General features: G+C 72.8%; 38 protein-coding genes and 1 pseudogene. 15 read left to right on the forward strand and 24 right to left on the reverse strand.

Annotation, left to right across the window (positions count from 1 at the left end; genetic code table 11):
- Positions 1-57: 57 nt before the first annotated feature.
- The 3 genes from LCE31_RS03695 to LCE31_RS03705 all read right to left on the reverse strand — a co-directional run bounded on the left by LCE31_RS03695 (position 58) and on the right by LCE31_RS03705 (position 3,386).
- The gene (locus tag LCE31_RS03695; RefSeq protein WP_225012492.1) at positions 58-1,272 is read right to left on the reverse strand and encodes an acetyl-CoA C-acetyltransferase; all 1,215 of its coding nucleotides are present in this window, start codon (positions 1,270-1,272) and stop codon (positions 58-60) included.
- 257 nt (positions 1,273-1,529) lie between these two features.
- Positions 1,530-2,558, reverse strand: coding sequence for an LLM class F420-dependent oxidoreductase (locus LCE31_RS03700; RefSeq protein ID WP_225012493.1), 1,029 nt, complete (start codon positions 2,556-2,558; stop codon positions 1,530-1,532).
- A gap of 114 nt (positions 2,559-2,672) precedes the next feature.
- Complete coding sequence (locus LCE31_RS03705) at positions 2,673-3,386, reverse strand: endonuclease V (RefSeq protein ID WP_225012494.1); 714 nt, start codon at positions 3,384-3,386, stop codon at positions 2,673-2,675.
- Positions 3,387-3,590: 204 nt separating this feature from the next.
- On the opposite strand from LCE31_RS03705, the gene LCE31_RS03710 reads away from it, so the two are divergent.
- From LCE31_RS03710 to LCE31_RS03720, 3 genes are all read left to right on the forward strand, one after another.
- Positions 3,591-4,007, forward strand: coding sequence for an SsgA family sporulation/cell division regulator (locus tag LCE31_RS03710; RefSeq protein WP_225012495.1), 417 nt, complete (start codon positions 3,591-3,593; stop codon positions 4,005-4,007).
- A 445-nt stretch (positions 4,008-4,452) separates the two neighbouring features.
- Positions 4,453-5,229, forward strand: coding sequence for a dimethylargininase (ddaH, locus tag LCE31_RS03715; RefSeq protein WP_225012496.1), 777 nt, complete (start codon positions 4,453-4,455; stop codon positions 5,227-5,229).
- A gap of 326 nt (positions 5,230-5,555) precedes the next feature.
- Positions 5,556-6,530, forward strand: a complete 975-nt coding sequence (locus LCE31_RS03720; RefSeq protein WP_225012497.1) for an acyl-ACP desaturase — start codon at positions 5,556-5,558, stop codon at positions 6,528-6,530.
- Positions 6,531-6,567: 37 nt separating this feature from the next.
- Here the strand turns inward: LCE31_RS03720 and LCE31_RS03725 are convergent, their stop codons facing one another.
- Positions 6,568-6,846 (reverse strand): WhiB family transcriptional regulator, encoded by a 279-nt coding sequence (locus tag LCE31_RS03725; RefSeq protein ID WP_225012498.1) that lies wholly within the window; start codon positions 6,844-6,846, stop codon positions 6,568-6,570.
- Between the two features lie 186 nt (positions 6,847-7,032).
- On the reverse strand, positions 7,033-8,247 hold the full coding sequence (locus tag LCE31_RS03730) for a multicopper oxidase domain-containing protein (protein WP_225012527.1): 1,215 nt from the start codon (positions 8,245-8,247) through the stop codon (positions 7,033-7,035).
- Positions 8,248-8,449: 202 nt separating this feature from the next.
- Here LCE31_RS03730 and LCE31_RS03735 point away from each other — a divergent pair, with 202 nt between their 5' ends.
- Both LCE31_RS03735 and LCE31_RS03740 read left to right on the forward strand, forming a co-directional pair.
- Positions 8,450-10,930 (forward strand): ThuA domain-containing protein, encoded by a 2,481-nt coding sequence (locus LCE31_RS03735; protein ID WP_225012499.1) that lies wholly within the window; start codon positions 8,450-8,452, stop codon positions 10,928-10,930.
- 1 nt (position 10,931) lies between these two features.
- Positions 10,932-13,160 carry an OmpL47-type beta-barrel domain-containing protein gene (locus LCE31_RS03740; protein ID WP_225012500.1) on the forward strand — a complete coding sequence of 743 codons (2,229 nt, stop codon included), beginning with the start codon at positions 10,932-10,934 and terminating at the stop codon, positions 13,158-13,160.
- A 72-nt stretch (positions 13,161-13,232) separates the two neighbouring features.
- On the opposite strand, the gene ligD is transcribed toward LCE31_RS03740, so the two are convergent.
- Positions 13,233-14,243 carry a non-homologous end-joining DNA ligase gene (gene ligD / locus LCE31_RS03745; RefSeq protein ID WP_225012501.1) on the reverse strand — a complete coding sequence of 337 codons (1,011 nt, stop codon included), beginning with the start codon at positions 14,241-14,243 and terminating at the stop codon, positions 13,233-13,235.
- A gap of 75 nt (positions 14,244-14,318) precedes the next feature.
- Here ligD and LCE31_RS03750 point away from each other — a divergent pair, with 75 nt between their 5' ends.
- Together LCE31_RS03750 and LCE31_RS03755 are read left to right on the forward strand one after the other, a co-directional pair.
- Positions 14,319-15,380 carry an ATP-dependent DNA ligase gene (locus tag LCE31_RS03750; RefSeq protein ID WP_225012502.1) on the forward strand — a complete coding sequence of 354 codons (1,062 nt, stop codon included), beginning with the start codon at positions 14,319-14,321 and terminating at the stop codon, positions 15,378-15,380.
- Positions 15,381-15,555: 175 nt separating this feature from the next.
- On the forward strand, positions 15,556-17,679 hold the full coding sequence (locus tag LCE31_RS03755; protein WP_225012503.1) for an MDR family MFS transporter: 2,124 nt from the start codon (positions 15,556-15,558) through the stop codon (positions 17,677-17,679).
- A gap of 27 nt (positions 17,680-17,706) precedes the next feature.
- Here the strand turns inward: LCE31_RS03755 and LCE31_RS03760 are convergent, their stop codons facing one another.
- Positions 17,707-19,776, reverse strand: coding sequence for a phosphocholine-specific phospholipase C (locus LCE31_RS03760; protein ID WP_225012504.1), 2,070 nt, complete (start codon positions 19,774-19,776; stop codon positions 17,707-17,709).
- A gap of 150 nt (positions 19,777-19,926) precedes the next feature.
- Entirely contained in the window at positions 19,927-20,373 is a 447-nt protein-coding gene (locus LCE31_RS03765) for a YchJ family protein (protein ID WP_225012505.1), read from the reverse strand.
- 151 nt (positions 20,374-20,524) lie between these two features.
- Between LCE31_RS03765 and LCE31_RS03770 the strand changes: the two genes are divergently transcribed.
- Positions 20,525-21,877 (forward strand): 6-phospho-beta-glucosidase, encoded by a 1,353-nt coding sequence (locus tag LCE31_RS03770; RefSeq protein ID WP_225012506.1) that lies wholly within the window; start codon positions 20,525-20,527, stop codon positions 21,875-21,877.
- Positions 21,878-22,046: 169 nt separating this feature from the next.
- Here the strand turns inward: LCE31_RS03770 and LCE31_RS03775 are convergent, their stop codons facing one another.
- Together LCE31_RS03775 and LCE31_RS03780 are read right to left on the reverse strand one after the other, a co-directional pair.
- Positions 22,047-22,283 (reverse strand): DUF397 domain-containing protein, encoded by a 237-nt coding sequence (locus LCE31_RS03775; protein WP_225012507.1) that lies wholly within the window; start codon positions 22,281-22,283, stop codon positions 22,047-22,049.
- Entirely contained in the window at positions 22,284-23,147 is an 864-nt protein-coding gene (locus tag LCE31_RS03780) for a helix-turn-helix domain-containing protein (RefSeq protein WP_225012508.1), read from the reverse strand.
- A 210-nt stretch (positions 23,148-23,357) separates the two neighbouring features.
- On the opposite strand from LCE31_RS03780, the gene LCE31_RS03785 reads away from it, so the two are divergent.
- Together LCE31_RS03785 and LCE31_RS03790 are read left to right on the forward strand one after the other, a co-directional pair.
- Positions 23,358-23,816 carry an ATP-binding protein gene (locus LCE31_RS03785; RefSeq protein WP_225012509.1) on the forward strand — a complete coding sequence of 153 codons (459 nt, stop codon included), beginning with the start codon at positions 23,358-23,360 and terminating at the stop codon, positions 23,814-23,816.
- The gene (locus tag LCE31_RS03790; protein WP_225012510.1) at positions 23,810-24,265 is read left to right on the forward strand and encodes a hypothetical protein; all 456 of its coding nucleotides are present in this window, start codon (positions 23,810-23,812) and stop codon (positions 24,263-24,265) included. Before LCE31_RS03785 ends, LCE31_RS03790 begins: the two co-directional genes overlap by 7 nt.
- Positions 24,266-24,326: 61 nt before the next feature.
- Here the strand turns inward: LCE31_RS03790 and LCE31_RS03795 are convergent, their stop codons facing one another.
- From LCE31_RS03795 to LCE31_RS03825, 7 genes are read right to left on the reverse strand one after another with little or no spacing between them, the layout of a single operon-like run.
- Positions 24,327-26,507, reverse strand: a complete 2,181-nt coding sequence (locus LCE31_RS03795) for an alpha-galactosidase (protein ID WP_225012511.1) — start codon at positions 26,505-26,507, stop codon at positions 24,327-24,329.
- 53 nt (positions 26,508-26,560) lie between these two features.
- On the reverse strand, positions 26,561-27,931 hold the full coding sequence (locus tag LCE31_RS03800) for an ABC transporter substrate-binding protein (protein WP_225012512.1): 1,371 nt from the start codon (positions 27,929-27,931) through the stop codon (positions 26,561-26,563).
- Entirely contained in the window at positions 27,928-28,911 is a 984-nt protein-coding gene (locus LCE31_RS03805) for an acetylxylan esterase (RefSeq protein ID WP_225012513.1), read from the reverse strand. Before LCE31_RS03805 ends, LCE31_RS03800 begins: the two co-directional genes overlap by 4 nt.
- Entirely contained in the window at positions 28,905-31,331 is a 2,427-nt protein-coding gene (locus LCE31_RS03810; RefSeq protein ID WP_225012514.1) for a glycosyl hydrolase family 95 catalytic domain-containing protein, read from the reverse strand. Before LCE31_RS03810 ends, LCE31_RS03805 begins: the two co-directional genes overlap by 7 nt.
- Before the next feature lie 20 nt (positions 31,332-31,351).
- Positions 31,352-32,287, reverse strand: a complete 936-nt coding sequence (locus tag LCE31_RS03815; protein WP_225012515.1) for a carbohydrate ABC transporter permease — start codon at positions 32,285-32,287, stop codon at positions 31,352-31,354.
- Positions 32,288-32,298: 11 nt separating this feature from the next.
- Complete coding sequence (locus LCE31_RS03820; RefSeq protein ID WP_374118393.1) at positions 32,299-33,258, reverse strand: carbohydrate ABC transporter permease; 960 nt, start codon at positions 33,256-33,258, stop codon at positions 32,299-32,301.
- 59 nt (positions 33,259-33,317) lie between these two features.
- Positions 33,318-35,474: a fibronectin type III domain-containing protein gene (locus LCE31_RS03825; RefSeq protein ID WP_225012516.1), complete on the reverse strand. Its 2,157-nt coding sequence runs from the start codon at positions 35,472-35,474 to the stop codon at positions 33,318-33,320.
- Between the two features lie 292 nt (positions 35,475-35,766).
- Between LCE31_RS03825 and LCE31_RS03830 the strand changes: the two genes are divergently transcribed.
- Together LCE31_RS03830 and LCE31_RS03835 are read left to right on the forward strand one after the other, a co-directional pair.
- Complete coding sequence (locus LCE31_RS03830) at positions 35,767-36,945, forward strand: ROK family transcriptional regulator (protein WP_225012517.1); 1,179 nt, start codon at positions 35,767-35,769, stop codon at positions 36,943-36,945.
- Between the two features lie 82 nt (positions 36,946-37,027).
- Positions 37,028-38,272, forward strand: a complete 1,245-nt coding sequence (locus LCE31_RS03835; protein WP_225012518.1) for an ROK family transcriptional regulator — start codon at positions 37,028-37,030, stop codon at positions 38,270-38,272.
- A gap of 296 nt (positions 38,273-38,568) precedes the next feature.
- Here LCE31_RS03835 and xylA read toward each other — a convergent pair.
- Positions 38,569-39,738, reverse strand: a pseudogene (gene xylA / locus LCE31_RS03840) (xylose isomerase).
- Positions 39,739-39,995: 257 nt separating this feature from the next.
- Between xylA and xylB the strand changes: the two are divergent.
- The gene (gene xylB / locus LCE31_RS03845; protein WP_225012519.1) at positions 39,996-41,471 is read left to right on the forward strand and encodes a xylulokinase; all 1,476 of its coding nucleotides are present in this window, start codon (positions 39,996-39,998) and stop codon (positions 41,469-41,471) included.
- A gap of 198 nt (positions 41,472-41,669) precedes the next feature.
- Here the strand turns inward: xylB and LCE31_RS03850 are convergent, their stop codons facing one another.
- Complete coding sequence (locus LCE31_RS03850) at positions 41,670-42,551, reverse strand: SDR family NAD(P)-dependent oxidoreductase (protein ID WP_225012520.1); 882 nt, start codon at positions 42,549-42,551, stop codon at positions 41,670-41,672.
- 58 nt (positions 42,552-42,609) lie between these two features.
- Between LCE31_RS03850 and LCE31_RS03855 the strand changes: the two genes are divergently transcribed.
- The gene (locus tag LCE31_RS03855; protein WP_225012521.1) at positions 42,610-43,344 is read left to right on the forward strand and encodes a TetR/AcrR family transcriptional regulator; all 735 of its coding nucleotides are present in this window, start codon (positions 42,610-42,612) and stop codon (positions 43,342-43,344) included.
- A 15-nt stretch (positions 43,345-43,359) separates the two neighbouring features.
- Here LCE31_RS03855 and LCE31_RS03860 read toward each other — a convergent pair whose 3' ends face one another.
- From LCE31_RS03860 to LCE31_RS03880, 5 genes are all read right to left on the reverse strand, one after another.
- Complete coding sequence (locus LCE31_RS03860; RefSeq protein ID WP_225012522.1) at positions 43,360-44,274, reverse strand: LysR family transcriptional regulator; 915 nt, start codon at positions 44,272-44,274, stop codon at positions 43,360-43,362.
- 51 nt (positions 44,275-44,325) lie between these two features.
- Positions 44,326-45,519 (reverse strand): glycine C-acetyltransferase, encoded by a 1,194-nt coding sequence (locus LCE31_RS03865; RefSeq protein ID WP_225012523.1) that lies wholly within the window; start codon positions 45,517-45,519, stop codon positions 44,326-44,328.
- A 35-nt stretch (positions 45,520-45,554) separates the two neighbouring features.
- Positions 45,555-46,583: an L-threonine 3-dehydrogenase gene (tdh, locus tag LCE31_RS03870; RefSeq protein ID WP_225012524.1), complete on the reverse strand. Its 1,029-nt coding sequence runs from the start codon at positions 46,581-46,583 to the stop codon at positions 45,555-45,557.
- Between the two features lie 112 nt (positions 46,584-46,695).
- Positions 46,696-47,664, reverse strand: coding sequence for a DMT family transporter (locus LCE31_RS03875; protein WP_225012525.1), 969 nt, complete (start codon positions 47,662-47,664; stop codon positions 46,696-46,698).
- Positions 47,661-48,554, reverse strand: a complete 894-nt coding sequence (locus tag LCE31_RS03880) for a phosphatase PAP2 family protein (RefSeq protein WP_225012529.1) — start codon at positions 48,552-48,554, stop codon at positions 47,661-47,663. Before LCE31_RS03880 ends, LCE31_RS03875 begins: the two co-directional genes overlap by 4 nt.
- Positions 48,555-48,960: 406 nt before the next feature.
- Here LCE31_RS03880 and LCE31_RS03885 point away from each other — a divergent pair, with 406 nt between their 5' ends.
- Positions 48,961-49,602 (forward strand): TetR/AcrR family transcriptional regulator, encoded by a 642-nt coding sequence (locus tag LCE31_RS03885; protein WP_225012526.1) that lies wholly within the window; start codon positions 48,961-48,963, stop codon positions 49,600-49,602.
- The last annotated feature ends 157 nt before the right edge of the window (positions 49,603-49,759 follow it).

The raw sequence follows: 49,759 nt of genomic DNA on the forward strand, positions 1-49,759 counted from the left end.
GGACGGGGCCGGCGCGGGGACGGGGCGCACGGAGCCGGTCGTGGCGGGGCCCCGCGGTCAGACGCGTTCGACGACGGTGGCGACGCCCATTCCGCCGCCGACGCACAGGGTGGCGAGGCCGAACCGCTTGTCCTGACGCTCCAGTTCGTCCACGAGCGTGCCGAGGATCATCGCCCCCGTCGCGCCGAGGGGGTGGCCGAGGGCGATGGCGCCTCCGTTGACGTTGACCCGGTCGAGGCTCAGGCCCATCTCGTCCACGAAGCGCAGCACGACCGCCGCGAACGCCTCGTTGATCTCGACCAGGTCGATGTCCGCGATCGTCAGCCCCGCTCTGGCGAGCGCCTTGCGGGTCGCGGGCGCGGGTCCTGTGAGCATGATGGTCGGCTCGGAGCCGGTGACCGCCGCTGAGACGATGCGGGCGCGCGGCGTCAGGCCGTACCGCTCGCCGATCTCGCGCGATCCGACGGCGACGAGCGCGGCGCCGTCCACGATGCCTGACGAGTTGCCCGCGTGGTGGACATGGTCGATGCGCTCCACCCAGTGGTACTTCTGGAGCGCCACGGCGTCGAACCCGCCGGCCTCGCCGATCTGCGCGAACGAGGGCGTCAGGCCCGCCAGGGTGTCCGCGGTGGTGCCGGGCCGCAGGTGCTCGTCGTGGTCGAGGACGGTCAGCCCGGCGCGGTCGCGTACGGGTACCACGGACCGGCCGAACCTGCCGTCCTTCCACGCCGCGGCGGCGCGCTCCTGGGAGAGGGCGGCGAACTCGTCCACGTCGCGCCGCGTGTAGCCGCCCAGCGTCGCGATCAGGTCGGCGCCGATGCCCTGGGGCGCGAAGCCGACCTCGTAGTTGGTCAGCGGGTCCATGGCCCAGGCCCCGCCGTCCGAGCCCATCGGCACCCGGGACATGGACTCGACGCCGCCCGCGAGCACGAGGTCCTCCCAGCCTGAACGGACCTTCGCCGCCGCGAGGTTGACCGCTTCGAGCCCGGAGGCGCAGAAGCGGTTCTCCTGGACTCCCGCGACACTGTCGGGCAGGCCGGCGGCGAGCGCGGCGATACGGGCGATGTCGGAGCCCTGGTCGCCGATGGGGCTGACCACGCCGAGGACGATGTCGTCGATCGCGGCCGGGTCGAGGCCGGGGAAGCGGCGGCGCGTCTCGTGGATCAGGCCGACCACGAGGTCGATGGGTTTGGTCCCGTGCAGGGCGCCGTTCGCCTTGCCGCGGCCGCGCGGGGTGCGGACGGCGTCGTAGACGTACGCTTCGGTGCTCACGGCGGATGCTCAGGGCCGCTCGGCCGGTTCGTCCACGGCCGTCGGCGGCCGCTTTCCTGACGGGGCTTTCCCGGATGCGGCCGTCACGAACGCGGCTGTGGGGGCCGGGCCCTTCGGACGCGGCCCTCCAGGAGACGGCTGCCCGGACAGGGTCGCCCGGACGGGGTCGCCCGGACACCGCTGCCCGGACACGGCGCGAGGTGACCGGCGACCGGTCGGCCGGGGCCCGCGTGCGGTCCGGGTGGTGGCGTCACCGGCTACGTCAGCCAGTTCTTGACGGTCTCGACGAGGCGTACCGGATCGGACCCGGTGGGCGCCACGTTGAGCATCGTCACGCCGGCCTCGCGGAAGGCCTCGACGCGGTCCCGCACATAGCCCTCGGGGCCGCACAGGGTCATCAGCTCGCAGAACTCGTCGGGTACGGCCGCCGCGGCGTCCCTGACGCGGCCCGCGAGATACAGGTCCTGGATCTCGGCCGCCTCCTTCTCGTAGCCGTAGGCGACCGCGAGGTCGTTGTAGAAGTTCTTGCCGCGCGCGCCCATCCCGCCGACGTACAGGGCGATCTGCGGCCTGGCCTTGTCGCGGAAGCGGGCCGCGTCGTCCCCGATGGCGAGGATGCCGCCCGCGACCGTACGCAGCGGGCCCAGTGCGGGGTCGCGCTTGGCCGTGCCCTTCGCCAGCGCCTCGCCCCACACCCGGTGCGCCTTCTCCGGCAGGAACAGGTGCGGAAGCCAGCCGTCCGCGATCTCGGCCGTCATCGCCACATTGGCCGGACCGAGGGAGGCGAGGAAGACCGGGATGTCCGAACGGACCGGCCGCGTCAGGATCTTGAGCGGTTTGCCGTGCTTGCCGCCCTTCTCGGGCGGCAGGGGCATGTCGAAGAGGCCGTGGTGCTCGACGGTCTCGCGCCGCCAGACGCGGCGGCAGATGTCGACGGTCTCGCGGGTGCGGGCCAGCGGCTTGTCGTACGCCATGCCGTGCCAGCCCTCCACCACCTGCGGTCCCGACGCGCCGAGCCCCAGGATGGCCCGTCCGCCGGAGACCGCGTCGAGGCCCGCGGCGGTCTGGGCGATGAGCGCGGGCGTGCGCGAGAAGACGTTGAGGATGGCGGAGCCGATGGCCAGCCGCTCCGTCCGGGCGGCGAGATACCCCATGATCGTCGGAGAGTCGAAGCCCCACGCCTCCGCGACCCAGAGGGCGTCGAGGCCCGCGGCCTCCAGTGCCACCGCGGCGTCGCACGCGGCACGCGGATCGCCGGCGTAGTCCAGCTGTAGCGAGATCTCCATGCTGCGGGCACCTTCCTGACCCCGGGTCCCCCACACCGCGGCACGGCGCACCGCACCGCGCGGGACCGGGCGGCCCTGGCCGACTCTGACACAACCGGTGTAACACCTGCGATGTTAGGAACGCGGCGGGCCGGCGCACAAGCCTCGGCCCGCCCGCGCCTCGCGCAGCGCGCGGCGGCAGAGCGCGTCGGCCCTGCGTGTCGTCTCCGGGAGCCGGTGGACGGGGGTGAGGGCCAGCGTGTGGGCGCAGGCGTTGCCGAGGCCGACCCGATGGCCGACCGAGACGAAGACCGGTTTGACGCCCTTTCTGGTGCGCAGCGCCCTGCCGACCGCCTCGCCCTCCGGCCCGATCAGCGGTGCCCAGTCACCGCGTTCGGGGCCCGGCGGTTCGTGGCGGAAGAGGAACGGCGTCTTGGCGAAGCCGATCGACGGGAGCCCGGTCACGACGCCGAGGTGGCAGGCGAGCCCGAACCCGCGGGGGTGGGCGAGCCCGTAGCCGTCGCAGACGAGCAGGCCCGGGTCGCCGTCGAGCCGGGCGAGCGCGGCCAGCACGTACGGGAACTCGCGGAAGGCCAGCAGCCCCGGCACGTACGGGAGGGGGACGGGGCCGACGGCGGTGGCCTCCTCGACGACGGCCAGTGTCGCCGCGTCCAGGACGACCGCCGCCGCGGCGACCAGGTCGCGCTCGTCGTTGTAGGCGACGTCCACTCCCGTCACCCGGCCCGTACTGGGCGGCGGGCCGGTCTCGTCGAGCACCAGGCTCGGACGCAGCAGATCCTGGATCGCGTACGCCTCGGCCTCGTCCTTCGGTGTCCCCGTGATCGTCACGGCCGCCACCTTGGGTCGTGTCCGCGCCCATGCGTCCGCGTACTCCGTTCCGGCCTGCGGTCACCGCACAGGGCAGGGGCGTACGCGCGTACGGTGACACAACTCACCCCTCGATCGTGCACGGAATGCGTCGTTCCGACGTCTGAACAGATAACCGGTCCATTCACGTGTCGCCGCGCTCGACGCCGCCGAAGGGGAGCAGCCATGTCACCTGTGATCGAACAGGCGGTGCAGGCGCGGGTCGTCGCGTCGTCCCCGAGTCTGGAGACCGTGCCGGCGACGCTGGTCTACGACGGCACCGACCCGTTCGCCGTCCGGATGGCCTTTCCCCCGCTCGCCACCCTGGAGGGCACGGAGGTCGTCTGGGAGTTCTCGCGTGAGCTGCTCACGGCGGGGATGTCCGAACCGGCCGGCGAGGGCGACGTGCGGGTCCGGCCGTTCGGGTACGGGCGGACGGTCGTGGAGTTCCACGCGCCCGAGGGGACGGCGATGGTCCACCTGCGCTCGTCGGACCTGCGCCGGTTCCTGGACCGCTCGCGGTTCCTGGTGCCCGAGGGCCGCGAGCACCTGTATCTGGACCTGGACCAGGACCTGGCCGAGTTGCTGCGCGACGCGTACTGAGGGCGCCCGCCGCAGCGTCCCGCGGCGGCGCCGGGGGACATCGCGCTCCCCCAGCCCTCGACGGTCCCGGAGGACATGACGCACCCCCGGCCCTCGACGGTCCCGACTCCCGACGAGTCCGCGCGGCAGTCCGGGTGAGACGTCGGCCGTACGGGCGCGCGGCGCCTCCTCGCGGGCCGAGGCCGGACCGGGGCCGGTGCGCCGGACCGGGAGGCCGCCCCGGCCGCAACACCCGCCGTGGCCAAGGCCGGTGCCGGGGGCCGGTGCCGCACTCACCGTGGCACGCCTCCCGCGCCGCTCCCGGACCGAAGGCCCGTCACTTCGCCGTGGGCGGCCCGTTCCCGGGAGCGCCCCCGCGCCGAAAGGGAATCCGGCGTTCAGCCAGGGGGCCCGGCACGCGATGATGGAGCGCGACCGGAAGCCCGCCAGGACCTGGAGATCTGCCGTGCCCAGCAGGAAAGCCCTGATCCGCCAGCCGAGTTCACGTCTCGACGAGGGTCTCGTGACCCATCAGGAACGTACCTCCGTCGACGCGGTGCTCGCGCTGCGGCAGTGGGAGAGCTACGTCAGGGCGCTGGAGGACCACGGCTGGACGACCGTCGAGGTCGCCCCCGCCGACGACTGCCCGGACGGCGTGTTCGTCGAGGACACCGTGGTGATGTTCCGCAACGTCGCGCTGATCACCAGGCCGGGCGCCGTGCCGCGGGGGCCGGAGACGGCCGCCGTGGAGGAGGAGCTGGCCCGGCTCGGCTGCTCGGTCAACTGGGTGTGGGAGCCGGGCACGCTCGAAGGCGGCGATGTGCTGAAGATCGGCGACACCGTCTACGTCGGGCAGGGCGGCAGGACCAACGCCGCCGGGGTCGCGCAGCTGCGCGCCGCGCTCGAACCGCTGGGCGCGCGGGTGGTCGCCGTACCGGTGAGCAGTGTGCTGCATCTGAAGTCGGCGGTGACGGCGCTGCCGGACGGGACTGTCCTCGGGTATCCGCCGCTCGTGGACGTGCCGTCCCTCTTCCCGCGCTTCCTGCCGGTGCCGGAACCCTCGGGCGCGCATGTCGTGCTGCTCGGCGGCGGCCGGCTGCTGATGGCGGCGAGCGCGCCGAAGACCGCCGAACTGCTGGCGGGACTCGGCTATGAGCCGGTGGTGGTGGACATCAGCGAGTTCGAGAAACTCGAAGGCTGTGTGACCTGTCTCTCGGTCCGGCTGCGTGACCTGTACGTGTGATTCCGCGCGAGCCGGGTGAGCGGCACTCGGCCGGGGGCTGGACCGAACGCCCCTTCGCCGCCGCTCGCTGCGGGGCCGCCCCTGCCCGCTGCCCGCCGTACGCGCTCTGACCTGCGGTGATGCCCTCGGATGAACCGGACCCGGCAAGGCCGCTTGTGCAGAAACGGTACGCATGCCCTCGCGCGCGTCGGGTAGGCGGCGCGCGTGGCCGGATTCCGAGACCCCCGGGTTTCTACGACAGTCTTACCCGATCTTTAACCTACGGTTTCGTAACCTACGAACCCGTAGGTAGTTCCCGTCCCCGTTCCCCGTCCCCAGGAGCACCCGTGACCCTCACCTCTCCCCACCTCGGCAGTTCGGAAGCGTGGACAGACGCCCGGCTGCTGTACGCGCTGGAGGAAGTGGTGGAGAAGGAGCTCAACCGCCACCTGAAGGTGGCCAAGGACTGGATGCCGCACGAGTACGTGCCCTGGGCCGACGGCCGCAACTTCCCCGGGTTCTTCGAGGACGGCGAGGCGTGGAGCCAGGACCAGTCCAAGGTGACCCCGATCGGCCGGACGGCGCTCGTCGTCAACCTGCTGACCGAGGACAACCTGCCGAGCTACCACCACGAGATCGCGACGCTGTTCGGCCGCGACGGCGCCTGGGGCACCTGGGTGCACCGCTGGACGGCCGAGGAGGGCCGGCACGGCACCGTGATGCGGGACTACCTGCTCGCGTCGCGCGCCGTCGACCCCGACGAGCTGGAGCGGTTCCGGATGGTGCACATGTCGGAGGGCTACGAGTCCGACAACCGCCACTCGATGCTGCACTCCGTGGCGTACGTCGCGTTCCAGGAACTGGCCACCCGTGTCTCGCACCGCAACACCGGCCACCAGTCCGGCGATCCGGTCTGCGACCGCATGCTGGCCAGGATCTCCACGGACGAGAACCTGCACATGGTCTTCTACCGCAACCTGCTCGGCGCCGCGTTCGACCTCGCGCCCGACGAGACGATGGCCGCCGTGCGGGACGTCGTCGTGGACTTCCGGATGCCCGGGCACGGCATGCCGGGCTTCGAGCGCGCCGCCGTCGCGATGGCGGTCGGCGAGGTCTACAACCTGCGCATCCACCACGACGACGTGATCCAGCCCGTGCTGCGCTATCTCAAGGTCATGGACATCGACGGGCTGAGCCCCGTCGGGCTCAGGGCGCAGGAGGAGCTCGGTCTGTACATGCACGGCCTGGACACGGAGGCCGCGAAGTTCGACGAGAAGCTGGCCGCCAGGAAGGCGCGGATGGCGGCGCGCGGGCGCGTGTAGCGCTCGCCAGGGGCCGCTCGGCGGGCGGGGCCCGGCATCAGCGGCGGTTGCGCCGCAGGTTCAGCCGCTCGTGCTCGGAGAGCCCGCCCCACACACCGAAGCGTTCGTCGTGCTCCAGCGCGTAGGCGAGACACGCCTCGCGCTCGGGGCAGGCGCCGCAGAGCCGCTTGGCCTCCCGGGTCGAGGAACCCGGCGCGGGGAAGAAGAACTCGGGTCCTGTCTGGGCGCACAGGGCGCTCTCCTGCCAGGCGAGCGCGGGGACGGCCGAGCGGGGCGTGCTGCCGGCGGCGGCGCCGGTGGGGGTGTTGTTCCGCATGGCCGCCACGTTGCCGTACGGCGATAAACGTCCGCTTGACGAAGGATCAATCGCGGCCGGGCGTCCCCGCCTCCCCCGCGCCCTCCGCCGTCGCCCCGCCTCGCGGGGGCTTCGGCACAGACCGTAGCGTCGCAGCCGCGGGCCGCGATGTACAGGGGTTGCCCCCGGCGCGGCGCGGCGCCGTCCTCAGTGGCCCATCCCCGGCATGTGCATACCCGGCATGCTCTGCCTGCCCGCCGCGCCCACGGAGCCGGCAGCGCCTGCGCCGGTGCCTGTGGCTGTGCCTGTGGCTGTGCCTGTGGCTGTGCCTGTGTCCATGCCGGGCATCGCGCCCATGGCCCTGGCCGCGTCGTCCGCCGTCTTCGCGGACTTCCGTGCCGACGCCCCGCCCGGATGGTGCATCTCCTCGTACGGCGGGATGCTGCCGTCGGCCTTGGACACCAGGAAGAGCCCCGCCATACCCAGGTCGGAGTGACTCTGCACATGGCAGTGGTACATCCACGCGCCGGCGCCGACGTGTTCGCCGGCCAGCACCTGGAAGCCGAACGAGTCGGCGGGGCCGACGATCCTGGTGTCGATGATCGGGCTCGTGTCCCTGGCGTCCGTGATCAGGCCCGTCCTGTTGTCCGCCCAGCGGTGACCGTGGAGGTGGAACGTGTGGTAGAACTCGCCGTGCGTGATCGACACGAACTCGACGCGGTCGCCCACCGTGGCCTTGAGGTCGGGTCCCATGGACAGGTTGTTGATCTGCATGTCGTTGAAGACGACGGTGAAGGTCTTGTCCGGCAATAGGTCGCCCTCTCTGCGCACCACGAGCGCCCCGTAGAGCCCCGCCCTGATGCCGCCGGTGCCGTGGTCGGTTCCGACGACGTGGTCGTGGTAGTGCCAGTACCCCGCGCTTCCGGGCTGGAAGGTGCCGTCCGCGCGCTTCGCCGGGGCGTGGGTGCGCCAGGTGTACGTGCGCGTGCCGCCGGGAGGCACCTGGCTGCGGTTGAGGCGGGTGCCGTCGCTGGCGACGTCGTAGTCGACGCCGTGCGCGTGCAGGCTGACGTCCACGTCGAGGGTGTTCTCGAAGTCGATGTGCAGGGTGTCGCCCTCGACCAGTTCGATCAGCGGTCCCGGCACGGTGGCCCTGCCGCGTTCCAGGCCGTACCCCAGCCGCCCGTCGGCGAGCTTCTCCGCGAACAGGGTGATGTGGCGGATCTGGCCCCCGGCGGGCGCCGTCCTGACGGTGGCCGCGCGGGACGCTGATGACACGGCGGACCCGGCGGACCCGGTGGACTCGGCGGAGGCGGGCGGCGCCGAGGTCGCCACGGGCGCCGAGGCCACCCCCGCGGCGGTGACGCCCGCGACGGTCGCGCCGCCCGCAAGCAGCCGCCTGTTGAAGCTCCTTCTGTCCATGGCCATACCGAACTCCCCAGTGCGGGACGGAAGTTGCCGGGGCGAAACAGACCCCGGGGACGGCCATACGGTAGAGCAGCACCCTTCGTTTATCCACACCCAGGACAAAGTTGGTGGGATTCCAGCCTTACCTATTGGCGTACCGCCGAAAGGGGTCTACGTTCCAGGGCTGTTGCAGTGACCAAAGAGGGTGGGTGAACACATGCAGCGTGCACCACATCACCGGTCAAGAACGCGGCGCAGACTCACCGTCGGCCTGGTGACGGGAGCCCTGGCGGCATCCCTGCTGGGTACGGCGGCCGCGGCGGCGCAGCCGGCTCCCGAAGCCGGGGCCGCGGCCCCGGCGCTTCCGTCGCCGCCCGGCACGGCGAACGTCAAGGTGCTGGTCTACTACGGCTCCACGGGCGAGGAGTCCCCGACCGTGGACGCGGGGATCGAGGCCATCGAGGACATCGGGCAGACCGGTCCGCTCGCCAAGCGGTTCAAGACGACCGCCACGGCCGACGCGTCGGTCTTCACCAACGCGAAGCGGCTCGGCACATTCAACGCGGTCGTCTTCCTGACCGGCCCGGGCGACGTCCTCGACCCCGAACAGGAAGCGGGGCTCGAATCCTATGTCGAGGCGGGCGGCGGCTTCGTCGGCATCCACGACGCGGCCAGGACCGAGCCGTACTCGGACTGGTACACCGGGCTGATCGGTGCCAGGCCCGCGGCGACCGGCCCGGACGACGTCCAGCAGGCGACCGTCGAGGTGGGCGACCGCGTCCATCCGGCCACCAAGTCCCTGCCGCTCGAATGGAAGCGCGCGGACCGCTGGTTCAACTGGGCGACCAACCCCACGGGTACGGTGCACACCGTCGCGAGCGTCCGGGAGTCCACGTACAAGCCGGGCCAGGGCGCGGCGGGCACGGCGGACCACCCCGTCTCCTGGTGCCGGGACTACGACGGCGGCCGGTCGTTCTACACCGGCATGGGCGGTACGGCCGCCTCGTTCGCCGAGACCGACTTCCGCGCGCATCTGCGCGGCGCCCTGGAGTGGACGTCGCGCCTGGCGCGCGCCGACTGCAAGGCGACCATCGACGCCAACTACCGGGCCGACCGGGTCACCGTCCCCAACCAGCCGGGACAGCAGGACCAGATCGGGGAGCCGCACGGCCTGACGGTCAGGCCCGACGGGAAGGTGCTGTACATCGGACGCGGCGGCGGCACGGCCGACGACCCGGTCGTCACCGACTGGAGCGACCCGGACGTCGGCAAGGGCACGGGCCGGATCTACGTCTACGACCCGAAGACGAGGAAGGTCACCGTCGCGGGCGGGCTGACGACGTTCGGCAACCGGGGCGGCGGCGACGAGCTGAACAAGACCGAGGAGGGCCTCCTCGGCATCACGCTCGACCCGGACTACGAGAACAACGGCTGGATCTACGTCTACTGGTCGCCGCACTCCGAGATCGACCGCGACACCCAGATGGGCAAGCGGCGCGTCTCCCGCTTCACCCTGGACCCGGCGACGGACAAGCTCGACCCGGCCTCGGAGAAGGTGCTGCTCCAGTGGCCGATGCAGATCCACAGCTGCTGCCACGCGGGCGGCGGGATGGCCTTCGACTCGAAGGGCAACCTCTACGTCGGCGTCGGTGACAACAACTCCTCGCTCTACAGCGACGGTTACTCGGGCAACAACCCTGAACCCAACTACAAGGGCGTCTCCTTCGCGGACGCGCGCCGTACGGCAGGCAACACCAACAACCTCAACGGGAAGATCCTGCGCATCCACCCCGAGGACGACGGCACGTACTCGCTGCCCGCGGGCAACCTGTTCACCGGCAAGGAGACCGCCGAGGGCGGCGGCAAGACGCGCGGCGAGATCTACGCGATGGGCGTGCGCAACCCGGCGCGGCTGTCGATCGACAAGAAGACCGACGTGCTGTACGTCGGCTGGGTCGGCCCCGACGCGGGCGAGCCGTCCACCACCTGGGGCCCCGCCAAGTACGACACGTTCGCGGTGATCGACCACGCGAGCAACCGCGGCTGGCCGTACTGCATGGGCGACAAGCAGCCCTACCGCGACCGCAACCTGCCGGACCCGGACAAGCCGCTCGGCTGGTACGACTGCGACCACCTGAAGAACGAGTCGCCGAACAACGACGGCCTGGTCGGCATCCCGCCGGCCGAGGCCAACAACATCTGGTACTCGCCGCAGGGCGGGGCGCCCGAGTACCCGCGCGGCGTGGACGGCGTGCCGGACTACGACCCGGGCAAGGCGGCCTACCGGCTGCCCTGGCTCAAGGGCGGCGGCCAGGCCACCATGGACGGCCCGGTCTACCGGTTCGACGCGAGCGTCAAGAGCAGCGTCAAGTGGCCCCGTTACTGGGACGGCAAGTGGTTCGTCGCGGACTTCTACGACGCGACCAACCCCCGGCACGCGGTCACGATGAACCCGGCCGACCAGGGCGCGGGCGGGCTGCCGCTGCACGCGGACTCGCTGCGGAAGATCATCCCGGTGGGCGAAGGCGGCATCCGCAACCTGATGGACTGGAAGTTCGCCCCGGACGGCTCTCTGTACGTCCTGGACTACGGGCGCGGCTTCTTCAACTCCGACGCAGAGTCCGCGCTGTGGCGCGTGACCTACACCGGCGGCGCGCCGACCCCGGCCGCCAAGGACCTGGTCAAGAAGGGAGCGTGAGGTGGTGCGAGCGAGACACCGGAGACAGCCGCGCCTGTGGGCGTCCCTCGTCGGGGCGTTCCTGCTGGTGCTCGGGCTGACGTCGACCGCGGCGTACGGGCACGGGGCCGGCGCGCCGGCCCCAGCCGCCGCGGGGCAGACCCTGAACTGGACGGCGGGCGACTCGATCGAGCACTTCACGAGCGCGCCCACGGCGGCGGTGGCCGGCGCCGCCACCATCGTCTTCGAGAACAGCGCGGCGACCGGCAACACGACGGGGCTGCCGCACACCCTGACCTTCGACACGTCCGACCCGAAGTACAACCACGACGCGCGGGTCGACATCCTCGCCAACCCGTCCGACGCGGCGGGCGGCAAGCACAGTGTCGACGTCACGCTGACCCCGGGCACGTACCACTACTTCTGCTCGATGCCCGGCCACATCATGATGAGCGGCACCTTCACCGTGACAGCGGGCGGCGGCGGTGACGACACCACCGCGCCCAGCACGTCGGCGAAGGTCGAGGGCCAGCGGAACGCCGACGGGGCCTACGTCGGCTCCGCGACGGTCAGCGTCACGGCCGCCGACGAGGAGGGCGGCTCGGGCCTCGGCGGTATCGAGTACGCGCTGGGCGCGGACGGCGCCTGGCAGCCGTACACCGATCCGGTCGTGGTGGACACCGTGGGCGCGGCGACCGTGCGCTACCGGGCCACCGACAAGGCGGGCAACACGTCGGCCGAGAAGTCCGCCGACTTCACCGTCGTCGCGCCGCCGACCGACGACACCACGCCGCCGGAGACCTCGGCGACCGTCAGCGGCGACCAGGACGCGGGCGGGAACTACCTGGGCACCGCCACGGTGACCGTGACGGCGTCCGACACCGGCTCCGGCGTCAACACCATCGAGTACGCGCTGGGCGCGGACGGCGACTGGCAGCCGTACACCCAGCCCGTCGCGGTGGACACCGCGGGCGCGGCGACGGTCCGCTACCGGGCCACCGACAGGGCGGGCAACGCGGCGGCCGAGAAGTCCGTCCGCTTCACCGTCGTCGCACCGCCGGCGAAGGACACCACCGCACCGGTCGTGTCCGCCGCGATCACCGGCAGCAAGAACTCGTACGGCGCGTTCATCAGCAGCGCCACGGTGACCCTGACCGCAGAGGACGCCGAGTCGGGTGTCGCGTCGAGCGAGTACGCGCTGGACGGCGGCCCGTACCTCGCCTACACGGCGCCGGTCGTGGTGGACCGGGTCGGCGCCCACACGCTCGCCTACCGCGCCACCGACAAGGCGGGCAACACGTCCAAGGCGACGGACGCGGCGTTCACGGTCGCCCAGAGCGGCGGGGTGCCGCCACCGCCCTGCGCCGAGCACGACGAGCGGCTGACGGTGATCGTCGGCACGGTCGACACGGGGGTGCCCAACCGGCTCACGCCCAACCGCTGCACGATCAACGAACGGATCGAGGACGAGCGGGAGTGGACCTCGCAGGCCCTCTTCCTCAAGCACGTGGACGGCGTGCTGAAGACGCTCGCCGCCCAGAACGTGATCGACCAGCGCGAGCAGAAGAAGATCGCGAAGGCCGCCAGGCAGTCGAAGATCGGCCTGCCGGGCCAGACGGCCGGCTACAAGACGATCTTCGACGGGACCCAGGCGTCGTTCGACAGGTGGGAGCACGTCGGGGGCGGCCAAGTCGACCTCAAGGACGGCGCGATGAGCGTCGACCCGACGGTCGGCGGGGATCTCGGCATGATGTGGTACCCGGGGCGCCAGTACGAGAACTTCTCGCTGAAGCTGCAGTTCCGCGACGACGCCGCGGGGACGGCGAACGCCAACGGCGGCGTCTTCGTGCGGTTCCCGGACCCGCACGGCTTCCCGCTGGAGTCGCGTCCCGCGTGGGTGGCCGTCAACTACGGCCACGAGATCCAGATCTTCGACAGCCCGACCGGGGACATGTACAAGACCGGTTCGGTCTACGGCTTCGACCGCGTGGGCCTTGCGGGCGCCCGTCCCACGGCCAAGGGCACCTGGAACGACTACGAGATCCGGGTGAAGGGGCAGCACTTCACGATCCTGCGCAACGGTGTCCTGATCAACGAGTTCGACAACGACCCCGGTCAGGTCTTCGATCCGCCCAGGGCCGGCGACCCCGGCACCGACGGCAGGCGCTACGCGTCCGGCTACATCGGACTGCAGAACCACAGCACCGCGGACCTGGTCTCCTACCGGAACGTGCGGATCAAGGAGCTGTAGCCAGGACCGGTCGCGCGCGGCGCGGAAAGGGCCCCTCCCCCAGCCGGGAGGGGCCCTTTCCGCGCCGCGCCCTCACGACCGGTGGCGGGCCCGGCTCGGCTGGACGCGGGTGGGCTCGCCCGGCGCCTTCGGGTGGTCCGGCGGGTAGGGCAGGTCGCCGAGGCCGTGCTCCCGCTCGTCCCGGGCCGCGAGGTCGAGCAGGCTCTCCAGGCCGAAGGCGTGCTCCGTCATGTCCGCGTGCACGTCGCCGAGTTCGGCGTACCTGGCCGGCATGGTCGCGATGTCGAAGTCGCGGGGCGCCACGTCGTCGATCTCCTCCCACCGCAGCGGCGCGGAGACGGGCGCGTGCGCCTTGGGGCGCACGGAGTACGCGGAGGCGATGGTGCGGTCGCGGGCGGTCTGGTTGTAGTCCACGAAGATCCTGGCTCCGCGCTCCTCCTTCCACCAGGCGGTGGTGACCCGCTCCGGCATCCGCCTCTCCAGCTCCCGGCCGGCCGCGATCGCGCACCGGCGCACCTGGGCGAAGGTCCAGCGCGCCTCGATCGGTACGAACACGTGCAGGCCCCGGCCGCCGGAGGTCTTGGGCCAGCCCCGCAGTCCGTTCTCGTCAAGGACCGCGCGCAGCTCGTGGGCCGCGGCGACGGCGTCCGCGAAGCCGGTGCCCGGCTGCGGGTCGAGGTCGAGGCGCAGCTCGTCGGGGTGGTCGGTGTCGCCGCGCCGTACCGGCCAGGGGTGGAAGGTGAGGCAGCCGAGGTTGGCGGCCCACACCACCGCGGCGACCTCGGTGGGGCACATCTCGTCGGCGTACCGGCCGCTGGGGAAGGCGATCCGGGCGGTCGGGGTCCACTCGGGCAGGTTCTTCGGGGCGCGCTTCTGGAAGAACGACTCGCCCGTGACGCCCTCGGGGAAGCGCTCCATGGTGGTGGGCCGCTCGCGCAGGGCCCGCACGATGCCGTCGCCGACGGCGAGGTAGTAGCGGGCCACGTCGAGCTTGGTGAAGCCGCGCTCGGGAAAGTACACCTTGTCCGGGCTCGACAGCCGTACGGTCCTGCCGCCCGCGTCCAGCTCCACCGCCGCTCCCATGTGCGCCACGGTAGGCGCGGACGGTGCGGCCCGCACGCCGGGCGGACCGGGCCCGGGGGCCTGAGAATCGGACGCATGGACCTGCCCGTGATGCCGCCCGTGCTGCCGATGCTCTCGAAGTCCGTGAAGCGGATTCCGCCCGGCATGCAGTACGAGGCGAAGTGGGACGGCTTCCGTGCGATCGTGCACCGCGACGGGGACGAGGTCGTGATCGGCAGCAGGAACGGCAAGCCGCTGACCCGGTACTTCCCCGAACTGGTGGAGGCGCTGCTGGCCGAGCTGCCCGAGCGGTGCGTGGTGGACGGCGAGATCGTGATCATGCATGACGGGCGGCTCGACTTCGACCTGCTGACCGAGCGCATCCATCCGGCCCGCTCCCGCGTCGAGATGCTCGCGGAGCGCACGCCCGCCGCCTACATCGCGTTCGACCTGCTCGCGAAGGGCGACACGGGCCTGCTCGACATGGGGCAGGCGCTGCGCCGCGAGGCGCTGGAGGCCGCGCTCGTGGGCGTACGGCCTCCGGTGTACGTGGCGCCGGCCACGACGGACGGGGACGTGGCCGCCGAGTGGTTCGACCGGTACGAGGGCGCGGGGCTCGACGGTGTCGTGGCGAAGCCGCTCGACCTGCCCTACCGGCAGGACACCCGCGCCATGTACAAGATCAAGCACGAGCGCACGGCGGATGTGGTGGTGGCGGGCTACCGGCCGCACAAGAGCGGTCCTGTCGTGGGCTCGCTGCTGCTCGGCCTGTACGACGAGGCGGGCGCGCTCCAGCATGTGGGCGTGTGCGCCGCGTTCCCGATGAGGCGCAGGGCGGAGCTGGCCGAGGAGCTGGCGCCGCTGCGCGTGGACAGTGGCGAGCACCCGTGGGCGGCGTGGGCCGAGGCCTCCGCGCACGAGGGCGCGCGGCTTCCCGGGGCGCCGTCGCGCTGGAGCGGTAAGAAGGACCTGTCGTGGGTGGCGCTCGCACCGACGCGGGTGTGCGAGGTGGCGTACGACCACATGGAGGGCACCCGGTTCCGCCACACGGCGCAGTGGCGCAGGTGGCGCCCGGACCGCGACCCGGCGTCCTGCACGTACGCCCAGCTGGTGGAACCGGTGCGCTACGACCTGGGCCAGGTCCTGGGCGGGGCCTGAGCGGCGCGGGGCAGGTCCCCGGGAGCCGAGGGCCGCGGCGCGTCACGCACCGGGCGTATCGGGCGCACCGGGCCGGCGCGCGGGCCGCCCGCCGCGGCCCTCGGGCGGCGCCGTGCGTACGCCCGTCCGGCGGTGCCCGCATGCGGGGCGGGGGCGGCGGTGTGAGCGTGCAGGAGTGAGCACCGTCAGCGAGAAACGTCCAGAACCGGCGCCCTCGCCGGCCGCTACACCGCCCGTGCTCAGCGGACGGCGGCGGAACATCGTGTTCGCGACGATCGTCCTCGGCATCCTGCTCGCCGCCCTCGACCAGACCATCGTGGGCACCGCGCTGCCCACGATCGTGGCCGACCTCGGCGGCGCCGAGCACATGTCCTGGGTCGTCACCTCGTACCTGCTCGCCGAGACCATCGCCACCGCGCTCGTCGGCAAGTTCGGCGACCTGTTCGGACGCAAGCGGATCTTCCAGCTGTCCGCGGTCGTCTTCATCACCGGCTCGTTCCTGTGCGGCCTCGCCACCAACATGACGCTGCTGATCATCTGGCGCGCCCTCCAGGGCGTGGGCGCCGGCGGGCTGATGGTGACCGCCATGGCGCTGATCGCCGATGTCATCCCGCTGCGCGAGCGGGGCAAGTACCAGGGGGCGCTGGGCGCGGTGTTCGGCCTGGCGACCGTCATCGGCCCGCTCCTCGGCGGGCTGTTCACCGACCACCTGACCTGGCGCTGGGCGTTCTACGTCAACGTGCCGATCGCGATCGTCGTGGTCGCCCTGGCGGCCAGGACGATCCCCTCCGTCCGGTCGGCGGCCCGGCCGGTCATCGACTACCTGGGCATCGCGCTGGTGGCGCTCGGCGCGGGCGCGCTGATCCTCGGCACCAGCTTCGGCGGCAACCAGTACGCCTGGGGGTCGCCGGAGATCCTCGGCCTGTTCGCCGCGGGCGTCGTCGCGCTCGCGCTGTTCTGCCTGGTGGAGACGCGTGCCGCGCAGCCCATGCTGCCGATGCGGCTGTTCCGCAATCCGGTCTTCGCGGTCTGCTCGATCCTCAGCTTCATCGTGGGCTTCGCGATGCTCGGCGCGATGACGTTCCTGCCGACGTACCTCCAGTACGTGGACGGCGACTCCGCCACCATCTCCGGCGTGCGGACGCTGCCGATGGTGTTCGGCCTGCTGCTCGCGTCCATCTTCAGCGGCAACGTCGTCAGCAGGACCGGCCAGTACCGCTTCTTCCCCGTGGTGGGCACCGTGGTGATGGCCCTCGGGCTCTTCCTGCTGTCGCGGGTCGGACCCGGCTCGGGCGTCTGGAAGGAGTCCGGCGCGATGTTCGTGCTGGGCCTCGGGATCGGCCTGTCGATGCAGGTGCTCACCATCGCCGTGCAGAACACCGTGGAGTACACGGACCTCGGCACCGCCACCTCGGGCGTCACGTTCTTCCGTACGCTCGGCAGCTCCTTCGGCACCGCCGTCTTCGGCACCATCTACACGAACGCGCTCACCCCGAACCTCCGCGACGCGATCCCGAGAGCCGCCAGGGCGGGCAGCGCGGGGCCCGCCGACGTCGCCAGGGCGGCCGGCAGCCCCGAGGGCCTGCACCGGCTCGACCCCGCGCAGGCCGCGCCCGTGATCCAGGCGTACACGGACTCGCTGCACACCGTGTTCCTGTGGACGGTGCCGGTCGCCCTGACCGGCTTCGTCGTGGCGCTGTTCCTCAAACAGGTCAGGCTGCGGGACTCGGCGCGGGCCACCTCCACCGACATGGGCGAGGGGTTCGCGTCACCGACCTCGGGCGACTCCGGCAAGCTGCTCGAACTGTCGGTCGCCAAGATCCTGCGGGGCGCGAGTCCCGACACGGCGCGCACCATCGTGCGGGCCTCGGACACCCGGCTCGACATCGCGGGCGCCTGGGCCGTGATGCAGGTCGAGCTGCTGACCCGGATGGTCGGGCACGCGAGCCTCGGGCTGATCGCCACCCGCAAGAACATGCCGCCCGAGGTACTGGTGCCGGTCTTCGACCGGATGGTCGACGAGGGGTTCCTGACGCGGGCCGGCACGCTCTTCTCCCACACGGAGGCGGGCCGCAGGGAGGCGGCGGCGATCAACTCCGCGTGGGCCAGGTGGCTCGGTGCCCGCCTTGAGGCGGACCGGGGCCGGCCGACAGGGGCCGAACTGCGGCGCGCCGTGGACGCCATCGCGAAGCGGCTGCTCGCCGAGGACCTGGCGGACGGGCTCTCGCCGGGCCGGCGCGATCCCGTCCGGCGGGCGCCCCGCGGCGCCACGGCGTCCGGCCGGGGTCGGACGCCGTGAGGCCGCCGGGACCACCGTGGCGCCGGGTCAGCCCCGGGCCAGCGCCGGGTCCGTCACGCTCGCGCGGCCCGTCTCGATGTGCCCGGCCAGCCGCCGCAGGTAGGTGTCGTCGCGGTCGGACGTGACGGACACGTCGTACCAGTGGTCGGTGCGGGCCGCCTCGACGGTGTGCTCGGCGCTCGCACCCGGCCGCAGCCGTACGGAGGCGTCGTGCGCGTGCCCGTACCCGTCGCGGACCGTGAGGCGCACGGGCACCGTCCCGTGGTTGGCGAACCGCAGCCGCAGGGTGCCGCGTGCCGCGTCGTGCACGGCGGTGACCTCGGCGCCCCTGGCCGGGCCCGTGCCGGAGACCTGCCGCAGGAAGCCGTTCGGCCCGTGCACGGAGTAGTCGTAGGCCCCGCTCGCCGGCAGGGCCAGGGTGCCGGTCAGCTTCGCGTGCGGGCCGACCGTGTAGGTCCAGGGTCCTTCGGTGGACGTCGTCGACGTCACCAGGAAGGCGGCGCCCGCCGTGCCGTGGGAGGCGAAGCCGACGGTGAGACGGCCTTCGCCGGCCACCGCGTCGGCCGCCAGGTCGTACGGTGCGGGCAGGAGCGGGCGCCGGTCGCGTTCCTGCCGGGGCAGGGCCTGGTCGGCCGGGGGCCGCGGCACGACGTCGGGGTGGCGGGCCGCGTCCTTCGGCCGGTAGCGGTCGGTGCTCGGGAGGGCGGGGACCGACGACGACGCCCGGCTGAAGTCGAAGGCCGACGTCAGGTCGCCGGTGACGGCGCGCCGCCAGGGCGAGACGTGCGGCTCGGCCACCCCGAAGCGGCGCTCCATGAAGCGCAGGATCGAGGTGTGGTCGAACACCTCGGAGCAGACCCGGCCGCCCCTGCTCCACGGCGACAGCACGAACATCGGGACGCGCATGCCGAGCCCGTAGGGGCCCGCGCCGCTGCTCGCGGGGGCGGAGGGGCTGGTGCGGGAGCCGAACAGCTCCTCCTCGACGGAGACGGTGGAGAAGCCCTGCGCGGGCGACGAGGGCGGGAAGGGCGGCACCACGTGGTCGAAGTAGCCGTCGTTCTCGTCGTAGGTGATCAGCAGCGCGGTCCTGCTCCACACCTCGGGGTCGACGGTGAGCGCGTCGATGACCTGGGAGACGTACCAGGCACCGTAGTTGGCGGGCCAGTTGGGGTGCTCGCTGAACGCCTCGGGCGCCGCTATCCAGGAGATCTGCGGGAGCCTCCCGGCCTTCACGTCCGCCTTGAGGATGTCCATGAAGCCGTCGCCGGCCGCGGCGTTCGTACCGGTGCGGGCCTTCTCGTACAGCGGGTCGCCCGGCTGGGCGTCGCGGTAGGAGTCGAAGTACAGCAGCGAGTTGTCCCCGTAGTTGCCGATGTAGGCGTCGTCCGTCCAGCCCCAGGACCCGGCGGCGTCCAGGCCGTTGCCCCGGTCCTGGTAGATCTTCCAGGACACGCCCGCCCGCTCCAGGCGCTCCGGGTAGGTGGTCCAGCCGTAGCGCAGCTCGTCGTTGGTGATGACGGGGCCGCCGCCGGTGCCGTCCCCGCCGACGTAACCCGACCACATGTAGTAGCGGTTGGGGTCGGTCGGGCCGAGCAGCGAGCAGTGGTAGGCGTCGCAGACGGTGAACGCGTCGGCCATGGCGTAGTGGAAGGGGATGTCGTCGCGGGTCAGGTACGCCATCGAGGCGGCCGACTTGGCGGACACCCAGGAGTCGTACTTCCCCCGGTTGAAGGCCGCGTGGGTGCCTTCCCAGCTGTGGTCGAGGTCTTCGAGGAACGTGAGGCCCAGATCGCTGCCCGGAGGGTGGAAGGGCAGCACGTCGCCGGAGGGGCCCGGCTGGTGGAAGACGGACTTCCCGCCCGGGAGGGTCACGGCGCGCGGGTCCGCGAAGCCTCTGACCCCGCCGAGGGAGCCGAAGTACATGTCGAAGGACCGGTTCTCCTGCATCAGGACGACGATGTGCTCGATGTCCCGCAGGCTTCCCGTGCGGTGGTTGGCGGGGATCGACGCGGCGCGGGCGATGCTCGTCGAGAGCGCCGAGAAGGCCGCCGTGCCACCGGCCAGCTGCATGAATCGGCGACGGTTCATATCGACCATCGGGTGGGGCCCCTTTGCGGTTGTCGTGCGGTGTGAACCCGCACAGCCTCCGCCGCCGGGGCCGCGGCACCGGGGGCCTGCCCGCGAACTGATCACGAACGTCCCGTGAACGGATGCGGACAGCCGCACAGGAACGGCGCTCCGCCCCCGTCAGCCGTCGGTCGAGCCGTCCACGTAGACCCAGTCGCCCCGCTCCCGGGCGAACCTGCTGCGTTCGCGCAGGACGCCGCGCGCCGGGGGGCGCGAGCCGTCCGTGTAGTGCGCGAGGAAGGTGACGGTGCCCGTCGTGTGGAAGGCGCTGCCGCCCGAGGTATCCAGGATCGTGAGGCCCGTCCAGCGCGTCGCCGGGTCGAGGCCGAGCCGGGCGGGCCGCTGGGCCGCCGCCCAGGTGCGCAGCAGGTACGCCTCGTCTCCCACGGCGAAGGCACTGTAGCGGGAGCGCATCAGCAGCTCGGCGGTGGCCGGGGCGTCCGGGCCCGCGTGGAAGCGCCCGCAGCAGGCGGTGTAGGCGGCGGGAAGCCCGCAGGGGCAGGGTGACGAGGCGCCGACGGCGGGCCCGGCGGGGCGCTGGGCGGGGCGGCGGGGGCGTTTGGCCATGACCTCATTCTCCTCGCCTCCCCGCGCCCTCCGCGACGCGCACCCGCCCCACGGCTCCGGCCGGCCGCGCCCTCGGGAATGATCGGATGGACAGCGAACAGGACGACTCGAACGACGAGGGCGACGTGAGCGAGAGGGAGGCGGCCCGGGTATGAGGCTGACGATTCTGGGCGGCGGCGGTTTCCGCGTACCGCTGGTGTACGGGGCGCTGCTGCGCGACCACGGCGCGGGCCGGGTCACCGGGGTCACGCTGTACGACGTGGACCGGGCCCGGCGCACGGCCGTGGCCCGGGTGCTCGCGGACCAGGCGGCCGGCGTGCCGGACGCGCCCGCGCTCACGGTCACCACCGACCTGGACGAGGCCCTGCGCGGCACGGACTTCGTCTTCTCCGCGATCCGGGTGGGCGGCCTCGCGGGGCGGGCGCAGGACGAGCGGGTGGCGCTGGCCGAGGGCGTGCTCGGCCAGGAGACGGTGGGCGCGGGAGGGATCGCGTACGGCCTGCGGACGGTGCCGGTGGCGCGGGAGATCGCCCGGCGGGTCGCGGCGCTGGCACCGGAGGCCTGGGTCATCAACTTCACCAATCCGGCCGGTCTGGTGACGGAGGCGATGGCGGGCGTCCTGGGCGAGCGGGTCATCGGCATCTGCGACTCCCCCGTCGGACTCGGCCGGCGGGTGGCGCGGACGCTGGGGGTGGACCCGGCCACGGCGCGCTTCGACTACGTGGGCCTGAACCATCTGGGCTGGCTGCGCGGTCTGTACGTGGACGGGCGGGACCAACTGCCGCGGCTGCTGGGCGATCCGGCGCTGCTGGGTTCGTTCGAGGAGGGCCGGCTGTTCGGGCCCGAGTGGCTGGCGCCGCTGGGCGCGGTCCCCAACGAGTACCTGCACTACTACTACTTCAACCGGGAGACGGTGGCCGCGTACCGGAGCGCGGAGCGGACGCGAGGCGCGTTCCTGCGCGACCAGCAGGCCGGTTTCTACGCGGAGGTGGGCGGCGCGGCCCCCGCCCCCGGCGCGGCGTCGGCGGCCTGGCACCGGACCCTCGCGGAGCGCGAGGCGACGTACATGGAGGCGAACCGCGACGCCGCGGGGATGGGCGAGCGGGACGAGGCGGACCTCGAATCCGGCGGGTACGAGCAGGTGGCGCTGGCGCTGATGCGGGCGATCGCGCACGACGAGAAGGCGACGCTGATCCTCAACGTGCGCAACCGGGGGACGCTGTCCGCGCTGGACGCGGAGGCGGTGGTCGAGGTGCCGTGCGCGGTGGACGCGAACGGGGCGAGGCCGCTGGCGGCGAATCCGCTGCCCCTGCACGCGGTGGGCCTGGTCACGGCGGTGAAGGCGGTGGAGCGCGAGGTGCTGCGGGCCTCGGAGACGGGAGCGAGGGCGGACGCGGTCGCCGCGTTCGCCCTGCACCCGCTGGTCGACTCGGTGTCCGTGGCGCGCCGACTGGTGGACGGCTATGTGGCGGCCCATCCGGGGCTCGGCTATCTGCGCGGCTGACCGGCCCTGACCGGTCGGCGGGTCCGTCCTGGCCGGTCGGCCGGCCAGGAGCGGCTCACGGGGGCCTGCGCGCCGTCGGCGCCGGTGTGTGCGGCGCCGCAGCGCACCTGAAAAACGCTGCGACGCCGCACACCTGCCCCCACCCGTGGTAGTGGTCGTGTGGCGGCCGTCAGGTCAGGAGGAAGTCCGCCTGGCCCGACTTCGCGCCCTGGATGAAGGCGGCGATCTCGGCCGGTGTGTAGATGAGTGCGGGGCCGTCCGGGTCGGAGGACTGGCGCACCGCGATTCTGCCGTCGGCCAGCTTCATGGCCTCGATGCAGTTACCGCCGTTGCCACCGCTCCAGGGCTTGTGCCAGCCCTCGGCGCCGAGCTCACGAGCCGGCATGCCGTTGTATATGGGACTCATTCACAGCTCCTTGCGGACATCCCTGAGGATCTCCTTCGTGCTTTGTGCAGTTGCGGCCTGCGCCGCCATCCGGTCCATGACCTCCAGGTGAGTGGCCACCTCCGGTCGCGCGTCGAGATAGAGCGCCCCCGTCAGGTACTCGCTGAAGACCATGTCCGGCAGCTCGGGTTCCGCGAATCGGAAAATCACGAACGGCCCGTAGGTACCCGGGTGGTGTCCGCTGGCGAACTCCGCGATCTGAAGTGTCACATGGGGCAGGTCCGCGGCCTCGAGAAGCCGGTCGATCTGTTCCCGCATCACCTCGGGGCCGTCACCGACGGGGCGGCGGATCACCGTCTCGTCCATGACCACCCAGAACCTCGGCGCGTTCTCCCCCGTGAGCAGGGGCTGCCGCGCCATACGGAGCGCGACGTGCCGCTCCGTCTCCTCGGGTGAGGACCGCCCGACGGCGCCGGCCCTGAGCACCGCGCGCGCGTAGTCCTCGGTCTGGAGCAGGCCCGGCACGAAGTGCGGCTCGTACTCCCGCACCAGGGTCGCCGCTCCCTCCAGGCTGACATAGACGCTGAACCAGTCAGGCAGGATGTCGTGGAACCGCTGCCACCAGCCGGGTTTGTTCGCCTCCTCGACGAGCCCGGTGAAGACTCCCGCCTCTTCCGGGCCCACGCCGTAGGCGGTGAGCAGCACCTGGACGTAGGGGATCTTGAGCGCTACTTCGGCCGCTTCCATCCTGCGGATCGTGGCAGGGGCCACGCGCAGGAGCTTCGCGGCCTCCTCGCGTTTCAGGCCGCAGCGCTCGCGCAGGTCTTGCAGACGCCTGCCGAGCACGACCTGACCCACGGTCGGGGCCGACCGCGGTTCACTCACTTCAGGGACCTCCCCATCGCCACGATGTGCAAGCAGTGTGCCATGACTCTGGCAGTTAGAACACGGCACTCTGGAAATTCCAGAGTGCTACTTGCCAAGTGTCGCGGACAGGTGGACAGTGGTGGAGTGAACCAGTTCACGCGGTTGTCGCCCTGTGCCACGGGAGAGGCACAGAGCGGAACAACCGCTTCCCCACCGTTAGGATCGGTCGTGGCACCTGGTAACGCGCTCACCCCCCAGCTCGCGCCTGTGTGCTCTGGCAACGTTGTCCGGCGTTACGGCTTCGAATTGCCGGCGCGCGCGGAGTCCGTCGGCCGGGCCAGGAAACTCACCGAGGACCGGTTGCTCGGCTGGGGTGTGCGCGAGGGAACGTCCGACACCGCGGTGCTCGTCGTCTCCGAGCTGGTCACCAACGCGGTCGTGCACGCGGCAGGCGACCACGTCATCTGCGAACTGCGGCTCGACCAGGACCGCCTGCGGATAGCCGTCGAGGACCAGGGGTACGGCCCGACCGGCCCCCAGCTCCACCGCGGCGGCGCCGACGAGGGCGGGCGCGGCCTCTTCCTCGTCGACTCGATGTGCAGCTGCTGGGGAACCCAGAGCACCTCGGGCTACGGCCCCGGGCGCGTCGTGTGGGCCGAACTCCCGCTCGTGGAGCAGGCGTGTTGAGGAGCGCGCGGGCGGCGCTGACGCGGCTCGGGCGGAGCCCGAGGAGCGGCGGGCGCGGCAGCGCGTACGGCGACTGCACGGCGCGGCTCCCCCTCCCGGAGACGCTGCCCGCCTCGCTCGGGTGCGACGCGGTGGGCGTGCCCGCCCGCCACGGGTTCCGGCTGATGGCCCGGATGCCGCGCACCGGGTGCGTGTTCGCCGACACCGACTGGTGGTGGTGGATCGTCCCTGCGGGCTCCGACCTGGAGCTGTCCTGGCCGGCGCCCGCCCGGTACGTGGCGGGGATCAGTGTGCCCGCGGTCCGTCCGCGCCTGATCCACTGGCCCGACGACCGGACGCCGTACACGCCGCCGATCCCCTTCTACCTGATGGTCTGCCAGCTCACGGGGGCCGCCCCGGCGTGGGCGGACGGCCCGATGCCCGCCCCGCGCGGCGGCGCCCGCGCCTGAGGCGCCCGGCCCCTCGTCGTGTGACCTCTCCTTTCCCGCGCCTCTGCCGGGACGCAGGCGCTCAGCCGCGTGCCACGTCCAGCAGCAGTGCCTGCCCGGGTGCCAGGTTCGGCAGCGGGACGCCGGTGGTCGCGAGGACGGTGCCGGGCAGCGCCACCCAGCCCTCCAGCGCCGCCGCGAACCAGGCGGGGCCCGAGACCTGGTGCAGACGCGGCAGGCCCAGCTCCTCGCGGACCCGTACGCGGTACGTGCCCGAGGCGTCGAGGCCCGGCAGCCGGACCCGGCCCGTCTGTCCCTCCGCCGACGTCGCAAGGCGCGAGAAGGAGTAGAGCGCCTGCGATCCGTCGCGCGCGACGACACCGTGCAGCAGCACCGCGTCGTCCGGCAGGTCTGCCCGTACCGTGCGGCCCGAGTGCAGCAGCGCGCGCTTCTCCTTGTACAGCTCCGCCCACCGGCCGAGCCGCGCGATCTCGTCCGCGTCCCGTGCGGTCAGGTCGTCCTCGATGCCCGCGTGCCCGAACAGCGCGGTGGCCAGCCGGAACGAGGCGTCGGTCGTCCGGCCCGTGGTGTGCGCGACCGGGCCGCCGACATGCGTGCCGATCAGCTCGGGGGGCAGCACCTGCGCCGTCCAGCGCTGGATGGCCTGCCGCTCGACCGGATCGTTGCAGTCCGAGGGCCACACCCGGTCCGTACGGGCGAGGATGCCCAGGTCCACCCGGCCGCCGCCGGACGAGCAGCTCTCGATCTCCAGGCCGGGATGGCGCTCCCTCAGCGCGTCGAGGAGCCGGTAGAGCGCCTGGGTCTGCGCGTGCACGCCGGGCCTGTCGTGGCCGCCGGCGCCGCGGTGGACGGCTTCCAGCAGGTCCCGGTTGTAGTCCCACTTGAGATAGTCGATCGCGTACCGCGTGACGACCTCGTCGAGCGACTTCAGCAGGTAGTTCCAGGCCTCCTCGTGGCCGAGGTCGACCGCGTACTGGTGGCGCATGCTCGGGCCGAGGCCCGCCGAGGGGCCGAGTATCCACTCGGGGTGCTCCCTGGCCATGCGCGAGTCGAGGTTGACCATCTCGGGCTCGACCCAGAGGCCGAACTGCATGCCGTGCGCGTGCACCCGGTCCACCAGCGGGCCCAGCCCGTCGGGCCATACGTCGCTGTCCACGGTCCAGTCGCCGAGTCCCGCGGTGTCGTCGCGCCGTCCCGCGAACCAGCCGTCGTCCAGGACGAGGCGCTCCACGCCGACCTCGGCGGCCCGGTCCGCGAGGTCGAGCAGGCGTTCGAGACGGTGGTCGAAGTAGACGGCCTCCCAGGTGTTGAGGGTGAGCGGGCGCGGGCTCGCCGGGTGGCTCCCGCGGGCCCGCAGCCGGTCGTGGAACCGGTCGGCGAGGCCGTCGAGCCCCTGGTCGGACCAGACGAAGAGGCACTCGGGCGAGGTGTACGACTCCCCCGGCGCGAGCCGTATCTCACCGGGCGCGAGCAGCTCGCCGCCGCCGAGGGCCGCGCCGTGCACGCCGGCGCCCTCCGGCAGCCGCTCCGCCAGCCAGCGCTGGTTGCCGCTCCACGCGACATGCAGCCCCCACACCTCGCCCGCGCGGAAGCCGAAGCCGGGCACGCCGAGCGTCAGCAGGTGCGGGGCCTCAAGTCCCGGTCTGCCGCGGCGCACGGAGCGGACATGGCTGCCGTGGGTGAGGGTGGAGCGCTGCGGTACGCGCTCGCGGCACCACTTTCCGGTGAAGTCGAGGATCTCGGTGGCCCTGGCGGGCACCGGCAGCAGCGTGGTGACCGCGCCGAGGTCGTACGGTGCGGCACCGCCGGCCGCCGACGCGGGCCTGGTGATCCGCGTACTGACGCCGAGGACGCCCGCGGCGTCGAGCCGGTAGGTGAGGACGAGGGCGAGGCCGCTGACGTCGTCGTCAAGGTGGAGGGTCAGTGCGGCACCGTCGAGGTCGGCGCGGGTGAGCCGGGGGCGCGGTGTGGTGCCGACGCCGCCGCGGTGCCCCTCGTGGGCCGGGGTGCCGGCCCAGCCGTCGGCCTCCGTCGGCCAGACGGTGAACCGCCGCGGCACGTCGGGAGCGCTGTTGAGGACAACGCCGTCCGCCGTCATGCTCAGCGCGGCGAGTTCGCCCTCGCTCAGCTCCCCGAGGTCCGCGCCCCAGTGCAGGACGCGGGGCAGCGGGTCGCCGAGCTCCACGACGAAACTCACTCCGGCCGCACGCAGATGGGCGGTCCGCGCGGTGGTGCGGGTCAATGCAATGTCCTCTCGAACCGTGTGGGGGCGCGGCGTTCAGGTCCGTCGCCCGGTCAGTCTTCCTTCTGCGCGAGGAGTCTCCTCGCGTCCTGGGTCATCTGCTTGAACACATCGTCGTTCCTGTCGTGGGCGAAGAAGGACTGGAGGAGGGGCTGGAGGGTCTTCTGCATGGCGGTGCCGTTGCCGTAGGTGGGCGACGGGTAGAGGTCGCCGTCACGCTGGGCGGTGATGAAGGGCGACAGGTCGACGCCCTTCTTCTTGAGCGCGGCGGCCGTGGCGTCCATGGACGCGGCGATGGACGGGAAGAACGTGCCGCTGCGGCCGGCGATCGTCTGGCACTGCTGGGACTCCTGGAAGGACACCCACTTCCAGGCGAGGTCCTTGTGCCGCGAGCCGGACCAGATCATGTTGCCGTTGGGGTTGCTCTCCCCCGACCGCTTGCCGTCCGGGCCCTTCGGGTTGAGGGCGATGCCGTAGTCGAGCTTCGGGATGTCCGGGTACGAGGTCGCGGACCACGAACCGTCGTTGGCGATGGCCACCTTGCCGGAGCCGAGCAGCTGCGCGCTGCTGGGGGCGTTGCCCGCGGAGGTGAACTCGCCCTCGGTGGGGGCGTATCCCTTGTCGGTGAGGTCCCTGACCCAGTTCATGGTCTTGACGAACCGCGGGTCGTCGAACCGGAAGACGGTCGGCCACTGGGTCTTGTCCCCGGGGCGCCAGCCGAGCGTGGACACCAGCGGGTTCCAGGACGTCTGCCCGGTGAAGTCCTGCACGCCGAGGGCGCCGATGCCGTAGATCCTGACATGGTGCTTGTCGAAGCCGGGCTGATCGCCCCGCCTGCCCCTGGAGTCGACGGTGAGGTGGGCGACCATCTTCTCGAACGTGCCGCCGTTGTCCGGGTTCCAGGTGAGGTTGTCGACGTCGGCCTCGGTGTATCCGGCCTTCCTCAGCATGTCCTTGTTGTAGTAGAGACCCGCCATGGCCCAGTCCATCGGCAGCGCGTAGAGCTTGCCGTCGGTGTACCGGTAGGAGGCCGTGCCCGTCGTGTACTTCTTCAGGTCGAGGCCCGACTTCCTTATGTACCCGTCGAGCGGCTGGAGTTGGCCGAGGGCCGCGTACTGCTGGAGGTACTGGCCGCTGTTCATGAAGGCGTCGGGGGCGGTGTCCGCGACGAAGCCGGTGAGCAGCTTGGTGAAGTAGTCGTTCACGTCGTACTGCGTGATCTTGACGGTGACGCCCGGGTTGTCCTTGTCGAAGACGTCGGCGCACTTCTGGTAGGCGGCGGCCTGCTTGTCGTCCCACGTCCACCAGTTGACGGTGGTGCCGCCGGCGGAGGCGGACGGGGCGCCGCAGCCGCAGGCGACGGCGGCGAGCCCCGCGGCGGCGGTCGCGGCGACGAGCTTGCGTGACCGGTTGCGAATCCTCATCGTTCCTCGTCTCCCCGGGCCGTCGCGGCCCTGAATGCGGACAGCGCGTCGGCGACGTCCTCGTGTCCGCCCGCCTCGTGGCCGTTGAACTCCCAGGCTCTGATGGTCTTTCTGCCGCGGTAGGCGTGGTACGCCCCGAAAGCGGTGGACGGCGGGCAGATGTCGTCCATCAGCCCGGTGGAGAAGTGCGCGGGCGCCAGGGCGCGGCGCGCGAAGGCGACCCCGTCGAAGTGGGCGAGGGTCTCGAAGACCGTCTCGGCCGATGTCCTGCGGGCCGCCAGATAGCCGGAGATCTCGCTGTACGGGGCGGTCGCCGTGATGCGCACGGCACGCCGTACGTCGGTGAGGAACGGCGCCTGGACGTAGGCGGCGGCGAGGTCGGGGACGAGGCCCGCCGCCGCGAGCGCGATGCCGCCGCCCTGGCTGTTGCCCGCCACCGCGACGCGCCGCCCGTCGACCGCGTCGAGGCCGCGCACGGCGTCGACGGCGCGGACGGCGTCGGTGAACACCCGGCGGTAGTAGTACGTCTCCTTGTCCTCGATGCCGCGGGTGAGGAAGCCGGGGTACGCGGGCGCGCTGCCGACCGGGTCGCCGGTGGCGCCGCCCGCGTGGGCGCCGCCCTGGCCGCGCGCGTCCATGATCAGGTGCGCGTATCCGGCGGACGCCCACACCAGGTCGTCCAGGGGCCCGCCCCGCCCGCTGCCGTATCCGTGGAACTGGACGACGGCGGGCAGCGGTACGGCGCCGCGGTCCCGGGGCAGGCGCAGCCAGCCCCGTACGGGGTGTCCGCCGAAGCCGGGGAACTCGGCGTCGAAGACGTCGATGGTGCGCAGCGCGGTGGAGACCGGGGTGAGGACGAGGCCGTCGCCCGCCGCGCGCGCCTCGTCGAGCGTCGTCCGCCAGAAGGCGTCGAAGCCGTCCGGGTCCCGGTGGCCGCTGCGGTACTCCCACAGGGCGGGCAGGTCCAGGTCGCTCAGCACGCCGGCCTCAGCGCGCCGTCCAGGGTGACGTCCCGGCCGCGGGAGACCGTGATCTCGGCCGTGGCGGAGCCGTGGACGAGCCGTACGGGGGCGGTGTCGTCGCCGCCGACCCGGCGGAGGGTCACGGAGGTCAGGGCGCCGTCCTGCCAGGCGAGGTCGGCGGCGAGGCCGCCGCGGCAGCGCAGGCCGGCGGCGCGGCCCCGCGTCCACCGCCCGGGCAGGGCGGGCAGCAGGCTGACGCGGTCGTCGTGGCTCTGCAGGACGAGTTCGGCGAGCCCCGCGGGGAAGCCGAAGTTGCCGTCCATCTGGAACGGCGGGTGGGTGGAGAACAGGTTGGGCAGCAGCCCGCCCCACACGGACCCGTCGACGGGCGCGTACTCCCGCGCGTTGCGCTCCAGCGGCCGTACGGCTTCGAGGAACAGCGAGCGCGCGGTGTCGCCGTCGCCGAGGCGGGCGCGCAGCGCGATCTTCCAGGCCCAGGACCAGCCCATGGCGCCCGGGCCTCTGCGCTCCATCAACAGGCTTGCCGCGGTGGCGAGTTCCGGTGTGGCCCGCGGGGTGATCTGGTCGAGCGGGTAGACGGTGACCAGCTGGGACATGTGCCGGTGGCGGGGGTCCTCCTCGGGCAGGTCGGTGGCCCACTCCCTGAGGTGGCCCTCGGCGGCCGCGCCCGGTTCGCGCAGCCTCGGCAGCGCGGCCTCGATCTCCGCGCAGAGCGGGTCGTCCCCCTCGCCGATGATCCGTGCCGCGGCGAGGGCACGGGTGAGGGTGGCGCGCACCAGGGCGACGTCCATGGCGGTCGAGTGGGTGAGGGCTTCCGGCTCGCCCGCCGGGGAGAGGAAGTGGTTCTCCGGGGAGGTGGCGGGGATGGTGTCGAGGAACCCGTCCTCGCCCTCGACCAGCCAGTCGACGCAGAACGCGGCCTGGCCGCGCAGCACGGGCCAGGCGCGCTCGCGCAGGAAGGCGGTGTCGCGCGTGAAGTCGTAGTGGTCCCACAGGTGCTGGGTGAGCCAGGCGCCGCCCATCATCCAGATCGCCCAGGACGGGTCGCTGTGCCCCATGCCCACGGGCAGCGCCCAGCCCCACATGTCGGTGTTGTGGTGGGTGACCCAGCCGCGCGCGCCGTACAGCTCGCGGGCGACGTCCGCGCCGCTGGCCGCGAGCCGGTCGAGGAGGCCGAACAGCGGCTCGTGGCACTCGCCGAGGGCGGTGACCTCGGCGGGCCAGTAGTTCATCTCGGTGTTGATGTTGACGGTGTAGTTGGAGGACCACGGGGGCCGCAGTTCCTCGTTCCACATGCCCTGGAGGTTGGCGGGCGGGCCGCCGCCCGGCCGGGAGCAGGATGCCAGCAGGTAGCGGCCGAGCTGGAACATCACGGTCGCGGTGAGCTGTTCGTCGTCGCCGGAGAGGACGTCGCGGGCGACGTCGTAGGTGCCGGTGCGCCGCTCGCCGAAGGTGAGGCTCGCCGCGGCGAGCAGCGGGCGCAGGTCGTCCCGGTGGGAGCGCAGGAGGGCGTCGGCGCCGAGGCCGAGGGCGCGTCCGGCCGCCGCTGCGGCCCGCTCGCGGTGTCCGGCCCGGGTGCGGGGCGCGACGCGGTGCCAGACGTCGGCCGCCGCCGACGAGGACGAGGCGGTCACGAGGAGCCGGGTCATGCCGGTGACACTCCAGGTGCCGTCGGCGGTGGCGACCTGTCCGTCGGTGTCGACCCGTACGGCGAGGACGGCGTACGGGTCGTACGCGCCGGCTGCCGCGGTGCTTCCGGCGTGGTCCGTCTCGTCGGCGTAGCGCAGGGGCTGTGCGACGGACGTCTCGTGCTCGGGCGCGCCGTCGACGGGCAGCGCGACCTCCACGGTCAGGCCCTCGGGGCCCGCCGTGTGGCGCAGGAGCCGCAGCGGGGTGGTGAGGGCGAGGGTCGCGTCGGCGGTGCCGCCGGTCACCGCGATGTCCAGGCAGAGCGCTTCGGCGGGGCGGCTGGCCCAGGTCCTGCGGCGTACGGTCAGGGGCCCGTCGGTGATCTCGTCGGCGGCGACGCCGTCGTCCAGGCCGAGCGTCCGGCCGCCGTAGCGCGCCTCGTCCGAGAGGCCGAGGCCGACGGCCAGGTCGGCGAACGGCAGGTATTCCTGGCTGTAGCGGCCCTCGAAGCTCATCAGGAGGGACTCGGCGCGCCGCAGGTCGCCCGTGCGTATCGCGTCCCTGACCTCGGCGAGGCGTTCGGGGCCCGCGCCCGCGGCGCGTACGGCCGCGAGGCCCTCGGCGGGGGTGGCGGGGGTGCCGGACCAGAGGGTCGAGTCGTTGATCTGGACGCGTGCGCCGCGCGTTCCTCCGAAGACCATGGCCCCGAGCCGGCCGTTGCCGACCGGTGCGGCCTCGTTCCACGCGGCGGCGGGCCGCGGCCAGTACAGGCGCAGATCGTCGTTCATGAGTGGCGGTTCCCGATTTTCTACTTGATGCCGGTGAAGCCGATGGAGTTGACGATCCGGCGGCCGAAGACCATGAACAGGGCGAGCATGGGCAGCGCGGCGATCATGGTGGCGGCCATCAGACCCGCCCAGTCCGGGGCCGCCTGCGGCGAGGACTGCTTGAAGACGCCCAGGGCCAGTGTCAGAGGCCGCGCGTGATCGTCGTTCGTCGACAGCAGCGGCCAGAAGTAGTCGTTCCACGTGTTGATGAACGTCAGCAGGGACAGCGTCGCGATCGGCGCCGAGGTCATGGGCAAGGTGATCGTGAAGAAGATCCGCATCCTGCTCGCGCCGTCCACGATCGCCGCCTCCTCCACCTCCGTACTGAGCCCCAGCATGAATTGCCGCAGGAAGAAGATGTTGAACGCGGAGAAGAACGCGCCCGGCAGGATCAGCCCCGTGAAGGAGTTGAGCTGGTGGATGTCGCGGATGAAGATGAAGTTCGGCAGCAGCGTCAGGATCGCGGGCACCATCAGCGCGCCCAGCAGGATGTTGAACACGGTGTTGCGGCCGCGCCACCGCAGCCGCGAGAACGCGTAGGCCGCCATCGCCGAGCAGAACACCACCAGCGCCGTCTGCACCGTCGCGTAGATGATCGAGTTCCGCAGGAACAGCGGGGTGTTGATCGCGGCGCCCGAACCGCCCTGCGCCTGGGCCTGGGCCTGGGAGGCGAGGCCGAGGGCGCGCTGGAACGCGCCCCAGGTGAAGTCGACCGGCAGCAGCGACGACGGGTCAGTGGGCAGGGCGACGTTGTTCGAGAACGCGGTGCGCAGAATCCAGTAGAACGGGAAGACGGTGACGATCAGCACCACGGTCACGAAGACCCAGGCGGCGATCCGGCCCGGCGAGAACCCGCGGCGCTCCCGCACGCGTGCGGCACCGGCGGTGCGGGAAGGGCCCGTTGCAAGAGCGGACATGGACGGGCTCCTCAGCTCAGGTCGGTCTCATTGGCGCGGGCGAGCCGCATCTGGGTGAACGTGATCGCGATCAGCAGCACGAACAGCGCCAGCGACATCGTCGACGCGTAACCGAAGTCCAGCTCCCCGAAGCCCTTTTCGTAGATGTACATCTGGAGCACGTTCGACGCGTTCGCGGGACCGCCCTGCGTCGTGACCGACACGATGTCGAAGACCTGGAACGACCCGATCACCGTGAGGATCACCACCATCACCAGGATCGGCCGCAGGAGGGGCACCGTCAGGCGCCGGAACATCTGGAACTCACTCGCGCCGTCGAGCCGCCCCGCCTCGTACACCGACGGCGGGATCGTCTGGAGGCCCGCGAAGATCAGCACCGCGTTGTAGCCCATCGACTTCCACACGCTGACGGCCGCCAGTGAGGGGATCGCCCAGTGGCTGTCGGAGAAGAACAGCAGATGGACGCCCGTGGCCTTCTCCAGCAGCTGGCTGATGATGCCCAGCTGCGGGTCGAGCATCCACTGCCACACCAGCGCGGCCACCACACCCGAGATCAGGAACGGCAGGATGATCAGGCCCCGGATCACCGTCGAGCGCGTCAGCCGGTGCAGGACCACCGCGGTCACCAGGGACAGCAGCACACCGATCACCACCGCCAGCACCACGAAGTACACCGTGACCAGCAGCGAGTGCCAGAACACCGAGTCCCCGAACATCTCACGCCAGTTGGCGAGCCCCACCCACTTCGGCGCGGTGAGGATGTGGAACGAGGTGAAGCTGTAGTACACGCCCCTGACCGTGGGATAGGCGAAGAAGACCAGGAACCCGGCGACCGCCGGTGTGATCAGCAACCACGCCAGCCTTCCGTCCCCGCGGCGGTGGGAGGGCGACGCCACCGCGTGCTCCCGCACCCGGCGCCCTCCCGCCCAGCGCCCCGGCACAGCGGGCTGTTCTTTCACGATCTGCGCCACGGCGCACTCCTCGGCACTTGTGCTGCTGGTTCCCCGCGGGCCTGGCAGGCCCGCGGGGGCTACTGGACGACGATCTGGTCGATGTCGGCGACGCTGTCGCCGGGGTTGCCGAACGAGACACGGTTGTCGCCGGCCTTCAGCGCCATCGGCACCGTGACGTTCTGGGTGTGGTCCCAGTCGTTGTCACCGGTCCCGGAGAAGGGCAGCTGGATCGTCCGCCCGTCGACGGTGACGACGCCCTGGCGGCTGGTGTCGCCGTCGGCGTACGCGACGGTGACCAGGTACGTCCCGTCGCGCGGCGCGGTGACATGGTCGAAGGTCACCGTCGCGGACCCCCCGAGATTGCCCGCCTTCTTCCCCCCGGCACAACCCCCGCAGCCGGACGCGGTGGCGCCGCCGGCCAGGGTGGCGTCCTCGCCCTGGTAGGTGACGGGCCCGCCGGTGTCCGCGGTGGTGACGGGCACGGCGGTGCTCGGCCCCGAGGTCCTGCCGTGTGTGTCGACCGCGGTCACGGTGTAGCGGTGGGCCGAGCCCGGCGCGAGTCCCGACACCGTGGCGGAGGTGGCGGCGCCGCCCGTCGAGGCGACCCTCGCGCCGTTGTCGCGGATGTCGTAGCGGGCGACGGACGCGCCCTTCGCCGGCACCGCCGGGTCCCAGGCCAGGGAGACGGAGGTGGCGGTGGCGGAGGTGCCGTGCGCCCCGGTGGGGACCGTGGGGTGCGCGGTCTTCCGCGGTGTGACAGTCAGCAGCCGGGAGCCGTGGGCGGGCAGTGTGGCGCCGAACGAACCGCTGGCGGCGCCCAGGTTCTGGTGGCTCCACACGTCCTTGACGTCCGCGGCGCCGCCGAAGCCGAGATCCTGCCACCGCGCGGTGGCCCTGGCGGGCGAGGAGCCGAGGTTGAACAGGGCGACGGTGTAACTGCCGTCGGCGTTGCGGGCGTACCAGGTCTGCTGCTCGGACGACTGGCTGACCGGCTTCGCGGGGCGTCCCGCCTGGTCGATGGCGATGACGTCGTCGTTGGTGAGGAGCTTCTCGCCGTAGCTGTCGAGCTGGGTGAGGTCGTCACCGATGTAGAGGGGCGCGGCCTCGATGGCCCAGAGCGTCAGGTAGCTCTGGCGTTCGTCCTCGGTGAGGCCGTCCATCCGGCCGCTGCCGACGTCGACCGAGTCGAGGTTGTTCCAGTGGCCGGGCCCCGCGTCGGGAATCCACTGGACGACGTCGCGCCAGCGCTGCTTCACCGAGGCGTCCCAGGTGACGAGGGTGTCGCAGTAGCACTCGACGTCCGTGTCGATGCGCCAGCCGTTGCTGTCCTTCTTCCACTCGTCGGCGTAGGTGTGGCTGAGCGCCCAGGAGAGGGTGAACTGGATCGGGCGGCCGGTGTTGTTCAGCGCGGCGCGCCAGCCGGCGGCGTCGTCGCGGTTGTCGTAGTTGGCGCCTCCTTTGAAGGAGCCGGGGCCCACGCCGTCGAGCTTGAGGAAGTCGACGCCCCAGCTCGCGTACAGGTCGGCGACCGATTGCGTGTACTTCTGCGCGCACGGCCGCGAGTAGTCGATCTTGTAGGCGCTGTCCCAGCCGTTGGTCTTGCGCAGGTCCGGGTAGACGACGTCGGCCGTGGTGCAGCCGGGGGCCCCGTAGACCGGTGTCGTGCCGTCGCCGTACGCCGCGGGGTCGAGGCCGACCGCCTGGTAGATGCCGGCCTTGAGGCCGAGGGCGTGCAGCTTGTCGTTGACGTACTTGATGCCGTCGGGGAAGCGCTTCGCGTCGGGGACCGGCCGGCCGTACGCATCGAAGCCCGTGGTCCAGCCGGCGTCGATGTTGACGTAGTCGTATCCGTGCTTCTTGAACGTCGACGCCAGGATCTTGGCCTGCTGGAGGACGTGCGCCTCGGTGAGGTAGCTCGCGGAGCCGTCGGGGTTGACGCCCGGGTAGTTGGTGGACTCCAGGCTCCAGCTGCTCCAGCCCAGATAGGGCTTCTGCGCGAGCGGCGCGGTCACCGGGTGGGCGGCCGGTGCGGCCGGCCGGTGCACGGCGGTGGCTGCCGCCGCGTCCGCGGTGGCGGCGCCGGTCGAGGGGGGGGGGGGGGGGGGGGGGGGGGCGCCCCGCCCCCCCGCCAGGACGGAGGCCGAGAGGGCGCCGAGTGTGCCGGCCCAGCCCTTTCGTCGCAGGCCCTTGGCCGTCTCCGCTCGTCCCCGGGCGGTGCGACCTCTGTGTGCCATGGCGTGCTCCATTTCGCCGCAACGCTGCGGCTGTTCAGGGGCGATGTCCGGTACATGACGGACCGGGCGCGTGCAGTCACTGCGCGGCTCTGCTGGAACACACGCCCGGTGCCCTCCCCGTGGGGGAGGAGGTGCGGTGACTGTAATCAGGGTTTCCTTCCAGGGTCAATATATTGTTCGGGAAGTTTTCTCCTCCAGATCCGCAGGCGATCCGGGCCTGATGGCAGATGAGAGCTGACCGCCGGGGAAGATCGCGCTCCTGTTGTCTTCCGGCAGAAGGTAACCTTGCGGTGTGACCCTCTCCAGCCAGCCACCCGCCGCCGCCCTGGTCTTCCAGACCCTCCTGACCCAGGGTCCGCTGACCCGGGCCGAACTCGGCCGGCGCACGGGCCTGTCGTCGGGCGCCGTCACCAAGGTGTCCACCCCGCTGCTCGCGGACGGCTGGATCACCGAGATGGGACAGCAGGCGGGCGAGCGCCAGCCGGGCCGGCCGGCCACCCTGGTCGCCGTACGGCCGGAGCGCGCCCGGTTCATCGGGGTGAAGGTGACGGCCGACGAGCTGATCGGCGTCGCGGCCGACCTGACCGCGACCCCGCTGGCCACCCGGCGGGCACCGCTCGGCTCCCGGGATGTCGGCACCGTCGTACGGGCCATCGCGCGGATCGTCGCACACCTGGCGGACGGCGAGGGCGGCCCCGAGGTGCACAGCGTCGGTGTGACCATCTCGGGCGACGTGGACGGACACACCGGCGTGGTGCGGTATTCGCCCTTCCTCGACTGGCGCGGTGTGCGCCTCGCGGAGCTGGTGGAGGCGGCCACGGGCGTCCCCACGGTCATCGACAACGACGTGCGGGCGCTGACGGTGGCCGAGCAGTGGTTCGGCTCGGGCGCGGGGCTCTCGTCGTTCGCGCTGGTCACCGTCGGCGCGGGGATCGGCTGCGGCATCTCGGTCGGGGGGCGCCTGGTCTCCGGCGCGCACGGTGTGTCGGGCGAGATCGGCCACCTCCCGGTGGGCGGCGCCATCGGGTCCGCCCAAGTGTGCACCTGCGGCAACACCGGTTGCGTGGAGGCGATCGCGTCCACCCAGGCCATAGTCGACCAGGCGCGCGAGGAGACCGGGGACCCCGGCCTCACCCTGGCCGACGCGGTGCGGCTCGCGCACAGCGGCGACGAGCGGGCCCGCGCGGTGTTCACGCGGGCTGGCCGGGCGCTGGGGCTCGCGATCGCCTCGGTGGCCAACCTCGTCGGACCCGAACGGATCATCATCTCCGGCGAGGGCGTCGCGTCGTACGACCTGTTCGCCGACCAGATCCGCCGGTCGTTCACCGCCCAGGCGTTCGGTACGGCGGCGGACTGCGACCTCGTGGTGCGGCCGCTCCCCTTCGAGGCGTGGGCGCGGGGCGGCGCGGCCGTCGCGGCGCAGCGCCTGTTCGCACCGGTGGCGGCGGGCGGCCCTGGACCCGCCAACTGAAGTACGCGGGCCGGTGCTCCCGTCCCGGCGGTCCGACGCGCCCTCCCGGGGCAGGGGCCCATCGCATAGGCTCGCCGGTGACATGAACACCAACCACACATCCCATACGTCGCTCGGCCCGAAGGCCGACAAGGAGACGGTGCGGCGGCACAACCTGAGCCTCGTGCTGCGCGCCGTACGGGACGAGGGGGAGGCGACCCGCGCCGGGGTCGCCGCCCGGGTGGGGCTCACACGGGCGGCCGTGTCGTCCCTCGTGGAACAGCTGATCGAAAACGGCTTCCTGAGCGAGTCGGGCAAGACGTTCAGCGGGCAGGCGGGCCGGCCCGGCACGGTGCTCAAGGTGACCCGCACGGGGCCCGCGGGCATCGGCGTCGAGATCAACATCGACTATGTGTCGGTGTGTGTGGTGGACCTGTCCGGCACCGACCGGGTACGGCTGACCGAACACATCGACAACCGGGGCGCGCTGCCCTCCGAGGTGCTGGCGCGCGGCGCGCGCATCGCGGCCCGCACCCTGGAGTCGGCGGCGGAGCAGGACCTGCTCCCGGTGGGGGTGGAACTCGCCCTGCCGGGACTGGTGTCGGGCGGCGCCGTGCGCCAGGCGCCCAACCTGGGCTGGAACCGGGTGCCCGCCGAGGAGCACTTCGCCCGTTCCCTGGCCCTGCTGCGGCCCAACGAGCCGGATTTGCCGGTGAGTTCGGAGAACGAGGCGAACCTGGCGGCGCTCGCGGAACTCTGGTTCGGCGGCCTCGGCCCGCTGCGCACGTTCCTCTATCTGACGGGTGAGATCGGGGTGGGCGGTGCGCTCGTCCTCGACGGTGAACTGCTGCGCGGCGCCCACGGGTTCGCGGGCGAGATCGGCCATGTGGTGGTCGACTCGGAGGGGCCGCTGTGCCGGTGCGGCTCGCGCGGCTGCCTGGAGCAGTACGCCGGCCAGTCCGCGCTGCTGCGGGCCGCGGGCCTGGACGGGGACGCGGGCGTGCCGGGCGTCGCGGAGCTGGAGCGCAGGGCGCGTGGCGGCGACGCTGCGGCGGTGGCCGCGATCGAGCGGGCCGGGCTGATGCTCGGGCGGGTGGTCTCGGGCGCGGTGAACCTCTTCGACCCGGACGCTGTGGTGCTGGGCGGCATCTACCGGGCGCTGATGCCCTGGCTCTCCCCCTCGGCGGACCGCGAACTGACGGCGCGTGTCGTCTCCGGCCTCTGGCCGCGGGACAGCGGCCGGCTGCGGGCGTCGTCCTCCGCGGGCGACGCGGCGCGCGGCGCGGCGGCCCTGGTGGTCCGCGCGGTCCTCGCGGACCCGCTGGCGTACGTCCCGCGCCGGGCCTGAGCGGCACGGGCCGCCCGGCGCGAGAAGTGCCGGGCGGGTGGTGGGGCGCGGGACGCACGGGCCGCACGGCAGCGGGTCTCAACCGGGAGGGAGCCATCGGGTGCCCCTGCCGGGACCGGCCGCGAGCGGCACCGCACGGCGGGCGGCCCGCAGGACCGCCCGCAACAGGCTTGCCGGATCGGTGGGTTGCCCCGGTACCCAACGGGCCGGGCGGGCACCGAGGGGAATGTGACGCGGCGCCGTCCCGTCCGCCTGACCGGGTGGGGAAGCGGCGCCGCGTCACGTGCCGGGGCGCCTCAGCGGACGCCGAGGAGGTGGTCCATCGCGAGCTGGTCGAGGCGCTCGAAGGCCATGCCGCGCTCCGCCGCCGCCTCCGCGTCGAAGTCGACCTACGCGGAGCGGTCGGCGAGCAGGCCCGCGAGGCCCTCCTGCGCGGTGGGCAGGGCGAGTTCGTCGAGGCGGGACGCGCGCAGCGCCTCCTGGACCTCCGGGTCGGCGCGGAACTTCGCGGCGTGGTCCTTGAGGATGAGGTAGTTGCGCATGCAGCCCGCGGCCGACGCCCACACCCCGGCGAAGTCCTCGGTGCGCGGCGGCTTGAAGTCGAAGTGGCGGCAGCCGTCCCAGCCCGCCGCCTCCAGCAGGTCCACGAGCCAGAACGCGGCACGCACGTCGCCCGCGCCGAACCGCAGGTCCTGGTCGTACTTGATGCCGCTCTGGCCGTTGAGGTCGATGTGGTACAGCTTGCCCGACCACAGCGCCTGGGCGATGGAGTGCGGGAAGTTGAGCCCGGCCATCTGCTCGTGCCCGACCTCCGGGTTCACGCCGTACAGCTCGGGACGCTCCAGGCGCTCGATGAACGCCAGCGCGTGGCCCACCGTGGGCAGCAGGATGTCGCCGCGCGGCTCGTTCGGCTTGGGCTCGATCGCGAAGCGCATGTCGTAGCCCTGCTCGGTGACGTACTCGCCGAGCAGGTCGAACGCCTCCTTCATCCGGTCGAGCGCGAGGCGTACGTCCTTCGCGCCGCCGGACTCGGCACCCTCGCGCCCGCCCCACGCGACATACGTCGTCGCGCCGAGTTCGGCGGCGAGGTCGATGTTGCGGATGACCTTGCGCAGCGCGAAGCGCCGTACGTCGCGGTCGTTGGCGGTGAAGCCGCCGTCCTTGAAGACGGGGTGGGTGAACAGGTTCGTGGTGGCCATCTCCACCACGATGCCCGTCGCGTCCAGCGCCTGGCGGAAGTGCTTGATGTGCGACTCGCGCTCCGCCTCCGACGCGCCGAACGGGATCACGTCGTCGTCGTGGAAGGTGACCGCGTACGCCCCGAGGTCGGACAGCTGCCGCACGGACTCGGCCGGGTCGAGGACGGGCCTGGTGGCGTCGCCGAAGGGGTCCCTGCCCTGCCAGCCGACCGTCCAGAGGCCGAAGCTGAACCTGTCCTCGCGCGTGGGTGTGAAGCGTTCCGTCATTCCCTTGGCCGCCTTCGCTGCCTCAAAGGTCCGTCCGACCTTTTTGTTTTCTGACATGACTAATATGGCACGGCGCCTCCGGAACGCAACAGTCCCCTCGACCGCCGGAACCGGCACCCGCGAATCACTGTCGTCCGGATGGATCGCGTCCACCCGCGCCCGTGACGCGCCCGCCCGTCTCGCGTAATTTGTTTCTCACCCGTTCAAAACCCAGCTCACCCACGGCGTCGCCGCCGTCGCCCGGAGAAGAGGCCCCCATGTCGCGAAGCCCGCTCGTGATCGGCGTGGACAGTTCCACCCAGTCCACGAAGGCCGCCGTCACCGACGCGGCCACCGGCAAGCTGCTCGCCGTGGGCCGCGCGCAGCACCGGGTGACAGGCGAGGGCGGGGCCCGGGAGAGCGACCCCGAGGTGTGGTGGACGGCGCTGCGCGACGCGGTCGCCGGGGGGCTCGCGGACGCGGGCGCCGACGCCTCGGCGGTGACCGGGATCGCGGTCGCCGGCCAGCAGCACGGGCTGGTGGTGCTGGACCGCGCGGGCCGGCCGCTGCGGCCGGCGATGCTGTGGAACGACACCCGGTCCGCGCCGCAGGCCGCCCGGCTCACCGAGGCGCTCGGCGGTCCCGCGGCCTGGGCCGCGCGCACCGGGTCCGTTCCCGTCGCCTCGATCACGGCGACGAAGTGGCAGTGGCTGCGGGAGCACGAACCCGCGCTCGCCGAGGCCGCCGCCGCGGTGCGGCTGCCGCACGACTTCCTCACCGAGCGGCTGTCCGGCGCGGCCGTCACCGACCCCGGCGACGCGTCGGGCACCGGCTGGTACGCGACGGCGACGGGCGCGTACGACCCCGAACTGCTCGCGCTGCTCGGCCTGGACGCGGACCTGCTGCCTTCGGTGGCGCCGACGGGCGCCACCAGGGCCGGGACGCTCACCGCCGCCGCTGCCGCCGAACTCGGCCTGCCCGCCGGGATCGCCGTGGCGGCCGGCACGGGCGACAACATGAGCGCGGCGATCGGCCTCGGGCTCGGCGGCGCGGGCCTGCTCGACCACCCGGTGCTCAGCCTCGGCACCTCGGGCACGGTGTTCGCGGCGACGACGACCCGGCCGACGTCGGTCGCGCTGAACGGCTTCGCCGGCACGGACGGCACGTACCTGCCGCTCGGCTGCACCCTGAACTGCACCCAGGCCGTCGACAAGGTGGCCGCACTGCTGGGGCTCGACCGGGAGGACGCCGAGCCGGGCGGTGAGGCGGTCTTCCTGCCCTACCTCGACGGCGAACGTACGCCCGATCTGCCCCTGGCGGCGGGGCTGTTGACCGGGCTGCGCCACGACACGACGCCTCGCGGGCTGCTGGGCGCGGCGTACGAGGGCGCTGCCTTCACGGTGCTGCGCGCGCTCGACGAGGTGCTGCGCGCCTGCGGGCTCGACCCCGCGGCGCCCGAGGTCGCGTCCCGGCCGCTCCGGCTCGTCGGCGGCGGCGCGCAGGGCCGGGCGTGGATGTCGACCGTCCAGCGGCTGTCCGGCCGTCCGGTGATCGTTCCGGCGAGCGGGGAACTGGTCGCGCTCGGCGCGGCGGCGCTCGCGGCCGGGGCGGCGGGCGGCGAGGACCCGGTGGCCGTCGCGACCCAGTGGGGCACGGGCACCGGCCGGGAACTCGAACCGGTCGCCCGCGACACGGAGACATGGGAGCGGATCGCCTCGGTCCTGGAGCGGGCGGCGCCGAGCCTGCTGTCCTGACGCGCGACGGCGCGGCCGGCGACGGGCCCCTTCACCCCTGAACGGCGTCAGTGGCGGGGCCCCGCACCGCGGACCGCGCCGTGACCGCGATCCCCGCACCGCGGACCGCGTGGTGACCGCGGTCGCGCTTACGACCGTCCGCGCACGGGCGTCCGCCGGCGCTGTGCCGAAGCGGCCGGCCCGTGGGCCGGCCGCCGCCTACAGCGGGCCGGCGAGGCCCGTGAGGTCGACCGGGTAGTCCTCGCCGAAGTCGGCCGAGCGGCTCACCGGTTCCCACGCGGCCGCCTCCTCCTGCTGGCCGCGCGAGTAGGTCTGGGCCATCTGTACGGCTCCGGCGCCGAGAATCAGGTGCGACGGCACGTTCGGGTGCTTGACGACGCGGACCAGGATCTCGCCGGCCCGGGCGGGGTCGCCCGCGGCGGAGACGGACGTGCGCAGAGTGCGCACCATCTCGCCGACCGTCGGCTCGTACTCCGGCGCGACCTCCTGGATCTGCATCGAGGCGCCCGCCCAGTCCGTGGCGAACCCGCCCGGCTCCACGACGAGGCACCTGATGCCGAGCGGTGCGGTCTCGGCCGCCAGTACGCGGGTGAACCCGTCGACGGCGAACTTCGCCGCCTGGTACGAGCCGAGGCCGGGCGTGCCGCCGACCCGGCCGCCGATGGAGGAGAACTGCACGATCGTGCCGGAACCCTGCTCCCTGAGGAGGGGGAGCGCCGCCGTCGAGACGTTGTAGACACCCCAGAAGTTCGTGTCGAACTGCCGGCGGAAATCGTCCTCGGGCGTCGTCTCGACCGCCGCGAGGTTCGCGTACCCGGCGTTGTTGACCACGACGTCGATCCCGCCGAAGCGGTCGGCGCCCGCGCGGAGGGCGGCCACCGCGGCCGATCGGTCGGTGACGTCGAGGGCGACGGGCAGCACGCGGTCGCCGTAGCGCTGGACGAGGCCGTCCAGCTGCTCCGGCTTGCGCGCCGTGGCGACGACGTTGTCGCCGGCCGCCAGGGCCGCTGTCGCGAGGTGGCGGCCGAAGCCGCGGGACGAGCCGGTGATGAACCAGGTCTGCGCTGCGTACGTGTTCATATTTCTAGCGAAACACGGTTTCATTATTAGTGCAACCTGGTTGTGTTACCGTTCTCCCATGCAACAGACGGGCTCCCAGCGCGCCCGCAGCGCCGAGGCCAAGAGACAGCGCGAGCGGGCGATCCTCGACGCCGCCCGGTCCCTCGGCGGCGAGCACAGCGTCCGCGAGGTGACACTCACGGACATCGCGGCGGCCGTCGGCATGCACAAGTCCGCGATGCTGCGGTACTTCGAGACGCGCGAGCAGATCTTCCTCGCCCTCACCGCCGAGGCCTGGCAGGAGTGGTCGCCCGCGCTGCGCGCGCGCCTCGGGGACCTGCCCGGCGCGGACCCGGGCGCGATCGCGGCGGTCTTCGCCGAGTCGCTCGCGGCCCGCCCGCTCTTCTGCGACCTGATCGCCCAAGCGCCGCTCAACCTGGAGCGCAACGTCTCGTTCGACTCCGTGTACGCGTACAAGACGGCCGTGCTCGCCGAGGTCGCCGCGGTGACGGCCACGTTGCGCGAGCTGCTCGGCATCACGGAACGCGCGGCCACGGACGTGATCGCGACCGCCACGAGCATGGCCGGGGCGCTGTGGCAGATGGCCGCGGGCGGCACCGGGCTGCGTGCTTTCTACGAAACCCGCCCCGAGCTGGCGCACGCCGTGGTCGATGTCGAACCCCGCCTGGCGCGCATCCTCGCCGCGCTGCTCGAAGGGGTGCGCGCGACGGCGGCGCCGGCCGACGGGCCGCTCACCCCGCAGGCCGACGTCCCGGGCCCGTCCGGCCCCCGCCCCCGTGAGGGCAGTGGCTGACCGGTCCGGGCCGCCTCAGCCGGTCGTCAGGCCCGCCGCCGCGTCGGCCAGCGCCGCGAGCACCGGGGCGATCAGCGGGTGCGCCTCCGCGCCCGTGCGGACGGCGGCGAAGACGCGCCGCGTCGCGTGCGGACCCGCGACCGGACGGACCACCGTGCCCTTCAGCTCCATTCCGCGCAGCGCCGAACGGGGCACCAGCGCCACCCCCGCGCCCGCGCCCGCCAGCGCGGCGACGGCGCTGAAGTCGTCGGAGGCGTGCACCAGACGCGGCTCGAAGCCCGCCTGCTCGCAGGCGAGCCTGGTCACCTCGTAACAGGGGTTGCCCGGCTGCTGGCCGATCCAGTCGTCGTGGGCGAGGGAGGCGATCCGCACCTCGGCCGCCGCCGCGAGCACGTGGTCGTCCGGCAGGACGGCGTCGAACGGCTCCGCGTACAGCGGCACCCGCGACAGCCGTACGTCGTCCTCCTTCGGCGCGCCCCGGTACTCGACCGCGACCGCCACGTCCGCCGCGCCGTCCAGCACCATCGGCAGGCTCTCGTCGCCCTCCGCGTCCCGCACCCGCACCCGGATGCCGGGGTGCGCCGCGGCCAGCGTGCGCAGGGCCGGCGCCAGGACCTCCGCGATGCCCGTGGCGAACGACGCCACGGTCACCTCGCCCGCCGCGCCGCCCGCGTACGCGGCGAGTTCGGCCTCCGCCCGCTCCAGCTGGGCGAGGACCGCGTTGGCGTGCGCCAGCAGGATCTCGCCCGCCGCCGTCAGCCGCACGCCGCGCCCGCTGCGGGTCAGCAGCGCGTGCCCGGTCTCCTGCTCAAGCGCCGCGAGCTGCTGGGAGACCGCGGACGGTGTCAGGTAGAGCGCGGCCGCCGCGGCGGTCACCGTACGGTGGTCCGCCACGGCCCGCAGGACGCGCAGGCGCTTCGGGTCGATCACGCGTCCATTTTGTCAGCCACGGCGCGGCGCGCGCCGCGCGGGAGCGCCGCGTCAGCCGCGCAGCGCCGCGCGGGCGTCGACGAAGGCCGCCACGGCGCGTTCGACGTCCTCGGTGGAGTGCGCCGCCGACAGCTGGACCCTGATCCTCGCCCTGTCCATCGGCACCACCGGGTACGAGAAGCCGATCACGTACACGCCGCGCTCCAGCAGCAGCTCCGCCATCCGGCCCGCCTCACCGGCGTCACCGATCATCACCGGGGTGATGGGGTGGTCGCCCGGCAGGATGTCGAAGCCCTCCTCGGTCATCCGGCGGCGGAAGCGCGCGGTGTTCGCCTTGAGCCTCTCGCGCAGTTCGCCCGCGCTCTCCAGCAGGTCGATGACCGTGAGCGAGGCCGCGGCGATCGTCGGCGCGAGGGAGTTGGAGAAGAGGTACGGGCGGGAGCGCTGGCGCAGCAGCGCGACGATCTCGGCGCGCGCGGCGACATAGCCGCCCGACGCGCCGCCGAGCGCCTTGCCGAGGGTGCCGGTGATGATGTCGACGCGGTCCATGACACCGTGCAGTTCGGGCGTGCCGCGACCGCCCTCGCCGACGAAGCCGACGGCGTGCGAGTCGTCGACCATCACCATCGCGTCGTAGCGCTCGGCGAGGTCGCAGATCTCCGGCAGCGGGGCGACGTAGCCGTCCATGGAGAACACGCCGTCGGTGACGATCAGGCGGCGGCGCGCGTCGCCCGCCTCCTTCAGCCGCTCCTCAAGCTGGGCCATGTCGCGGTTGGCGTACCGGTAGCGGCGGGCCTTCGACAGGCGGATGCCGTCGATGATGCTGGCGTGGTTGAGCGCGTCGGAGATGACGGCGTCCTGCGCGTCGAGGAGGGTCTCGAAGACGCCACCGTTGGCGTCGAAGCAGGAGGAGTAGAGGATCGTGTCCTCCTGGCCGAGGAACGCCGAGAGCCGGGCTTCGAGCTCCTTGTGGATCTCCTGGGTGCCGCAGATGAAGCGTACGGACGCCATGCCGTAGCCCCAGCGGTCGAGCGCGTTCTTGGCGGCGGCGAGGACGTCGGGGTGGTCGGCGAGACCGAGGTAGTTGTTGGCGCAGAAGTTGAGGACCTCCGCGCCCGCGCCGTCGGCGCCGACCCCGACCGAGGCGCTCTGCGGGGTGGTGATCACCCGCTCCGGCTTGAAGAGTCCTGCCTCGCGGATCTCGTCGAGGGTGGCACGCAGGTCGTCCCGTACAGACGCGAACATGTGATGAGCTCCCGGATCGGTGGGCGATTCAGTTGTCAGTGTTCCCAGTCAAGGATGATCTTGCCGCTGCGCGCGGTGGCGGCCTCGTCGAACGCGGCGTCGAAGTCCTCGTAGCCGTAGCTGCCGGTGATCACGGGGGTGAGGTCGAGACCGCCCTCGATCAGCACCTGCATGCCGTACCACGTCTCGAACATCTCGCGGCCGTAGATGCCCTTGATCGTGATCATGTGCTGCACGATCTTCGACCAGTCGACCGGGAACTCCTTGGCGGGGAGCCCGAGCATGGCGACCCGGCCGCCGTGCGTCATGTTGTCGAGCATGTCGCGGAAGGCCTCCGGCCTGCCGGACATCTCCAGGCCGATGTCGAAGCCCTCCTTGAGGCCGAGCTTCTCCTGGGCGTCCGCGATGGTGTGGCGGGAGACGTCGAGGGCGAGCGTGACACCGACCTCGCGGGCGAGTTCGAGCCGCTCGGGGCTGACGTCCGTGATGACGACGTTGCGGGCGCCGGCGTGCCGGACGACCGCGGCGGCCATGATGCCGATCGGGCCGGCGCCGGTGATCAGCACGTCCTCGTTGAGGGAGGGGAAGCTGAGCGCGGTGTGCACGGCGTTGCCGAACGGGTCGAAGATGGCCGCCACGTCCAGGTCGACCTTCGTGCGGTGCACCCAGACGTTCGACGCGGGCAGCACCACGTACTCGGCGAAGGCGCCGTCGCGGCCGACGCCCAGGCCGACGGTGTTGCGGCAGAGGTGGCGGCGGCCCGCCAAGCAGTTGCGGCACTTGCCGCAGACCAGGTGGCCCTCGCCGCTGACGAGGTCGCCGACGGCGATGTCCGGGACGTCGGCGCCCACGGCCGCGACCTCGCCGACGAACTCGTGGCCGACGATCAGCGGCGTGGCGATCGCCTGCTGGGCCCAGCCGTCCCACGCCCTGATGTGCAGGTCCGTGCCGCAGATGCCGGTGCGCAACACCTTGATCAGTACGTCGCCCGGGCCGTGGGGGGGGGCCGGGACGTCCAGGAGCCGCAGCCCTGGTTCGGCGTGCTGCTTGACGAGTGCCTTCATCGGCGGGGCTCCCGGGCGTGACGAGACGGATGATCGTGCTGCGTCACCAATCTCGCCGCAGCGGGCCTCCCCCGTCCATCGAGGATTTCTTAACCGGCCCCACAGAGGATCTTCACGCGCGCTCCGCGCGACGCTTCACCGGCTGCGCGGGCAGGGCCGGCAGGTTCACGGGCTTGGCCGGTCCGGGACGGGCCTCCGGTACGTTCGCGCTGCTCGGCCGGTGCCCGGGGTCGGCGGCGCGGGTCAGCAGAACGACCCCGCGCGCGGCGAGCACCGCGCCCACGCCCGCCGCCGCGATGCCGAGCGGCCCGCCCTGGAGCCGTTCGCCCAGGAGGATGAGGCCGATGGCCGAGGCGGCCACCGGGTTGGCGAGCGTGAGCAGCGAGAGCGGAGCGCCGAGGCCGCCCCGGTAGGAGGCCTGGGCCAGCAGCAGCCCGCCGCAGGCGAACACCGCGACGAGCACGGCCAGGACCGCCACGCCCCACAGCGGCATCCGGCCGCCTCCGTGTGCCGTGAAGGTGACGGTGACGGTCTGGGTGAGCGCGGACGCGACCCCAGAGGCCACCCCGGACGCCGTCGCGTGGCGCAGCCCCGGCCTGGCGCCCGGCAGGGAGAACACCAGCACGGCGGCCAGCGCGGCCGCGGTGGCGGAGACGCCCAGCGCCTGCGGCAGGGAGAGCGCCTCGGACGGGCCGCTGCCCGCGGCGGCCAGCAGGATCGCCGCGAGGCCCACGAGCGTGCAGGCCGTGCCGGTCCACTCCCCCCGGCTGACCTTGCGGCCCGCGCGGTACGCGCCGAGCGGGACGGCCGCCACGAGGGTCAGCGCGCCGAGCGGCTGGACCACGGTGAGCGGCCCGAACGCGAGGGCCGCGACGTGCAGCATCGCGCCGACGACGTTCAGGCCCACGGCCCACCACCACGCGCCGCGCCGCAGCAGCGCCGGCAGCCCGCCGCCGGTCTCGGCTGCGGCCCGCTCCCGCCCGGTGCGGGCGGCGAGGCGCTCCTGTGCGACGGCGGCGACCGCGTAGGCGACGGCGGAGACGAGGGAGAGGCCGGCGGCGGCCAGGATCGCGGCGGTCATCGGTTGGCCTCCGCGCTGCGGGCGATGCCCGCCGGCCGCGCGGTATCCGGGCCGCCGCGGGGCGCGGTACCACCCGGGGCGCCGGGCGTGGCGTGCGCCGCCGCGCCGGGCGGGGATTCACGCCGGTGCGGCAGGTGGCGGCGGACGATCAGGCCGCGGCCCCGTGGCGGCGGCGCGACGGGGACCCGCAGGACGGTGAGCGCGGTCACCAGCAGGGCGGTGGCGACCAGGGTGTCCAGCCAGTAGTGGTTGGCCGTGGCGATGATCACGAACAGGGTGAGCAGCGGGTGCAGCAGCCAGAGCAGGCGCAGCCGCGACGCGGTCGCGGCGATCAGTCCGATCGCGACCATCAGGGCCCAGGCGAAGTGCAGGGAGGGCATGGCGGCGAACTGGTTCTCCACCGAGTTCGCCGAGGGGTCGGCCGCGTACACCGAGGGGCCGTAGACCTGGGCCGTGTCGATGAGGCCGGTCAGGCCGAGCATGCGCGGCGGGGCGAGCGGCAGCAGCAGGTGGAGCGCGAGCGCTCCGCCGGTGACGGCGGTCAGGACGCGGCGTGCCCAGACGTAGTGCAGCGGGCGCTTCCAGTACAGCCAGGCGAGGAAGAGGACCGTGGCGGGGAAGTGGACGGTCGCGTAGTAGGTGTTGGCGAGGTGGACGAGCGTGTCGCCGTGCAGCAGCAGGTGCTGGAGGTCGGCCTCGTCCGGAAGGCGCACGTCGCGCTCCAGGTGCCACACGTCGCGCGCGTTGCGGAAGGCCTCGCCCGTACGGCCGTTCGCGAGCTGCCTGCCGAGCTTGTAGACGAGGAACAGGGCGACGACCAGGGCAAGTTCACGTACGAGAGGCGGTCGCGCGGCGGCCCGTGCGGCCGTGCCCGCCCGGCCGGGACCCAGCGCCCCGGCCGGTCCTTCGAGTCCTACGTCCACGGCCGGTCCCTCGCCCTCCGCGTCCCCGGCCGGTTCTGCGGATTCCGCGGCCCCGGAAGGCCGGCCGGGTTCACCGGCTCCCGCCGGACCGGCCGGCGTCGCGGATATTCGGGCGGACGGACGGGGCGGGCCGACAAGGGAGAGCCTGCTTCGCAGGGCGGGACCAGTCCGGGCGTTCATTCACCCGACCCCTTCGCGTGAGCTGCACGGCGTGCGACGTCGTGGTGCGGTGGCGGCTCGGCACACGCCTCGCCCTAGCGATACGCCAGTGTACCGATACGCGGTCGTATCGGTACACTGGCGTATCGCTATCGAATGCGCATCCGGTCACCGGGCCCCCGTGACCGGTCGCCTCGGCCGGAAGGGAGAGACGATGACGTCAACGCAGCGCCGCTCCAAGATCACACCCGAACGCGAGATGGAGTTCTACCGGGCCGCCCTCGACCTGCTCCGTGAGGGCGGTTACGAGGCGCTGACCATGGAGGGCATCGCCGCGCGCACCCGCTGCGGGAAGTCGACGCTCTACCGGCAGTGGCGGTCCAAGCCGCAGCTCGTCTGCGCGGCCCTGCGCGGCACCCGGGGCGTGAAGCTCAAGGAGATCGACACGGGCAGCCTCGCCGGCGATCTGCGCGCGGTGGCCCGCGCCACGAGCGCGAAGGCCCACCGGGACACGGTGCTGATGCACGCGCTCGTGCACGCCGCGCAGCAGAACCCGGACCTGCTCTCGGCGCTGCGGGAGAACCTGATCGAGCCCGAGGTGGCGGAGATCGACGCCATGGTCCGCCGGGCCGTGGACCGGGGCGAGGTCGCCCCGGACAACCCGGCCATCGAGTTCGTCGCCGTGCAGCTGTTCGGCGTGATGCGCGCGCGGCTCCTGCTGCGGGGCCTCCACGCGGACGAGGACTTCATGGTGCGCTTCATCGAGGCGTCGGTCCTGCCCGCCCTCGGCGTAGCAGCCGGGCCGGACGCGCCGGTCCCCGCGACCGCGCCCGCCGGGGCCGCACCGGCCGGCTGAGGCCGGCCCCACGACGGCGGCCCGGCCGTCGAGCGGAGGACCGGGCCGGGGGGGGGCCGCCCCCCGGGGGGGGGGGGGGGCCCCGCCCCCCCCCCGGGGGCGGCCCGGGGGGGGGGCCCCCGCCCCCCGCCGCGCCCCCCCCCGCGCCGCGGCCCCC

This window comes from Streptomyces sp. 8L (assembly GCF_020176795.1).
Classification (GTDB): Bacteria; Actinomycetota; Actinomycetes; order Streptomycetales; family Streptomycetaceae; genus Streptomyces.

What these genes read in the sequence shown, in the direction of transcription:
- LCE31_RS03700 (WP_225012493.1), bottom strand. Translation starts at nt 2,558, where the DNA reads ATGGAGATCTCGCTACAGCTGGACTACGCCGGCGATCCGCGTGCCGCG.
- LCE31_RS03710 (WP_225012495.1), top strand. Translation starts at nt 3,591, where the DNA reads ATGTCACCTGTGATCGAACAGGCGGTGCAGGCGCGGGTCGTCGCGTCG.
- LCE31_RS03725 (WP_225012498.1), bottom strand. Translation starts at nt 6,846, where the DNA reads ATGCGGAACAACACCCCCACCGGCGCCGCCGCCGGCAGCACGCCCCGC.
- LCE31_RS03730 (WP_225012527.1), bottom strand. Translation starts at nt 8,247, where the DNA reads ATGGACAGAAGGAGCTTCAACAGGCGGCTGCTTGCGGGCGGCGCGACC.
- LCE31_RS03735 (WP_225012499.1), top strand. Translation starts at nt 8,450, where the DNA reads ATGCAGCGTGCACCACATCACCGGTCAAGAACGCGGCGCAGACTCACC.
- ligD (WP_225012501.1), bottom strand. Translation starts at nt 14,243, where the DNA reads ATGGGAGCGGCGGTGGAGCTGGACGCGGGCGGCAGGACCGTACGGCTG.
- LCE31_RS03750 (WP_225012502.1), top strand. Translation starts at nt 14,319, where the DNA reads ATGGACCTGCCCGTGATGCCGCCCGTGCTGCCGATGCTCTCGAAGTCC.
- LCE31_RS03760 (WP_225012504.1), bottom strand. Translation starts at nt 19,776, where the DNA reads ATGGTCGATATGAACCGTCGCCGATTCATGCAGCTGGCCGGTGGCACG.
- LCE31_RS03765 (WP_225012505.1), bottom strand. Translation starts at nt 20,373, where the DNA reads ATGGCCAAACGCCCCCGCCGCCCCGCCCAGCGCCCCGCCGGGCCCGCC.
- LCE31_RS03770 (WP_225012506.1), top strand. Translation starts at nt 20,525, where the DNA reads ATGAGGCTGACGATTCTGGGCGGCGGCGGTTTCCGCGTACCGCTGGTG.
- LCE31_RS03775 (WP_225012507.1), bottom strand. Translation starts at nt 22,283, where the DNA reads ATGAGTCCCATATACAACGGCATGCCGGCTCGTGAGCTCGGCGCCGAG.
- LCE31_RS03800 (WP_225012512.1), bottom strand. Translation starts at nt 27,931, where the DNA reads ATGAGGATTCGCAACCGGTCACGCAAGCTCGTCGCCGCGACCGCCGCC.
- LCE31_RS03810 (WP_225012514.1), bottom strand. Translation starts at nt 31,331, where the DNA reads ATGAACGACGATCTGCGCCTGTACTGGCCGCGGCCCGCCGCCGCGTGG.
- LCE31_RS03815 (WP_225012515.1), bottom strand. Translation starts at nt 32,287, where the DNA reads ATGTCCGCTCTTGCAACGGGCCCTTCCCGCACCGCCGGTGCCGCACGC.
- LCE31_RS03825 (WP_225012516.1), bottom strand. Translation starts at nt 35,474, where the DNA reads ATGGCACACAGAGGTCGCACCGCCCGGGGACGAGCGGAGACGGCCAAG.
- LCE31_RS03835 (WP_225012518.1), top strand. Translation starts at nt 37,028, where the DNA reads ATGAACACCAACCACACATCCCATACGTCGCTCGGCCCGAAGGCCGAC.
- xylB (WP_225012519.1), top strand. Translation starts at nt 39,996, where the DNA reads ATGTCGCGAAGCCCGCTCGTGATCGGCGTGGACAGTTCCACCCAGTCC.
- LCE31_RS03850 (WP_225012520.1), bottom strand. Translation starts at nt 42,551, where the DNA reads ATGAACACGTACGCAGCGCAGACCTGGTTCATCACCGGCTCGTCCCGC.
- LCE31_RS03855 (WP_225012521.1), top strand. Translation starts at nt 42,610, where the DNA reads ATGCAACAGACGGGCTCCCAGCGCGCCCGCAGCGCCGAGGCCAAGAGA.
- LCE31_RS03865 (WP_225012523.1), bottom strand. Translation starts at nt 45,519, where the DNA reads ATGTTCGCGTCTGTACGGGACGACCTGCGTGCCACCCTCGACGAGATC.
- tdh (WP_225012524.1), bottom strand. Translation starts at nt 46,583, where the DNA reads ATGAAGGCACTCGTCAAGCAGCACGCCGAACCAGGGCTGCGGCTCCTG.
- LCE31_RS03875 (WP_225012525.1), bottom strand. Translation starts at nt 47,664, where the DNA reads ATGACCGCCGCGATCCTGGCCGCCGCCGGCCTCTCCCTCGTCTCCGCC.
- LCE31_RS03885 (WP_225012526.1), top strand. Translation starts at nt 48,961, where the DNA reads ATGACGTCAACGCAGCGCCGCTCCAAGATCACACCCGAACGCGAGATG.